This is a genomic window from Streptomyces sp. NPDC058796 (assembly GCF_042745235.1).
Taxonomy (GTDB): Bacteria; Actinomycetota; Actinomycetes; order Streptomycetales; family Streptomycetaceae; genus Streptomyces.
Genome location: NZ_JBHYOP010000015.1, coordinates 54,917 through 110,148, shown reverse-complemented (window position 1 = coordinate 110,148; position 55,232 = coordinate 54,917). Strand labels below are relative to the sequence as shown.

The following is a 55,232-nucleotide window of genomic DNA, read 5'->3' as shown; positions in this document are numbered from 1 at the left end:
TGCTCGGCGACGCCCGGCAGGAGGCCGACCAGGAGCGCGAGCGGGCCCGTGAGCAGAGCGAGGAGCTGCTGGCCTCGGCGCGCAAGCGCGTGGACGAGGCGCAGGCCGAGGCGACCCGGCTGGTCGAGGAGGCCGACCGGCGCGCCACCGAGATGGTGTCGGCCGCCGAGCAGCACGCGACGCAGGTACGGGAGTCGGTCGCCGGGCTGCACGAGCAGGCCCAGGAGGAGATCACCGGGCTGCGCAGCGCCGCCGAGCACGCGGCGGAGCGCACCCGGCGCGAGGCCGAGGAGGAGGCGGACCGGGTCCGCGCCGACGCCTACGCGGAGCGGGAGCGGGCGAGCGAGGACGCCGGACGCCTGAGGCACGAGGCCCAGGAGGAGACGGAGGCCGCCAAGGCGCTGGCCGAGCGGACGGTGTCCGAGGCCATCACGGAGGCCGAGCGCATCCGCGCGGACGTCGCCGAGCACGCCCAGCGGGTGCGCACCGAGGCCTCCGACGCCATCGCCGAGGCCGAGCAGTCCGCCTCCCGCACCCGGGCGGACGCCCGCGAGGACGCCAACCGCATCCGGTCCGACGCGGCGACGCAGGCGGACACCCTGATCACCGAGGCGCGCTCCGAGGCGGAGCGGCTGACCACGGAGACGCTGGCCGAGACCGACCGGCTCCGCACGGAGACGGTCACGGAGGCGGAACGCGTCCGCGCCGAGGCGGCGAACGAGGCCGAGCGGGTTCAGGCGGCGGCGGCCGAGGAGGCCGAGCGGCTGCGGACCGAGTCGGTCGCCGAGGCCGACCGGGTCCGGACCGAGGCGGGCGCCCGGGCCGAGCAGCTGCTCTCGGACGCCACCGGCGAGGCCGAGCGGCTGCGCGCCGAGGCCGCGGAGACGGTCGGCTCCGCGCGGCAGCACGCCGAGCGCGTCCGCACCGAGGCGGAACAGGTGCGGGCTCAGGCGGCGGAGGAGGCCGAGCGGGTGACCGCGGCCGCCCGCGAGGAGGCCGAGCGCACCCTCGACGAGGCCCGCAAGGACGCCAACAAGCGGCGTTCGGAGGCGGCCGAGCAGGTGGACACGCTCATCACCGAGACCACCGCCGAGGCCGACAAGCTGCTCGCCGAGGCCCAGCAGCAGGCCCAGAAGGCCACCGCGGATGCCGAGTCGCAGGCCGACACGATGGTCGGCGCGGCCCGCGCGGAGGCCGACCGGATCGTCCAGGAGGCGACGGTCGAGGGCAACACCCGGGTGGAGAAGGCCCGTACGGACGCGGACGAGCTGCTGGTCGGCGCCCGCCGGGACGCGACCGCCATAAGGGAGCGGGCGGAGGAGCTGCGCGAGCGCCTCACCTCCGAGATCGAGGAGCTGCACGAGCGCGCCCGCCGCGAGGCCGCCGAGACGATGAAGTCGGCCGGCGACCGCTGCGACGCGCTCATCAAGGCCGCCGAGGAACAGCTCGCCAAGGCGGAGGCGAAGGCCAAGGAGCTGGTGTCGGAGGCCAACTCGGAGGCCGGCAAGGTGCGCATCGCCGCCGTCAAGAAGGCCGAGGGGCTGCTCAAGGAGGCAGAGCAGAAGAAGGCGACGCTGGTCCGGGAGGCCGAGGAGCTGAAGGCCGAGGCGGTCCGCGAGGCACGGGAGACGGTCGAGGAGGGCAAGCGCGAGCTGGAGATCCTGGTGCGGCGCCGCGAGGACATCAACGCGGAGATCTCCCGGGTGCAGGACGTGCTGGAGGCGCTGGAGTCCTTCGAGGCGCCCGCGGGCGGCGGCAAGGACAACGGGGTCAAGGCCGGTGCCACGGTGGGTGCCCCACGTTCGGGTGGCAAGTCGTCAGACGGCTAGCGTCGGGAGCGTTTTCGGTGTCTGCTGGAGATCTTTGGCATACGACCGGACAAACCCTTGACCAAGACTTTGGCAAGCCGTCCGCGTGTCAGCCACCCGAAAGAGGTGTCATTCTCCGTATCAAACGTGCATCCGCTCGATGACACACCGCATCGGCACCTAGGATTCCCCCTATCACCTCACCCGGTCTCTTTCGACAGGAACCCCATGAGCGACACTTCCCCCTACGGCTTCGAGCTTGTGCGGCGTGGGTACGACCGCGCTCAGGTGGACGAACGGATCTCCAAGCTCGTCTCCGACCGTGACAGCGCTCTCGCCCGCATCACCGCTCTGGAAAAGCGCATCGAGGAGCTCCACCTCGAGACCCAGAACGCCCAGGCACAGGTGAACGACGCCGAGCCGTCGTACGCCGGTCTCGGTGCCCGGGTCGAGAAGATCCTGCGTCTCGCCGAGGAAGAGGCGAAGGACCTGCGCGAGGAGGCCCGGCGCGCGGCCGAGCAGCACCGCGAGCTCGCCGAGTCGGCGGCCCAGCAGGTGCGCAACGACGCGGAGTCGTACGCCGCGGAGCGCAAGGCCAAGGCCGAGGACGAAGGCGTCCGGATCGTCGAGCAGGCCAAGGGCGACGCCGCGCAGCTGCGTTCCGAGGCGCAGAAGGACGCGCAGTCCAAGCGCGAGGAGGCGGACGCGCTCTTCGAGGAGACCCGCGCCAAGGCCGCGCAGGCCGCCGCCGACTTCGAGACGAACCTCGCCAAGCGCCGGGAGCAGTCCGAGCGCGACCTGGCCTCCCGTCAGGCCAAGGCCGAGAAGCGGCTCGCGGAGATCGAGCACCGCGCGGAGCAACTGCGCCTGGAGGCGGAGAAGCTGCGCACGGACGCCGAGCGCCGCGCCCGCCAGACCGTCGAGACGGCGCAGCGCCAGGCCGAGGACATCGTGGCCGACGCCAACGCCAAGGCCGACCGGATCCGTTCGGAATCGGAGCGCGAGCTGGCCGCCCTCACCAACCGCCGCGACTCCATCAACGCGCAGCTGACCAACGTGCGCGAGATGCTGGCGACCCTCACGGGCGCCGCGGTGGCCGCCGCCGGCACGCCGGCCGACGAGGAGCCGGTCTCCCGCGGGGTGCCGGCCCAGCAGTCCCGCTGACGCGGGGCGTACACCGGCCGAACGAGCTCGGAACTCGGGCGAAGCCTTCTGTCACCGGGGTGGCAGAAGGCTTCGCCCCGTTCTAGCGTGGTCGCCATGATCGAGCTCGAGGGGCTGACCAAGCGGTACGGCGAGAAGGTGGCGGTCAACAATCTCTCCTTCACCGTCAGACCGGGCATCATCACGGGCTTCCTCGGCCCCAACGGTGCGGGCAAGTCGACCACCATGCGGATGGTGCTGGGCCTGGACCGGCCGACGGCCGGGGACGTCCGGATCGACGGCAAGCACTACGACCAGCTGAAGGACCCGCTGACGTACATCGGCGCGCTCCTGGAGGCCAAGGCCTGGCACGGCGGGCGCAGCGCCTACAACCACCTGCTGTGCCTCGCGCAGAGCAACGGCATTCCGGCCAGGCGGGTCCGCGAGGTCCTGGACACGGTCGGGCTCACGGCGGTCGCCAAGAAGAAGACCAAGGGGTTCTCCCTCGGCATGGGTCAGCGGCTGGGCATCGCCGCGGCACTGCTGGGCGACCCGCGGATCCTGATGTTCGACGAGCCGGTCAACGGGCTCGACCCCGAGGGCATCCACTGGATCCGCAATCTGATGAAGACGCTGGCCTCCCAGGGCCGTACGGTCTTCGTCTCCTCCCACCTGATGAGCGAGATGGCGCTGACGGCGGATCACCTGGTGGTCATCGGCCAGGGCAGGCTGCTGGCGGACACCTCGATGGCCGACTTCATCGCGGAGAACTCGCGCAGCTACGTCCGCATCCGCACTCCGCAGCGCGAGCGGCTGCTCGACGTGCTGCACGGCGAGGGCGTCACGGTCGTCGAGACCGGCGACGCGCTGGAGGTGGACGGCGACAAGGCGGAGACCGTCGGCGAGCTGACGGCACGGCACCAGATCGTGCTGCACGAGCTGAGCCCGCAGCGGGCCTCGCTGGAGGAGGCGTTCATGCAGCTGACGGCGGAGTCGGTGGAGTACCACGCACACGACGGGCAGCCGGCCGGTCCGGTGCCGCCGGACCAGCAGCCGCGACAGCAGCAGTGGGGCAGCGAGTGGAGGAAGGGATGAGCATGGCGGCGACACAGGTCGTCCGGTCCGAGTGGACCAAGATCCGGTCGGTCGCGTCCACGGTGTGGACGCTGGGCCTGGCCGTGGTCGTCACCATCGCCCTCGGCATGCTGATCTCGGCACTGTCGAAGAGCGAGTTCGACAGCATGGGCCGGGAGGACCAGCTCACCTTCGACCCGACCTTCATCAGCTTCGCCGGGACGAGCCTCGGCCAGCTGGCGATGATCGTGTTCGGCGTGCTGGTGGTGGCGAACGAGTACAGCACCGGCATGATCCGCACCTCGCTGGCCGCCGTGCCGAAGCGCGGCACCTTCCTGTTCAGCAAGATCGCGGTGGCCACCGCCCTCGCGCTGGTCGTCAGCATGATCACCAGCTTCGCCACCTTCTTCCTCGGGCAGGCGATGCTCGGCGACCTGAAGGCGTCGATCGGTGATCCCGGCGTACTGCGCGCGGTCATCGGCGGCGGGCTCTACATGACGCTGATCGCGATGTTCTCGATGGGCGTCGCCGCGATGCTGCGCTCGCCGATGCTGTCGCTGGGCATCCTGATGCCGTTCTTCTTCCTGATCTCCAACATCCTGGGCAACGTCCCCGCGACGGAGAAGGTCGGCCGGTTCCTGCCCGACCAGGCCGGCAGCAAGATCATGCAGGTGGTCGCGCCGCTCGACGACGACGTGCCCTACGGACCGTGGGGCGGCCTCGGCATCATGGCATTGTGGGTGATCGCGGCCCTCGTGGGCGGGTACGTGGTGCTGAAGAAGCGGGACGCCTAGTCGCTGTCCGGCCCGGTTTCGCGAAGGATCGGATTTTACCCGGGCTTGAACGGAACCGTCAGCGCCTCGATATCCTCCTAACCCTTACGGGGGCGTGCGCCCTGCTGTCCTGAACCTTCCGATGGGTGCGGAGCATGATCGAGGCTGTCGGCCTGACCAAGCGCTACGGCGACAAGACCGCAGTGCACAATCTGTCCTTCCAGGTGCGGCCAGGTGCCGTCACCGGCTTCCTCGGGCCGAACGGCTCGGGGAAGTCGACGACGATGCGCATGATCCTCGGCCTGGACAACCCCACCGCGGGACACGTCACCATCGGCGGTCACCCGTACCGCAGGCTGCCGAACGCCCCCCGCCAGGTGGGCGCGCTGCTCGACGCCAAGGCGGTGCACGGCGGCCGGTCCGCCCGCAACCACCTGCTGAGTCTCGCCCAGCTGTCGGGCATCCCGGCCCGGCGGGTGGACGAGGTGCTCGGCGTGGTGGGCCTCCAGGACGTGGCCAAGCGGCGCTCCAAGGGCTTCTCGCTCGGCATGGGCCAGCGGCTCGGCATCGCCGCGGCCCTGCTCGGCGACCCCCAGGTGCTGCTCTTCGACGAGCCGGTCAACGGTCTCGACCCCGAGGGCATCCACTGGGTGCGCAACCTGATGAAGGCGCTCGCGGCCGAGGGCCGTACGGTCTTCGTCTCCTCGCACCTGATGAGCGAGATGGCGCTGACCGCCGACCACCTGATCGTCATCGGGCGCGGCCAGCTGATGGCCGACATGAGCGTGAAGGACTTCATCTCGGCCAACTCCGCCGACTTCGCGCGCGTGCGTACACCGGACAGTGAGCCGCAGCTGCGCGAGAAGCTGACGTCGGCGCTGACCGAGGCGGGCGGGCACGTGCTGCCCGAGCAGGACGGGGCGCTGCGGGTGACCGGGCTGGCGCTCCCCAGGATCAGCGACATCGCGCACGACACCGACGTACGGCTGTGGGAGCTGTCTCCGCACCAGGCCTCGCTGGAGGAGGCGTACATGCGGATGACGCAGGGCGCCGTCGACTACCGGTCGACCGACGACCAGAAGGCGGGGCTCCAGCAGCCGCTGCCGCCCGGCGCGCAGCCGCCGATGCCGGTGCCCGGGCAGGGTCAGCCCGGCTGGTACGCCCCGCCGCCGCCCCAGCAGGGCGGTCAGCCCTTCGCGGCGCCGCAGGGCGCGCCGGGCCAGGCCCCGGCGGGACCGTACGGTGCCCCGGCCGCGCCCGGCGCGGTGCCGGGCGGCGGACAGCCCGCCAATCCGTACGCGCGGCAGGCCCCGCAGGCACAGCAGCCCGCCCCGGCCCCGCAGGCACCCGCTCCGGCCCCCGCGCCGCCGGCTGCCGCCCCCGCCCCCGCGCCCGTCACCGACCCGACCAAGCCCGAGGACGCCCGATGAGCACGCCCCAGCCCCCGATGCCGCAGGCCGCACCCGACTGGCAGGCGGCGCCCGGCACGCCCTACCCCACGTACACGTCACCGATCCCGGTGGTGCGCACGCACCTCGGGCACGCGGTCGCCTCCGAGTGGACGAAGATCAAGTCGGTGCGCTCGACGATGTGGACGCTGGGCGTCTTCGTCCTGCTGGTCGTCGGCCTGGGTCTGCTCACCGGCGCGGTGGTGGCCAGCTCGGACACCGACGTGGACGGCGAGAGCCCGCTCGCCCTCGGCTTCTTCGGCCTGCTGCTGGGCAGCATCTGCCTGATCACCCTCGGCGTGCTGACCACGGCCTCGGAGTACGGCACCGGCATGGTGCGCACCACGATGACGGCGTGCCCGAGCCGCGGCCGGGTCCTCGCGGCCAAGGCGATCGTCTTCTTCCTGGTGGCGTTCGTGGTGACCCTGGTGTCCGCCACGCTCGTCGGCCTGATGCACGTGACCATGCTGGAGGGCAACGGGGCCGGCGACCCCACGGGGAGCGAGTGGCTGAAAGGCACCGTCGGCGTCTCGCTCTACGTGGCGCTGCTCGGCATGCTGTCGCTGGCCATCGGCTCGATCATCCGCCACTCCGCGGGTGCCATCACCATCATGATCGGGGCCCTGCTCGCCCCGCTGGTGATCGCGTTGTTCATGTTCTCGGAATCGCTGAAGGACGTGCAGCAGGCGCTGTTCGAATACTCGATCCCGAACCAGATGAGCATCTTCTACGCCAACTCGCTCAGCGATTCCGGCCCGTCCGGCTGGGACCCGCTGTGGATCATGCTCGGCGTGACGGCTGTCGCGTTCGCCGGCGCCTTCGCCCTGCTGCAGAAGCGGGACGTGTAGTCGCCTTCAGAACCTCGGCGCGTTACGGGACCGCTGCACCCGCGTGGTGCGGCGGTCCTTCGCGTTCCAGCAGGACTTGTGCCAGTGCCGGCGCTCGTCCACGCCCGAGTGCGCCGGCCAGGCCACCACGTGCGGGACGCCGTCCGGGATCAGCTGGTCGCACCCCGGGCAGCGGTACGACTTCCCCTGCGCGCTCGCGCCCGCCACGTGCCGTACGCTCCAGTCCTCGCCCTGCCAGCTCTCCGACGACTGCCAGCCGCCGTAGCGGCCGGAGCCGTCGTCCTCGGCGCTGCGGCCGGGCGAACCGGCTCCCTTGGGTCGGTTGCGACGCGGGGACACAGGACACCTCACGGAGCTATACAGGGAGTACGGGCCGCATCCAGCCTACGCGGGACGGGCCGGGGTACTCGTCCGGCACCAATCCCCCACAACTCGGCCCGCACGGACCTCCACCAGGGTTTTCCGTCCCTCCGCGACGACCGATTCTGCAGACAATCCGCAAATCCCTCCGCCCGGCCGTGTCCTCGGCACGTGTCAGACGGTTATGCCCTGTGGGGGAGCTCCGTGTCGGAGCCGAGGAAGCAGGAAGAGCAATGCGCGTTGGAAGTTTCGTGTTGGGCGCCCAGTTCCCGGGCCAGGGTCACGGAGAGGCGCTGCACCGCGCGGTCCGCTCGGCCGAGGTCGCCGAGAAGGCGGGGCTCGACGCGGTCTGGCTGGCCGAACACCACTTCGTCCCGTACGGCACGTGTCCGTCGGCGGTGACCCTGGCCGCCCTGCTGCTGGGCCGCACCCGTCGCATCCGGGTCGGCACCGCGGTCAGCGTGCTGCCCACCGCCCACCCCGTGGCCCTCGGCGAGCAGGCCGCGCTGCTGCACATCACGAGCGGCGGCCGGTTCTCGCTGGGCGTGGGCCGCGGCGGCCCGTGGGTCGACCTGGAGGTGTTCGGCGCGGGTCTGGAGGCGTACGAGAAGCGGTTCCCGGAGTCACTCGATCTGCTGATGCGCTGGCTGCGCGAGCCGGCCGTCGGCGCCTCGGGCGACCGCTTCCGGTTCCGCGAGGTCCCCGTCGTCCCGCGCCCCTCGGAGTCCCTGTCGGAGGAGCCGGGCCCGGAGGTCGTCGTCGCCTGCACCTCCCCGGCGAGCGTGCGCACGGCGGCCGAGCGGGGGCTGCCGATGCTGCTCGGGATGCACGTCGGGGACGAGGAGAAGGCCGAGATGGTCGCCCTGTGGCGGCGGCACGCCCGTGCCGCCGGGCGGCCGTCGGCGGAGATCAGCGGCGCGGCCCACGTGTCGGCCGGCGTCTGCCAGATCGCCGACCGGCGCACGGACGCGGCCGAGACCCTGCTCAAGGCCATGCCGGGCTGGCTGCGCCAGGGACTGGGCGCCCACGTCACGGTCGACGGGCGCGCCCGGCGGATGCGCGATCCGTACGCCTACACCGAACTGCTCTGCGGGCTGCACCCGGTGGGCACGCCCCGCCTGTGCGCCGACCGGCTCGCGGCGACCGGCGAACGGACCGGGATCAACCGCTTCGCCCTGCTCGTCGAGGGGTCCGGAGACCTCGCGGCGACCGAGGAGAACGTACGGCGGCTCGGAGCCGAGGTGCTCCCCCAGCTCGGCTGAGGGAGCCGGCGGCGAGCCTGCCGCTCCGGTACGAACTGCACCTCCCGCGTACGGAGCGGCAAGCGGACGGTCGTCGTCAGCAGTCGCGGAATTCGGGCGACTGGTTCAGCACCTGGCTGCGTACCGAGGTGAAACGGGTCAGCGTCTCGTCGACGGAGGAGTCCAACGGGAACACCGCCACCCGGTGGCAGTTCTGGAAGGCCAGCCGCACACCGAAGTGCCGCTGCAGCGCACCGCGTATGGCGTCACTCGCCAGCGCACGCAGCAGCTGGCCGCGCGCCTGCTCGTCCGGCGGGGGCGTCTGGTTGTCGGCGAACGCACCGCCGTCGACCTTCAGCTGTGCCACCAGGGAGCTGACCATCTCCCATGCGTAAGGCAGGGAAGTCCGGACGCAGTCGACGAAGGCTGCTTCGTCGACCTCGCCTCGCTCGGCCTGTTCGAGTAGGGCCGGTGAGACGTCGAGCGACATGGGTTCTCCTCTCGCACCCCCGACTGGCAGGGGTTGCCGGACAGTTAGGGGAGTGCGCGATTCCGAACACGCTGCGTACACACATCGCGACCTCCCGTTCAATACCGTAAGCAACCGATCGTGACCGCACCAGGAGAATGCCCAGATGGGCACCAACCGGTAGGCGCACAATCGGCCAGTGCGCAAGACGGGGCCAATGGGATAAGTGGGACGGGCCGCGCGGGCTCCCCGGCACGGGCGAATCGCGTCGGACCGGGCGCGTCGAGTAGCGTTGCCGACCATGCGTCTCGTCATTGCCCGCTGCTCGGTCGACTACGCCGGGCGGCTCACCGCCCATCTCCCCTCGGCTCCCCGTCTGATCCTGGTCAAGGCGGACGGCAGCGTCTCGATCCACGCCGACGACCGGGCCTACAAGCCCCTCAACTGGATGTCGCCTCCGTGCACCCTCAAGGAGGGCACGGGCGAGGAAGAGGGCGTCTGGACCGTCGTCAACAAGGCGGGCGAGAAGCTCATCATCACGATGGAGGAGATCCTGCACGACTCCTCGCACGAGCTGGGCGTCGACCCGGGCCTGATCAAGGACGGCGTGGAAGCGCACCTCCAGGAGCTGCTCGCCGACCGCATCGAGACGCTGGGCGAGGGCTACACGCTCATCCGCCGCGAGTACATGACCGCCATCGGCCCCGTCGACATCCTGTGCAGGGACGCCGAGGGCCGGACCGTCGCGGTGGAGATCAAGCGGCGCGGTGAGATCGACGGCGTGGAGCAACTCACGCGCTATCTGGAGCTGTTGAACCGCGATCCGCACCTCGCCCCGGTGCGCGGCGTCTTCGCCGCCCAGGAGATCAAGCCCCAGGCACGCGTGCTCGCCACGGACCGCGGCATCGGCTGCCAGGTGCTGGACTACGACGCCATGCGGGGCATCGAGGACGACAAGCTCCGGCTGTTCTGAGGGAGCGCCGGGTACGACGTGCGAAGGGGCCGGGTCCGTGAAGCGGACCCGGCCCCTTCGCGTGACCTCAGATGATCAGGCCCTCCGCCGAGCCCGTGCCGCTCGGCGCCCCCGTGCCGGTGCTCGCGGTGCTGCTCTGCGTGGCGGTGGAGGGGGTGCCGGCGGGGGAACTGGCGGTGGTGGTCGTCTCGCTCGGGCCGCTGGCGCTGGTGGACGTCTCCGGAGGAGTCGTCTCGGGGTCCGAGGTCGACGGCGGGGGCGTGGTGGGCTCGCTGGGCTCGCCGGTCGGCGTGGTCGGGTCGGGGTCCGGCTCCGTGTCGGTGGGCTTCGGCGAGGTCGGGTCCGGGTCGTCGGACGTCGGCGGCTTGGACGACGAGGTCGGGCCGCCCGGCTCGTCCGAGTCGCCCGGGTCAGGGGAGTTCTGGCCGCCGGGCTCGCCGGAGGCGCTCGCGCCGTCCGACGGCCGCGCCGAATCGCTCGGCGTCGGGTCGTCCGACGTGCCGACGGTGCCGTCCGGGCCCGGGTCGGTGGGCCGGCCGCCGCCCCCCGGGCCGGCACCGTCGTCCGACGGCCGGTCCGCGCCCAGGCTGCCGTCGTCGACGCCCTGGCTGGCCGACGGGTTGACGCCGACCTCGTTGGAGGGAGTACCGGCGTCGTTCTCCGAGGTGGCACCGAGGGTCACCACGGTGCCGAGCACGGCGACCAGCAGCGCGCCGGCCCCGGCGGCCACGAGGTTGCGCCGTGCGAATCCCTTGATGCCCCCGCCGACCGTCCGCGACCGCTCCGTGTCGGGTTCCCGGCTGGTGACCAGGGTCGGGGACTGCGGGGACGGCTGGAGCGGCGGGAAGGGTGCGGAGACGCCCGCGGACGGCGACGCCGACTCCTCGTTGCGGGCGTCGGGCACCTCCTCCCCCGCAGTCGGGCCGAGGCCGAGGCCCACGCCGACGGCGCCGAGTCCGGCGGCGGCTTGGGAGCCGCCGAACGCGCCCGCGCCGACGCCCGGCCCGGGGGTGTCCCCGGAGCGGTCGGTGACCAGGGCCAGGGCACGGCGCCCGGCGACGGCGCCGCGCTTGTCGGACAGGGCGCCGCGCAGCCCGATGGAGGCCTCCAGCTCGGCGCGGGCCCGGTCGAGCTGCCCCTCGCACAGCGCCAGGACGCCGAGTTCGTGGTGGAAGTACGCCTGCTCGGCGACGTCACCGGCGAGCCGGGAGGCCTCGGTGCCGGAGCGCAGCGAACGCTCCCAGGCGCTCCAGTGCAGCCCGGCGGCGAACGCGGGCGCCGCGGTGCGGGCCAGCTGGACGGCGGGGCTCTCCTCGCCGTCCGCGGGGCGGGTCGTCGTCGGGACCAGCACGGCGAGGGCGGCCAGTACGGCGTCGGCCTCGGCGCAGACCCGCTCGGGGGTCACCGAGGGGTGCCCGGCCCACCAGGCGTAGTGCTGGGCGGCGGCCCGTGCGCGCTCCGGTGCGCCGTCGGCGTACCCGGCGCTCTCCAGCTGGGTGAGCACCCCGGCGGCGAGCCGGTAGCGGGAGCCGACCGGCGAGACCAGCCCGCAGTCGGCAAGCTCGCCGAGGGCGGCGTCCGCGTGGGTGTCGCCGACCAGTGCGGGCAGGTGCGCCTGGTGCGGCACCTCGCCGCCGAGGGCGACGGCGAACTCCAGGGTGGCGCGGGCCGAGGCGCTGAGCCGGGAGGCGAGCAGCGGCGCGGGCGCGGCGGCCTCGCCGAGGGACGGCAGGGGTGCGTCGTCGCTCCCGGCGGCGTCGCGGGGGGTGTCGTCGGCGGGGCCGGCGTCGGCGAAGACACCGAACTCGTCGACGGCGTCGGCACCGGCCCGCTGCCGGTCGCGCCGGCGCAGCAGGGCACCGGCCTGGACGAAGCGCAGCGGCAGGCCCTCGGACTCGAACCAGAGGTCGCCGGCCCAGTTGGCCTCCTCCTCGGTGAGGGCGCGGCCGGCGGCGCGCTCCAGCAGCTCCACGCCGTCCGAGCGGTCCAGGCCGGTGAGGAAGACCTCCTCGACGGCCGAGTCGGCGGAGGGGGCGGGCACGTCCGGGGTGGCCCCGATGAGCCAGGCGCACTCGGGGGTGGCGTCCAGCAGCTCGTCGAGGGCGGTGCCGCCGAACTCGACGTCGTCCAGGACGACGACCGCGCCGACCTCCCGGAGCCGGGCGAGCAGCTGCTCGCGGTCCGGCCGGTGCAGGGGTGCCCGGTGGACGGCGTAGAAGAGGTCGTGGAGGAGGTCGCCGGCGGTGCGGTGGAAGCCGCTCAGCCGGACGACCCCATCGGGTGCGAGCCCCGCGCAGTCCTCGGCGACGACGTCGAGGAGGCTGCTGCGGCCGGAGCCCGCCGGGCCGGTGAGGCGGACGGAGCGGCCGCGGGCGAGCAGCCGCACCAGGCGTTCGCGTTCGTCGTCGCGGGCCAGCAGTCCGAGCACGGTGCGGGTCGGGCCCGGCGGGACGGGCGGCCGGACGGCCCGTGCCACCTCGGCGCGTTCGGCCGCGGTGAGCTTCTCGGGCCGGGCGGGCCGCTCGGCCGGCGGGCAGACCTCGATCTCGCTGCCGTCGACGGGGTTGACGGTGAGCAGGAGGTCGCCGGAGACGAGCTGCACCGTGCGGGCGAGCGCCGGCGCGTGCTGTCCGAAGTCGGGCGTGAGAGGGTCCCTGGGCGGGCGCGGGCGCGGCGTGTCGCCGTCGTGGCCGTGCTCCTCGGGTCCCCGGTTGTTCGGGTCCATAGGTTCAAGCCCCCCAAAAGCGTCGTGTGCCGGTCCCCCGGTCGGGACCACCCTCCCGGCCTTGCCGCACACCGCGCTGTCGCTTCTGGTCCGGGCCCGCCGGTGGGTTGCGAAAGGGGCGGGCAGCCAGACCCTAAACCTTCGCTCAGTATCTACGACAGTCCGGGGTGCCGACCCGTCCGAGACGTCACGGTCTCGTGAGGATTGCGCGTGTCGGGCGGTTGCCGCTCGGTTCGACGGGCGGTGTCCGGGTCCCCCCGGTCCGCCGGGCCACACGGGTCCATGACGTCACACGGTCCGTCGCGGTCACACCCTGGGCAGGGTCTCCACGCCGATGCCGCCCTCGATGGCGAGGATCCGGTGCAGCCGGGTGGCCACCAGCAGGCGCTGCATCTGCGGCGGTACACCGCGCAGCACCAGTCGGCGGCCGCAGCGGCCGGCCCGCCGGTGGGCTCCCATGATCACGCCGAGCCCGGTGGCGTCCCAGGAGTCCAGTTCGGACAGGTCCAGTACCAGGTCGCCGACTCCGTCGTCGACGGCCGAGTGCAGGGCCGTACGGGCGTCCGCCGCGCTGCGGACGTCGAGGCGGCCCCCGACGACCAGCTCGACGTGGTCGCCCCTGATGTGCATATGCGCTCCCCGGCGTGGGTCTTCGTCTACGTCGTCTTCGTCGTTGTGCGGTGCGGTGGTGCGGCCCAGCGTTGTCGACCATCGGCGGTATCAGGTGTTGCTACCTCTGACTGGCCGAAACGATCGGAGGTTGCCGCCTGTAAGCGAACCGATACCGAATTCACCCCGCCGTGTGATGTTCGGCGGGGCTGATGCGGCCTCAGTGCTTGTAGAAGCCCTGCCCGCTCTTGCGGCCGATGTCACCGGCGTCCACCATCCGGCGCATCAGCTCCGGCGGGGCGAACTTCTCGTCCTGGGACTCGGTGTAGATGTTGCCGGTGGCGTGCAGCAGGATGTCGACGCCCGTGAGGTCGGCGGTGGCCAGCGGTCCCATGGCGTGTCCGAAGCCCAGCTTGCAGGCGAGGTCGATGTCCTCGGCGGTGGCGACGCCCGACTCGTACAGCTTCGCGGCCTCGACGACGAGGGCGGAGATGAGGCGGGTGGTGACGAAGCCGGCGACGTCGCGGTTGACGACGATGCAGGTCTTGCCGGTGGACTCGGCGAACTCCCGGGCGGCGGCGAGCGTTTCGTCGCTGGTCTTGTAGCCGCGCACCAGCTCGCACAGCTGCATCATCGGGACCGGCGAGAAGAAGTGGGTGCCGACGACCCGCTCGGGGCGCTCGGTCACGGCCGCGATCTTGGTGATCGGAATGGCGGAGGTGTTGGAGGCGAGGATCGCCTCGTCCTTCACCAGCTTGTCGAGTGCGCGGAAGATCTCATGCTTGACCTCCAGCTTCTCGAAGACGGCCTCGACGACGACGTCCGCGTCGGCGGCGGCGTCCAGGTCGGTGGTGGCGGTGATGCGCGCGAGGGCGGCCTCGGCGTCGTCGGCGGCCAGCTTGCCCTTGGCGACGAACTTGTCGTACGAGGCCTTGATGCCGTCGGTGCCGCGCCGCAGCGCCTCGTCGGTGACGTCGCGCAGGACGACGTCCCAGCCCGCCTGGGCGGAGACCTGGGCGATGCCCGATCCCATGAGACCGGCTCCGATGACGGCGAGCTTCCGTGCCACTGTGCGACTCCCCTGATACGCGCTGATTCTCGTCTCTCGGCCGGAGATTAGCGGGCGTGAGGCGCTGTGTGACCGGTTAGTAACGCGCGTCACGTCTCAGATGACGGACATCACACCAACGTGTGCCATTCGGGTGTCAGCGCGCGCCTCGTACGGCGTAGTTGAGCACCTTCTCGCTCAGCAGCTCCTCCATCTCGTCCAGCAGCAGGAGCACCTCGCGGGAGACCCCGGAGGGCTTTCCGCCGGCGATCATGCGCTGGCCGATGGCCGCCATGACCGTGCCGTGCAGCCAGTTGATCTGACCGGCCATCAGGGCGGGTGTCATGTCGTCGTCCGCGCTGCCGGTCTCCTCGCGCAGGGTGTGCTCCAGGTTCAGGAGCACTTCCTGGCCGATCGCCCACATCCGCGAACGGAGGGCGGGCGAGTCCTGGATGACCGTCATGAACTTCGCGTAACCGTCCATCAGGCCGATCCGGGGCGAGACCGTCTCGACCTCCTCGCGCAGCTCGCGCAGGACGGCACGGGCCGCCGACTCCCCGTCGCGCCGCCCGCGCACCCAGCGGGAGAGCCGGTCGATCACGCCCTTGGACCGGTCGAGGAACAGGTCCTCCTTGGCCGGGAAGTAGTTGTAGACGGTGTTGACGGAGACGTTCGCGGCGTCCGCGACCTCCGCCACCGTCACGGCCTCGAAGCCGCGCTCCAGGAACAGTCCCGTGGCGACATCCGAGATGTACTGCCGGGTCTGCCGCTTCTTCCGTTCCCTGAGTCCCTCGGCCATGCCACGCATCCTAGCTTCGCTGAGGCTGCTTAAAACTTGGGGTCGTTGCAAAATTTCAGCGGCTCTGTTTTTCTGGGGCGCATGGCAATCATCAGTACGGCCGGTCTGGCCCGTACCTTCTCGACGAAACACGGCCCGGTCGAGGCGGTGCGCGGCATCGACCTGACCGTCCACGAGGGCGAGATCCTGGGCTTCTTGGGCCCCAACGGCGCCGGCAAGACCACCACCCTCCGGATGCTCACGACCCTGCTCGCCCCCACCGGCGGCGCGGCCACCGTCGCCGGCCACGACCTGGCGACCGACCCGGGTGGAGTGCGCGCGGCGTGCGGGTACGTGGCGCAGTCCGGCGGCGTGGACACGCAGATCACCGTGCGGGAGGAGCTGGTCACCCAGGGCCGCCTGTACCGGCTGACCAGGGCGCGGGCCGCCGAGCGCGCCGACGAGCTCGCCCGCGACCTGGGCCTCACCGAGCTGCTGGACCGCAAGTGCGGCGCGCTCTCGGGCGGGCAGCGGCGCCGGCTGGACATCGCGATGGCGCTCACGCACCGCCCGAAGGTGCTGTTCCTGGACGAGCCGACGACCGGCCTGGACCCGGGCAGCCGCGCCGACCTGTGGGATCTGGTCCGCCGGCTGCGCGACGAGCACGGCACCACCGTCTTCCTGACCACCCACTACCTCGACGAGGCCGACGCCCTCGCCGACCGCCTGGTGGTCGTGGACCGGGGCGTGGTGGCGGCCGACGGCACGCCGAGCGCGCTGAAGCTCCGGTACGGCGGCTCGCTCGACGCCTCCCTCCAGGAGACCTTCCTGGCCGTCACCGGCCGCAGCGCCGCTCCGGCCGACTCCGCCCCCGTAGCCGTATAACCGCCCGAGGACCTCCGATGCTGCTCCACGACACCGGCCTCATCTACGGCCGCTACCTGCGCCAGTCACTGCGCTCCCGGTTCGCGCTGCTCTTCGGTGTGCTGATGCCGCTGCTGTACCTGCTCTTCTTCGGCCCGCTGCTGACCGACCTGCCGCTCGGCGGGCGGGGCAGCTCCTGGCAGGTGCTGGTCCCCGGCCTGCTGCTCCAGCTGGGTCTGTTCGGCGCCTCCTTCGCGGGCTTCTCGATCATCATCGAGAACGGTCAGGGGGTGGTCGAGCGCATGCGGGTAACGCCCGTCAGCCGCCTGGCGCTGCTGCTCGGCCGGGTGCTGCGGGACGCCACCGTCTTCGCCTTCCAGGCGGTGCTGCTGGTCCTGGCCGCGCTCGTGATGGGCCTGCGCGCACCCCTGCCCGGCGTGCTGATCGGCTTCGCGTTCGTCGCTCTGCTCACCGTCTCGCTGGCGTCGCTGTCGTACGCGCTGGCGATGAAGGTCCGCACCCCGCAGGAGTTCGGCCCGACGATCAACGCGCTCACCATGCCGTCGATGCTGCTGTCCGGCCTGATGCTGCCGATGACGCTGGGCCCTGCCTGGCTGGACGTGCTCTCGCACCTGATGCCGTTCCGCTATCTGGTCGACGCGGTACGGGACGCGTACGTCGGCTCCTACGCGAGCGCCCACATGTTGTACGGGGCTCTGGTCGCCGTCGCCTTCACCGCGCTGGCCGTGACGGTGGGCACACGCGTGTTCCGTACCGCCGGGGCGTAACTACGCTGACCCCATGGTCAACCTGACGCGCATCTACACCCGGACCGGCGACCAGGGCACCACCGCCCTCGGTGACATGAGCCGGGTCCCCAAGACCGACCTGCGTATCTCCGCGTACGCCGACGCCAACGAGGCGAACGCGGTGATCGGCACGGCGATCGCCCTCGGCGCCCTGCACGAGGAGGTCGTCAAGGTCCTCGTCCGCGTCCAGAACGACCTCTTCGACGTGGGCGCGGACCTGTCGACGCCGGTGGTGGAGAACCCGGAGTTCCCGCCACTGCGGGTCGAGCAGTTCTACGTCGACAAGCTGGAGGCGGACTGCGACCGCTTCCTCGCCGAGGTGGAGAAGCTCCGCTCCTTCATCCTGCCCGGCGGCACGCCCGGCGCGGCCCTGCTGCACCAGGCGTGCACGGTGGTCCGCCGGGCCGAGCGCTCGACGTGGGCGGCCCTGGAGGCCCACGGCGAGACGATGAACCCCCTCACCGCGACCTACCTGAACCGCCTCTCCGACCTGCTCTTCATCCTGGCCCGGGTGGCCAACAAGGAGGTCGGGGACGTGCTGTGGGTGCCGGGCGGGGAGCGCTAGCCTGCCGTGTGCCGGCGCGCCGACCGGAATAGGCCCCACAAGGTCTGCGCGCCGCCGACGCACATCATCACGACGCCGGCCTTCGTCAGTTCGACGACGGGGACGTCCACGTCCCCCGCGAACATCCAGAGGACGAGGCCGGCCACGAAGATGCCGCCGCCCTCCCACAGCGAACGTTCCGCCAGGCCCTTCATCGGCGCGCGCCCTCCCTCTCCTTCACCGTCTCCGACTCGGCCGGCGCCGTGCCCCCCGGGTCCTTCTTCGGCCAGATCAGGTACCCGAGGGCCACCAGGCCGTGGATGGCGAGGACCCGGACCGCCGCCCACTGGAAGGCGCGCAGGGACGAGACGTCGCCCTGGTCGCCGACGTACCAGACCGCGCCCTGGAGCAGCGCGCAGGCCACGGCCGCGCCCAGCAGGGTGCGCAGCCACAGCCGGCCCTCGTGGGCCGCCCTCGCCCTGCCGTAGCGCGGGGGCTTGGCCGGCGGCGGGCCGCCGGCCAGGCGGTGGGCGGCGTGGCCGTCGAGCCAGCGGATCGTGTAGTGGCCGTACGCGACCGTGTAGCCGATGTACAGCGCCGCCAGGCCGTGCTCCCAACCCGGCTCGGCGCCGTTCTTCAGGTCCCATGCCGTCGCGGCGAACAGCACCAGTTCCAGCACCGGCTCGCACAGCAGCAGGAACACGCTGGTGCGACGCCACTTCAGCAGGTAGCGGGCGGCCAGCCCGAGGGCCAGCAGGACCCAGAAGCCGACCTCGCAGGCGATGATCAACGCGACGACCACGACGCACTCCCTTCCTTCACCCTTCCAGGCTGCCGTCGCGAGCCGCCGCGTTCGTCGTCGCCGGGGGCGAACCTGCGGTACATCGAAAGATGCAGTGCGGGACCGTTCCGCGGGACCAGGCGAGCGGCGCGCGGGCCGTGTTGGATGGTGGCATGGCCGTACGACTCCCCCGCCCGCGCCGCTTCGACGTGTACGCCGCGTCGGCCGGTCTGCTCGGCGGCCTGCTGCTGTGGGGCATCGGCCTGGGCGTGCGGCCCGCCGACGACCCGATCGTGCTGTTCGACGGCCGCTGGCCGCTGCTGGTCCCGCTCGCCGTCATGGCGGGCTGCGAGGTGCTGCGCCGGGCCGCACCGCGCACCGGCCTGCTGATCGGCACGGCCGCCCTGGTCACGGACACCGTCACGCAGGGCAGTCTGGTCACGCTGATCATGTACACCGACCTGATGTACGCCGCCGTGCTGTACGGCCCGCCCGCCTCGGCCCGCCGCATCCCGTGGATCACCGGGCTGCTCACGGTGGCCGCGACCCTGGTGCCGTTCGCGGTGTGGCGGGTGCCCGAGGCACTGCTCATCGGTGTCGCCGTCGGCGTGGTGTCGTTCGCGCCCGCCTCCACCGGGCTGATCGTGCGCAACCACCGCGAGGCCGCCGACGCCGCCCTGCTGCGCGCCGAGCAGACCGCGTTGCTGGCGGAGACGGACCGCGTCCAGGCGGTGACCGCCGAGCGCGCCCGGATGGCCCGCGAGCTGCACGACATGGTCGCCAACCACCTCTCCGCGATCGCCATCCACTCCACGGCCGCGCTCTCCCTCGACGACCCGGCGACCACCCGGCAGGCCCTTGGCGTCATCCGCGAGAACAGCGTCGAGGGGCTGGCCGAGATGCGGCGGCTGATCGGCATCCTGCGGGACGACGGTGGGGACACCGAGCCGGCCGCCGCCCCCACCCTCGACGGCCTCGACGCGCTGGTCGACGGCGCCCGCGCCAACGGTCTCGACGTCACCCTGGAGACGGCACCCGGCGAGGGGCTGCCGGCGCCGGTCGAGCTGGCCGCGTACCGGATCGTGCAGGAGTCCCTCACCAACGCCCTCAAGCATGCGGCGCCGGGGACGGTGCGCGTCGAGCTCGCCCGGCGCGACGAGGCGCTGCACATCCGGGTGAGCAGCCCTTACGGCGACCGGGACACCCCGAGCGCCCCCGGCTCGGGCGCCGGTCTGGTCGGCATGCGGGAGCGGGCCGCGCTGCTGCACGGCACCTTCGAGGCCGGGCCGGTCGCGGACCCCGAGCCGACGGGCGGCAAGATCTGGGCCGTACGCGCCGCCCTGCCCCTGAACGAAGGAGATCACGCATGATCCGCGTCCTCGTCGCCGAGGACCAGTCCGCCGTACGCGCCGGACTGGTGCTGATCCTCGGCAGCGCGCCGGACATCGAGGTGGTCGGGGAGGCCGCCGACGGGGAGCAGGCGGTGGAGCTGGCCCGGGAGCTGCGTCCGGACCTGGTGCTGATGGACGTTCAGATGCCGCGGCTGGACGGGGTGTCGGCTACGCGGCGGGTGGTCGGCGAGCAGCTCGCCGACGTGCTGGTGCTGACCACCTTCGACCTGGACGAGTACGTCTTCGGGGCGCTGCGGGCGGGGGCGGCCGGGTTCCTGCTGAAGAACACCGAGGCCAAGGACCTCCTCGCGGCCGTGCGCACGGTGGCGGGCGGCGAGGGGATCGTCGCCCCGGCCGTCACCCGACGGCTGATCGCCGAGTTCGCCGCGAAGCCGGTGCGGGAGCCGGCCGCGGAACCGGCGGCGCTGGCGGAGCTGACGCGGCGCGAGCGCGAGGTGCTGTCCTGCCTCGGTGAGGGGCTGTCCAACGCCGCGATCGCCGAGCGGCTGGAGATGGCCGAGGCGACGGTGAAGACGCACGTCAGCCGTCTGCTGGGGAAACTGGGGCTGCGCAGCCGGGTGCAAGCGGCGGTGCTGGCGCAGGAGTTGGGGATCTAGTTTCCCCTCTCAACCACGGTCTCAACCACAGCGCGCCACATTGGTCCAGACCTATTGACCTATGGTCCAGACCTTTCTATTCTCGCGGCACTGCGGGCATGAGGCTCAGTCATGCCCACAACAACATCCCCACATAAGGAGGCGCACATGCGCTTCAGACACAAAGCCGCGGCACTCGCAGCGACCCTGGCGCTTCCCCTCGCCGGGCTGGTCGGGCTCGCGAGTCCGGCGCAGGCGGCCACGAGCGCGACGGCCACCTTCGCCAAGACCTCGGACTGGGGCACCGGCTTCGGCGGCAAGTGGACGGTGAAGAACACCGGTACCACCACCATCAACTCCTGGACCGTCGAGTGGGACTTCCCCTCCGGCACCAAGGTCACCTCCGCCTGGGACGCCACCGTCACCAACGCCGGTGACCACTGGACCGCCAAGAACGTCGGCTGGAACGGCACCCTCGCCCCCGGGGCGACCGTCTCCTTCGGCTTCAACGGCACCGGCCCCGGCTCCCCCGCCAACTGCAAGCTCAACGGCGGCAGCTGCGACGGAACCTCCGTACCCGGCGACGAGGCCCCCTCCGCGCCCGGCACACCCACCGCCTCGGACATCACCGACACCTCGGTGAAGCTGTCCTGGTCGGCGGCGACCGACGACAAGGGCGTCAAGAACTACGACGTCCTGCGCGACGGCGCCAAGGTGGCCACCGTGACGGGCACCTCCTACACGGACACCGGCCTCACCAAGGGCACCGACTACTCCTACAGCGTGCAGGCCCGCGACACCGCCGACCAGACCGGTCCGGTGAGCGGCGCGGTGAAGGTCACCACCACCGGCGACGGCGGCGGCCCCCAGCCGCAGCCGGGCGAAGAGGTCAAGCTCGGCTACTTCACCAACTGGGGCGTCTACGGGCGCAACTACCACATCAAGAACCTGGTCACCTCCGGCTCGGCCGAGAAGATCACGCACATCAACTACGCCTTCGGCAACGTCCAGGGCGGCAAGTGCACCATCGGTGACGCCTACGCCGACTACGACAAGGCCTACACGGCCGAGCAGTCCGTGGACGGCGTCGCCGACACCTGGGACCAGCCGCTGCGCGGCAACTTCAACCAGCTGCGCAAGCTGAAGGAGCAGTACCCGCACATCAAGGTGCTGTGGTCCTTCGGCGGCTGGACCTGGTCCGGCGGCTTCCCCGACGCGGTGAAGAACCCGGCCGCCTTCGCGAAGTCCTGCCACGACCTGGTCGAGGACCCGCGCTGGGCCGACGTCTTCGACGGCATCGACCTGGACTGGGAGTACCCGAACGCCTGCGGTCTCAGCTGTGACACGACCAGCGCCCCGAACGCCTTCAGCACCATGATGAAGGCCATGCGGGCCGAGTTCGGCGACGACCTGGTCACCGCGGCCACCACCGCCGACGCCTCCGACGGCGGCAAGATCGAGGCCGCCGACTACGGCGCCGCCGCGCAGTACATCGACTGGTACAACGTGATGACGTACGACTTCTTCGGCGCCTGGGCGAAGAACGGCCCGACCGCTCCGCACTCGCCGCTGACCTCGTACGCCGGCATCCCGCAGCAGGGCTTCAACTCCGCCGAGGCGATCGCGAAGTTCAAGGCGGTCGGCGTGCCGGCCGACAAGCTGCTCCTCGGCATCGGCTTCTACGGCCGCGGCTGGACCGGCGTCACCCAGTCCGCGCCCGGCGGCACGGCGACCGGCCCGGCCGCCGGCACCTACGAGGCGGGCATCGAGGACTACAAGGTCCTCAAGAACAGCTGCCCGGCCACCGGCACCGTCGCCGGTACCGCTTACGCGCACTGCGGCAGCAACTGGTGGTCCTACGACACCCCGGCCACCGTCAAGTCCAAAATGGACTGGGCCGAGCAGCAGGGCCTGGGCGGTGCCTTCTTCTGGGAGTTCAGCGGTGACACCGCGAACGGCGAGCTGGTGAGCGCCATCGACAGCGGTCTGAAGTAGTACCTGAAAGAGTCACCTAAGCGACATTGACGCTCCCCCAGACTTCGTCCGGGGGGACCGCCACCCAGCGAGTGAACGTGGCTACGCCACGTTCACTCGCTGTCCGGGCGGGGCTGCCTCCAGCCACGCGAGGAATCCGGTCAGCGCGTCTTCGCTCATCGCCAGTTCGAGCCGGGTGCCGCGATGGAGACAGGCGAGCACCACGGCGTCCGAGAGCAACGCCAGCTCCTCCTCCCCCTCGGGCAGCCGGCGGCCGGCCACCTCGATGGCCGAGCGCTCCAGTACGCGGCGCGGGCGGGGAGAGTACGAGAAGACGCGGTACCACTCGACCCGGTCGCCGTTGTAGCGCGCCACTCCGTAGGCCCAGCCCTTGCCGCCGGCGTCGCCCTCCTTGGGGGCGTCCCAGCGCAGGGAGCAGTCGAAGGTGCCGCCCGAGCGCTGGATCAGCCGACGGCGCAGCCCGAAGACGAAGAGCCCGATCACCACCAGGGCCACAACGATTCCGCACACAGTCAGAGCGAGGGCCATCGACACCGACCTCCTCGTCTCCTAGGTAACGGAACGGAAAAAACACCCGGATCTGCCTCAGCCGCGGCCGGGTCCGGATCGCTCCGGTCCCAGCCGCGGCTGAGTGACGTCATGGCACGACGTTATCGCACAGTGCTGTGGATCAGCGTCCCGCCGCCGCGCGCAGACGGACGTCCGCGCGACGCTCGGCGTGGGCGTCGCCCTCCGCCTTCGCGCGCTCGAGCTCCCGCTCCGCGCGCTGGACGTCGATCTCGTCCGACAGCTCGGCGATCTCGGCCAGCAGGGAGAGCTTGTTGTCGGCGAACGAGATGAAACCGCCGTGCACCGCGGCGACGACCGTCCCACCGTCACTCGTACGGATGGTCACCGGGCCCGACTCCAGCACACCGAGCAGCGGCTGGTGACCGGGCATGACGCCGATGTCGCCGGACGTGGTGCGCGCGACGACCAGGGAGGCCTCGCCGGACCAGACCTCTCGGTCGGCCGCGACCAGCGCGACGTGCAGCTCAGCAGCCAAGGTGGCTCCTCGGGTCACCACCCGGCCGGTCAGCCGGGTGTTGGTTACAAGTCTAAGGGGCGTGACGGAGGGGACGGGACGTGCCCGCCCCCTCCGGTGTGAGCTCTGGGGCTCACGATGAGCACGGGGCTCAGGAGACGCCGAGCTCCTTCGCGTTCTTCTTCAGGTCCTCGATGCCACCGCACATGAAGAACGCCTGCTCCGGGAAGTGGTCGTACTCGCCGTCGCAGATCGCGTTGAAGGCCGCGATCGACTCGTCCAGCGGGACGTCCGACCCGTCGACGCCGGTGAACTGCTTGGCGACGTGGGTGTTCTGGGACAGGAAGCGCTCCACGCGACGGGCACGGTGGACGACGAGCTTGTCCTCCTCACCGAGCTCGTCGATACCGAGGATCGCGATGATGTCCTGCAGGTCCTTGTACTTCTGCAGGATGTTCTTCACGCGCATCGCGGCCTGGTAGTGGTCCGCCGCGATGTACCGCGGGTCGAGGATGCGGGACGTCGAGTCCAGCGGGTCCACGGCCGGGTAGATGCCCTTCTCGGAGATCGGACGGGAGAGCACCGTCGTCGCGTCGAGGTGGGCGAAGGTGGTGGCCGGGGCCGGGTCGGTCAGGTCGTCCGCGGGGACGTAGATCGCCTGCATCGAGGTGATCGAGTGACCACGGGTCGAGGTGATGCGCTCCTGGAGGAGACCCATCTCGTCGGCCAGGTTCGGCTGGTAGCCCACCGCGGAGGGCATGCGGCCGAGCAGGGTCGACACCTCGGAGCCCGCCTGGGTGAAGCGGAAGATGTTGTCGATGAAGAACAGCACGTCCTGCTTCTGGACGTCGCGGAAGTACTCGGCCATGGTCAGGCCGGCCAGCGCGACGCGCAGACGGGTGCCCGGCGGCTCGTCCATCTGACCGAAGACCAGCGCGGTCTTGTCGATGACGCCGGACTCGCTCATCTCGTCGATGAGGTCGTTGCCCTCACGGGTGCGCTCACCGACACCGGCGAACACGGAGACACCGTCGTGGTTGTTGGCGACGCGGTAGATCATCTCCTGGATGAGCACCGTCTTGCCGACGCCGGCGCCGCCGAACAGACCGATCTTGCCGCCCTTGACGTACGGGGTCAGCAGGTCGATGACCTTGACGCCGGTCTCGAACATCTCGGTCTTCGACTCGAGCTCGTCGAAGTTGGGCGCCTTGCGGTGGATCGGCCAGCGCTCGCCGGTGTACTCCTCGTCGACGTTCAGCACCTCACCGAGGGTGTTGAACACCTTGCCGGTGGTGAAGTCGCCGACCGGGACGGAGATCGACGTGCCGGTGTCGGTCACCGGGGCCTGGCGGACCAGGCCGTCGGTGGGCTGCATGGAGATGGTGCGGACCAGGCCGTCACCGAGGTGCTGCGCGACCTCGAGGGTCAGCGTCTTGAGCTCGCCCTCCTTGGCCGGGTCGGCGACCTCGACGTGCAGGGCGTTGTAGATCTCCGGCATGGCGTCGACGGGGAACTCCACGTCGACGACCGGGCCGATGACCCGGGCGACGCGGCCCGTGGCCGTCGCGGTCTCAACAGTGGTGGTCATTAGTTGTCACTCCCCGCGTTCGCGTCGGCCAGGGCACTGGCGCCACCGACGATCTCGCTGATTTCCTGGGTGATTTCGGCCTGGCGGGCCGCGTTGGCAAGACGGGAGAGCGTGTTGATCAGCTCGCCCGCGTTGTCGGTGGCCGACTTCATCGCGCGTCGGGTGGCGGCGTGCTTGGAGGCGGCCGACTGAAGCAGCGCGTTGTAGATGCGGCTCTCGACGTAGCGCGGCAGCAGGGCGTCGAGGACGTCCTCCGCCGACGGCTCGAAGTCGTACAGCGGGAGGATCTCGTCCTTCGCCGTGGACTCCTGCGCGACCTCTTCGAGGCGCAGGGGCAGCAGCCGGGAGTCGACCGCCGTCTGCGTCATCATCGAGACGAACTCGGTGTAGACGATGTGGAGCTCGTCCACGCCGCCCTCGGCCGTGTCCTTCTCGATCGCCTCGATCAGCGGCGCCGCGACCTTCTTGGCGTCCGCGTACGAGGGCTCGTCGGTGAAGCCCGCGAACGACTCCGCGACCTTGCGCTCACGGAAGTTGTAGTGGGCGAGACCGCGCCGGCCGACGATGTACGTGTCGACCTGCCTGCCCTCGCGCTCGAGACGCTCGGTCAGCTGCTCCGCCGCCTTGATGGCGTTGGAGTTGAAGGCGCCGGCCAGACCGCGGTCGCTCGTGAGGAGCAGGACCGCGGCACGGGTCGGGTTCTCCGCCTCCGTGGTGAGCGGGTGCTTCGTGTTCGACCCGGTACCGACCGCCGTGACCGCGCGGGTGAGCTCCTGCGCGTACGGCGTGGAGGCCGCCACCTTGCGCTGCGCCTTGACGACGCGCGAGGCGGCGATCATCTCCATCGCCTTGGTGATCTTCTTGGTCGCGGTGACGGATCGGATGCGACGCTTGTAGACCCGGAGCTGGGCTCCCATGAGTCAGGTCCCTTCCTTACGTCACTTGGCGGCGGACGGGGCGTCCTCGCCGAGCAGCTTGCCGTCCGAGGTCTCGAACTGCTTCTTGAACGACGCGATCGCCTCGGCGACGGCCTGCAGGGTGTCGTCCGACATCTTGCCGCCCTCGCGGATGGAGGTCATGAGGCCCTGCTCCTGACGGTGCAGGTACTCGAGCAGCTCCTTCTCGAAGCGGCGGATGTCGGCGACCGGCACCTCGTCCATCTTGCCGGTGGTGCCGGCCCAGACGGAGACGACCTGGTCCTCGGTGGCCATCGGCTGGTACTGGTCCTGCTTCAGCAGCTCGACCATGCGCTGACCGCGCTCCAGCTGCGACTTCGACGCGGCGTCCAGGTCGGAACCGAAGGCGGCGAACGCCTCAAGCTCACGGAACTGGGCGAGGTCCACGCGGAGGCGGCCGGAGACCTGCTTCATGGCCTTGTGCTGGGCGGAGCCACCGACTCGGGAGACCGAGATACCGACGTTCAGGGCCGGACGCTGACCGGCGTTGAACAGGTCGGACTCCAGGAAGCACTGGCCGTCGGTGATGGAGATGACGTTGGTCGGGATGAACGCCGAGACGTCGTTGGCCTTGGTCTCGACGATCGGCAGACCCGTCATCGAACCGGCGCCCATCTCGTCGGAGAGCTTCGCGCAGCGCTCCAGCAGACGGGAGTGCAGGTAGAAGACGTCACCCGGGTAGGCCTCGCGGCCCGGCGGGCGGCGCAGCAGCAGCGACACGGCGCGGTAGGCGTCGGCCTGCTTCGACAGGTCGTCGAAGATGATCAGGACGTGCTTGCCCTCGTACATCCACTGCTGGCCGATGGCCGAGCCGGTGTACGGCGCCAGGTACTTGAAGCCGGCCGGGTCGGAAGCCGGGGCGGCCACGATGGTCGTGTACTCCAGCGCGCCGTTCTCCTCCAGCGCGCGGCGGACCGACGCGATGGTGGAGCCCTTCTGGCCGATGGCGACGTAGATGCAGCGGACCTGCTTCTTCGGGTCGCCGGTGCGCCAGTTGTCACGCTGGTTGATGATCGTGTCGACGGCCAGGGCGGTCTTGCCGGTCTGGCGGTCGCCGATGATCAGCTGACGCTGACCGCGGCCGATCGGGGTCATGGCGTCGACGGCCTTGTAGCCCGTCTCCATCGGCTCGTGCACCGACTTGCGCTGCATGACCGTGGGGGCCTGCAGTTCGAGGGCGCGGCGGCCCTCGGTCTCGATTTCGCCGAGGCCGTCGATCGGGTTGCCGAGGGGGTCGACCACGCGGCCGAGGTAGCCCTCGCCCACGGCGACCGACAGGACCTCGCCGGTGCGGGTGACCGGCTGGCCCTCCTCGATGCCGCTGAACTCACCGAGGACGACGCAACCGATCTCGCGCTCCTCGAGGTTGAGGGCGAGGCCGAGGGTGCCGTCCTCGAACTTCAGCAGTTCGTTGGCCATGGCCGAGGGCAGGCCCTCGACCTTCGCGATGCCGTCGCCGGCAAGGGTGACCGTACCGACCTCCTCGCGCGAGGCCGCGTCCGGCTTGTACGACTGGACGAAGTTCTCCAGTGCGTCCCGGATCTCCTCCGGCCGGATCGTGAGCTCCGCCATCTGAGTTCCCTGCTCTCCTTGTTGGGCCCGAAGTTTCACTTGGGGGGTATTCCACGAGTCGGGACTCCCCCCAATGAGAGGTGAATCCTCTGCACGGCCCAACCAGGGCCGTCGTAAGTACGTACTGCTACTGCTCTACTGCTTGTTGTGCTGTTGTGGCGCGGGAGCGTCAGCTCGCCATCCGGCGGCCGGCGTCTTCCAGGCGGTCCGCGATGGAGCCGTTGATGACCTCGTCACCGACCTGCACCCGGATCCCGCCGAGGACCTCGGGGTCCACGTCGAGGTTGAGGTGCATCGGACGGCCGTAGACCTTCGCGAGGGCCGCGCCGAGGCGCTGCTTCTGCGTGTCGCTCAGCGGTACCGCCGAGGTGACGACGGCGACCATCCGGTCCCGCCGGTCGGCGGCGAGCTTGGACAGGGACTCGAGTCCCGACTCCAGGCTACGTCCCCGCGGCGCGGTGACAAGGCGCGTCACCAGTCGCTCGGTGGTCCGCTCCGCCCGGCCGCCGAGCAGGCCGCGCAGCAGCTCGCCCTTGGCCGCCGTGGTGGCCGAGCGGTTGGTCAGCGCGGCGCGCAGCTCGGTGTTCGAGGCGACGATCCGGCCGAACCGGAACAGCTCGTCCTCGACGTTGTCGAGCCGGCCCCGCTTCTGGGCGGCGGTGAGGTCGGCGGTGTTCGCCAGCTCCTCCAGGGCGTCCACCAGGTCGCGCGACTGCGACCAGCGGGAGCGCACCATGCCGGCCACCACGTCGGCGGCGGGGCCGCTGACCTGGGTGCCGAGGAGGCGCTGGGCGAGTTCGGCCTTGGCCTCGCCGGCCTGCGCCGGGTCGGTCAGGACCCGACGCAGCGACACCTCGCGGTGGAGCAGCGCGGTGACGGCGGCCAGCTCGTCGGCGAGCGAGCCGGCGTCCACGGACGTCGAGTCCGTCAGCGCGTCGAGACGCTCGCGTGCGGCAGCCAGGGCCTCGCGGCTCGCTCCGTTCATCGGGTCGCCTCTGCCTTCGTCGCCTTGTCGTCCAGCTCGTCCAGGAAGCGGTCGATCACGCGGCTCTGGCGGGCGTGGTCCTCGAGGGACTCGCCGACGAGCTTGCCGGCCAGCTCGGTGGCCAGCTTGCCGACGTCCTGGCGCAGCGCGGACGCGGCGGCCTTGCGGTCGGCCTGGATCTGGGCGTGACCGGCGGCGATGATCTCCTCACGCTGCCGCTGGCCTTCCGCGCGCATCTCGGCGATGAGCGTGGCGCCCTGCTCCTGCGCCTCCTGACGCAGGCGCGCGGCCTCGTGCCGGGCCTCGGCGAGCTGTGCCTTGTACTGCTCAAGGACGCTCTGGGCCTCGGTCTGCGCGGCCTCGGCCTTCTCGATACCGCCCTCGATGGCCTCGCGACGCTCTTCCAGAACCTTGTTGATGTTCGGGAGCAGCTTCTTGGCGAGGAAGCCGAAGACGATGACGAAAGCGATGAGGCCGATGACAACTTCCGGCCACGGCGGAATGAGGGGATTCTCCTTCTCACCCTCAGCCGCCAGGAAAACCAGGGCGGAGTTCACATCAGTGCCTTTCGTCGAAAGGGTCGGTCGTCAGTGCTCGTCTTAGTAGACGAACGGCATGACGAGACCGATGAGGGCGAGCGCCTCACAGAACGCGAAGCCCAGGATCTGGTTGGCGCGGATCAGACCGGCCGCCTCGGGCTGGCGGGCGAGGGCCTGGGTGCCGTTACCGAAGATGATGCCGACGCCGACGCCGGGGCCAATGGCGGCCAGGCCGTAACCGACGGAGCTGAGCGAACCTTCGACGGCAGCAAGGGTCTGGGACATGCCAGTTCTTCCTTCTCTTTACGGACCGGTGGGGGTTGGCCACCGGACGGCTGGGGGTGTGATGCGGGACGGCTCAGTGGTGCTCGGCGAGCGCGCCCTGGATGTAGGTGCAGGTCAGCAGCACGAACACGTACGCCTGCACGGCCTGGATGAAGAGCTCGAAGGCCGTCATGATGATCGTCATCACGAACGAGACGCCCGCGTAGGCGATGCCGATGCCGTTCAGCATGTACCAGCTGGCGATCGTGAAGAGGAGCAGCAGCGTGTGGCCCGCGAACATGTTCGCGAAGAGCCGGACGGCGTGGGTGAAGGGGCGGACCAGCAGGTTCGAGAAGAACTCGATGGTCATCGACAGCGGCAGCACGGCGCCGAGGGACTTGTCGTACCCCGTGACGTTCTTGAAGAAGCCGACGAAGCCGTGGCGCTTGAAGGTCAGCGAGACCCACAGGACGTAGACGATCAGGGCCAGGACCATCGGGTAGGCGATGATCGAGGTGACCGGGAACTGGGCGACCGGGATGATCGACCAGAGGTTCATCATCCAGACGAAGAAGAAGAGCGTCACGACGAGCGGGACGTACTTCTCGCCTTCCTTCTTGCCGATGGTCTCGTAGACGACACCGCGGCGGATGAAGTCGTAGCCGGCCTCGGCGACCATCTGGAGCTTGCCGGGGACGACCTTCGGCTTGTTGAAGGCGGCCCAGAAGAAGCCCACGATGATGACCGAGCCGAGCAGCGCGAGCAGCATCGGCTTGTTGAAGTACATGCCGTTGCCGTCTGCGTTGCCCCAGAGCGGCTCGAAGAGGAACGAGTGCAGGCCGGGAGCCGGGAAGCCACACCCGTCGAACAGGTGGCAGTCGGTCTCGAAGGCGAGCACCTGCGTCGGGTCAGCACTCACCGCGGGCTCCTTCATCGTGGCGCATGGGTACGGCAACCTCGTTGTGTCGGCGCGGCGCGGAGCCGCTGTACGGCACGGGACTGGTGTTACGGATGTGGGGGCGGCTGTGGGGCATCTCGCCTCGCGAATGAGCAGGCGTCAGCTGGGATGCCCGCGCCCGCGATGCCGCAGTTGGCACCGGACGATAGCAGGACTTCACATGCCTCTTTATCCCGGCCCTACCCGTCACGACGAGCGGCCCGTCTTTTCGGACTTTTCGCTCGACGACTCGGGCTCGACGTAGAGAATCTTGGCCTTCATGTGCGCCCGCGTCTGCGCGGCGATCCACGTGAGCGTGACGACGACCAAAGTGATCGCGAAGGACCGGGGGTTGAACAGCGTCGTGTTCTTGAACGCGGCCAGGAAGACGAACAGCAGCAGGATCTGTGCCGCGTAGAGCATCAGGCCCATCGCCTGGAAAAGGTGCGGAAGCGATTTGGCGGTGCGCTGCAGGACGTAGAGCCCGATCCCCATGAAGAGCATCGCCACCACGGTCGCGACGACGGCGCCGACCGCTCCCTTGCCGCCGGCGACCACGGCGCTGACGACGGCGGCTACTGCGCCGACGGCAGCCGTGGGCACGGCAGCCTGAAGCAAGGTCCGGACGTCATTGGACGGCATGGCGGCAACTCCGCTTTTTCACAGGGGGCAGGGTGTCGTCATGGACGAGCGTAGTCCCGGGCCGAACGGTGTCCTGACGCTCAAGAGACCGTCGCACTACGGTCCTTAAGCCTTACCCGGGGGTTCTCGTGAACCGTATCACAAACTATTTGATGAGGTCTTTACCTGAGGGTGTGCTTGCTGTCACACATGAGAGTGACGGTGCGCGTGTGTGCAATTACTGCGCCCACTTGTCTGGTAATGGGGCAGTTCGTTCCCCCACCAGTTGGCAATGCTCTAGTCAGATTCTTACCTTGCGCCTCTTACCTCGCGCGCGAACGGTGGCCCACGGCAGTGGCCCCGTTGGCGCCCGAGACGCCCACGGCCACGGGCACGCGCTCGTCTTCCTCGTCCGCCGTGGGCTCCGTCCCGGCCCCGGCCCCGGCCTCGACGGAGACGGCCCTGCGGCGGCGGTAGCGGGGCGGCACGAAGCGCTCGGCCCAGCGCGGGGCGCGCGGCGTGAAGCGGGGCAGCAGGAGCAGCACCAGCCCGACCGCGCTCAGCGCGACCACGCCCAGCACGATCCACATCGACGCCGAGTTGACCGAGTAGGCGAGCGCGCCGAAGGCGATCAGCGCCGACCAGAAGTACATGATCAGCACCGCGCGGCTGTGCGAGTGCCCCACCTCGAGCAGCCGGTGGTGCAGGTGCCCCCGGTCGGCGGCGAACGGCGACTGACCGCGCCAGGTGCGGCGCACGATCGCGAGGATCAGGTCGGCGGCCGGGATGGCGATGATGGTCAGCGGCATCAGCAGCGGGATGTAGACGGGCACCATCTGGTGCACGGTGTTGCGCTCGGAACCGGAGAACAGCTTCATCACGTCCGGGTCGACCTGCCCGGTCACCGAGATCGCGCCGGCCGCGAGGACGAGCCCGATCAGCATCGAGCCGGAGTCGCCCATGAAGATCCGGGCGGGGTGCATGTTGTGCGGCAGGAAACCGAGGCACATGCCCATGAGGATCACCGCGAACAGCGTGGCCGGTGCCGCGGCCTCGATGCCGTACGAGTACCAGATGCGGTAGGCGTACATGAAGAAGGCCGCCGCCGCGATGCAGACCATGCCCGCCGCGAGCCCGTCCAGGCCGTCCACGAAGTTGACCGCGTTGATGGTGATGACGACCAGCGCCACCGTCAGCAGCGTGCCCTGCCACTGGGTGAGCGCCACCGTGCCGACGCCCGGCAGCGGGATCCACAGGATGGTCAGTCCCTGGACCACCATCACACCGGCGGCGATCATCTGTCCGCCCAGCTTGATCAGGGCGTCGATCTCGAACTTGTCGTCCAGGACGCCGATCAGCCAGATCAGGGCGGCGCCGGAGAGCAGGGCGCGCGGCTCGTTGGACTTCTCGAAGACCTCACTGAGGTTGGTGAGGTGGTCGGCGACCAGCAGACCGGCGCACAGCCCGAAGAACATGGCGATACCGCCGAGGCGCGGAGTGGGCTCCCGGTGCACGTCACGTGCCCGGATCTCCGGCATCGCCCCCGCCACGATCGCGAACTTCCGTACCGGCCCGGTCAGCAGGTACGTCACCGCGGCCGTGATGCAGAGCGTCAGCAGGTATTCACGCACGGGCTTCCCCACAGGTCTCGCTGGCCATTCCCAGCCTCACACCCTAGCGATGCGCGCATATGGTTGAGGACTTCCGGGTAGCGACGATGGTTGCACGCGTGGCTGTGCACGTGCGTTCGCCTACCCCGCCTCAGTCCGGATACGGCGGGAACTGCGCGGCCAGATCCCGCACGTCGTCCCGCGCCTTCGCCGGGTCCGTGCCGCCCCTGAGCACCTCGGCGAGCAGGGTGGCCACCGCCCGCATCTCCCGCTCCCCCATGCCCTGTGTGGTGACGGCCGCGGTCCCCAGGCGCAGCCCGCGGGCGTCCGCGTGCGGCAGGGCGCAGCAGTCCAGGACGATCCCGGCCGCCGCGAGCCGGCCGCGCGCGGTCCTGCCGTCGACGCCGAGCGGGGCCGGGTCGGCGGTGAGCAGGTGGGTGTCGGTGCCCCCGGTGGTGACGGTCAGGCCCTCGGCTGCCAGGTGGGCGGCGAGGGTGCGGGCGTTGGCGATCACCTGACGGGTGTACGCGGCGAAGGCCGGGGTCGCCGCCTCGCCGAAGGCGACCGCCTTGGCGGCGATGGTGTGCATCTGCGCGCCGCCCTGCGTGAACGGGAACACGGCCCGGTCCACCCGCTCCGCCAGTTCGCCGCCGCACAGGACCATGCCGCCGCGCGGCCCCCGCAGCACCTTGTGCGTGGTGGCGCACACCACGTCGGCGTACGGCACCGGACTGGGCGCCGCTCCCCCCGCGACCAGCCCGATCGGGTGCGCGGCGTCCGCGATGAGGTAGGCGCCCACCTCGTCGGCGATGTCGCGGAAGGCCGCGTAGTCGGGGTTGCGGGGGTAGGCGATGGAACCGCACACGATCGCCTTGGGCCGGTGCGCACGGGCCAGGGTGCGCACCTGGTCGTAGTCGATCAGCCCGGTCTCGGCGTCCACGCCGTAGCCGACGAAGTCGAACCAGCGGCCGGAGAAGTTCGCCGGGGAGCCGTGGGTGAGGTGGCCGCCGTAGGGCAGGCCGAGGGCGAGGACGGTGTCCCCGGGGCGCAGCAGGGCGGCGTAGGCGGCCAGCACGGCGGAGGAGCCCGAGTGTGACTGCACGTTGGCGTGCTCGGCGCCGAAGAGGGTCCGGGCGCGCTCCACGGCGAGCCGCTCGGCGACGTCGACGATCTCGCAGCCGCCGTGGTGCCGGGCGCCCGGGTAGCCCTCGGCGTACTTGTTGGCCAGCGGGGAGCCGAGGGCGGCCAGCACCGCGGGGGACGTGAAGTTCTCGGCGGCGATCAGCTGGAGGGTCGTCGACTGGCGGCGGCCCTCGGCGAGCAGGATCTCGGCCAGCTCGGGGTCCTGGCGCAGCAGGACGCCGAGCGTGCTGTCATCGGCCTCGAGGATGTCGTGGGTGACCGACATGGTGCGCTCCGGGCGTGCGTCGACGGTGACGTAGGACCAATGTAGGCCCGGCACGCGAAAGCCGCCCGGCATCACCGCACGACGGTTCCGCCTACGCCCGCGCGCGGACCCCCGTCAACGCCGTCACCACCGGATCCAGCGCCTGGTGTATCTCGTCCCCGACCGACCGGAAGAAGGGCAGCGGCGCTCCGTAGGGGTCGTACACCTCGTCCGCCTCCGCCGTGGGGGCCAGCAGCCACCCGCGTAGAGCCGCCGCCGCGCGCACCAGGGCACGTGCGCGGACGACCACGCCGTCGTCCAGGGACGGCAGCGTCGCGGGGTCGATGGCGTTCACCAGGCGGGTGAACTCCTTGAGGGTGAAGGTGCGCAGTCCGGCCGAGTGGCCCATGGAGATGACCTGCGCGCGGTGGTCACGGGTCGCGGTGAGGACCAGGTCGGCGCGGATCACGTGCTCGTCGAGCAGTTCGCGCCCGGTGAAGCCGGCCGCGTCCGCGCCGAAGTCGGCGAGGACCGTCTCCGCGTTCGCCTCCATGGGCGCGCCCTCGTGGCCCCAGGTGCCCGCGCTCTCCACGATGAGGCCGCCGCCCAGCACACCGAGCCGCTCCGTCAGGAAATGCCGGGTCAGCCGCTCGGTGATGGGCGAGCGGCACACGTTTCCGGTGCTGACGTGGAGGATGCGGAAGCTGTCTCGCGGGAGACCGACGAACGTGGTCGTGATCTCCGCGGCGCGTTCCCCGTTGCCTATGCCACGCCCCGTCCCAGGGGCCGTCAATTCGCCACCTCGAGGTCGGGTACTACCTTCCGCAGCTCCTCGGCCGACAGCGCGCCCGCGCGCAGCAGCACGGGCACCTCGCGGGTGACGTCGACGATGGACGACGGGACGATGCCGGGGGTGGGGCCGCCGTCGAGGTAGACGGAGACGGAGTCGCCGAGCATCTGCTGGGCGGCGTCGCAGTCCTCGGGTGCCGGGTGGCCGGTGAGGTTGGCGGAGGAGACGGCCATGGGGCCGACCTCGGTGAGCAGCTCGATGGCGACCGGGTGCAGCGGCATGCGGACGGCGACCGTGCCACGGGTCTCGCCGAGGTCCCACTGGAGGGACGGCTGGTGCTTGGCGACCAGGGTCAGGGCGCCCGGCCAGAAGGCGTCGACCAGCTCCCAGGCCATCTCGGAGAAGTCGGTCACCAGGCCGTGCAGGGTGTTCGGCGAGCCGATGAGGACGGGCGAGGGCATGTTGCGGCCCCGGCCCTTGGCCTCCAGCAGGTCGCCGACGGCCTCCGGGGTGAAGGCGTCGGCGCCGATGCCGTACACGGTGTCCGTCGGCAGCACCACGAGCTCGCCACGGCGGACGGCGGACGCGGCCTCGCGCAGACCGGTCACACGGTCGGTCGCGTCGTTGGTGTCGTATCGCCGTGCCATCTAGCGGGCCTCCTCGTACACGTACTGCGGGGTTGAAGTCGGTTCGGTGCTCACGGCAGCGCCTTGCGGGCCGTCGCGAAGCGGGGGCGGTTGTTGAGGTCGGGATGGTCGGCCGCGTCGGCCCAGCCCCGCTCCTCGGTGAAGATCCACGGCACCTGGCCGCCCTGGGTGTCGGCGTGCTCGACGACGACGACCCCGCCGGGGCGCAGCAGCCGGTGCGCGGTGCGTTCCAGGCCCCGGATCAGGTCGAGGCCGTCCTCGCCGGAGAACAGAGCCAGCTCGGGATCGTGGTCGCGGGCCTCGGGGGCGACGTACTCCCATTCGGTGAGCGGGATGTACGGCGGGTTGGAGACGACCAGGTCGACCTGGCCGTCGAGGTCAGGGAAGGCCGTCAGGGCGTCGCCCTGGCGCAGTTCCACCCTGGACCCCTCCATGTTCTTCCGGGTCCACTTGAGGGCGTCCTCGGACAGCTCCACGGCGTACACGCGTGAGCGCGGCACCTCCTGCGCGAGGGCGAGCGCGATGGCGCCCGAGCCGGTGCACAGGTCGACGATGCAGGGCTCGACGACGTCCATGGCGCGTACGGCGTCTATGGCCCAGCCGACGACGGATTCCGTCTCGGGGCGGGGCACGAAGACGCCGGGGCCGACCTGGAGCTCCAGGTAGCGGAAGTAGGCGCGTCCGGTGATGTGCTGGAGCGGCTCGCGCGCCTCGCGGCGGGCGACGACCTCCCAGTACCGGGCGTCGAAGTCCGCGTCCGGCACGGTGTGCAGCTCGCCCCGCTTGACGCCGTGCAGGTACGCGGCGAGCTCCTCCGCGTCGGTGCGCGGCGAGGGCACGCCGGCGTCGGCCAGCCGCTGGGTGGCCTGGGCCACCTCCATGAGCAGCAGGTTCACGCTGGTCCTCCGGGGCTGAGCTGTTGTCCGGTGCGGGTGGTGCGGCGGTGCCTACGCGGCGGCGAGCTTGGCCGCCGAGTCCGCGTCGACGCAGGCCTGGATGACCGAGTCGAGGTCGCCGTCCAGGACCTGGTCCAGGTTGTACGCCTTGAAGCCGACGCGGTGGTCCGAGATGCGGTTCTCCGGGAAGTTGTACGTACGGATCTTCTCGGAGCGGTCGACGGTGCGGACCTGGCTGCGCCGGGCGTCCGCGGCCTCCTTCTCCGCCTCTTCCTGCGCCGCCGCGAGCAGCCTGGAGCGCAGGATACGCATCGCCTGCTCCTTGTTCTGCAGCTGGCTCTTCTCGTTCTGACAGGAGGCGACGACTCCGGTCGGGATGTGCGTGATGCGCACCGCGGAGTCGGTGGTGTTGACGGACTGGCCGCCGGGGCCGGAGGACCGGTACACGTCGATGCGCAGGTCGTTCGGGTTGATCTCGACGTCGATCTCCTCGGCCTCGGGGGTCACGAGGACACCCGCCGCGGAGGTGTGGATGCGGCCCTGCGACTCGGTGGCCGGCACGCGCTGCACGCGGTGCACTCCGCCCTCGTACTTCAGCCGCGCCCAGACGCCCTGCCCTGGCTCGGTGGCGCCCTGGCCGCCCTTGGTCTTCACGGCGACCTGGACGTCCTTGTAGCCGCCCAGCTCGGACTCGGTGGAGTCGATGATCTCGGTCTTCCAGCCGACGCGCTCGGCGTAGCGCAGGTACATGCGCAGCAGGTCGCCGGCGAACAGGGCGGACTCGTCGCCGCCCGCGCCTGCCTTGATCTCGAGGATGACGTCCTTGTCGTCGCTGGGGTCGCGCGGGACGAGGAGCAGGCGGAGCTTCTCGGTGAGCTCGTCGCGCTGCTTGTCCAGCTCCTTGACCTCGGCGGCGAAGTCGGGGTCGTCGGCGGCCAGCTCGCGCGCGGTCTCGATGTCGTCGCCCGTCTGCTTCCAGGAGCGGAACGTGGCGACGATCGGGGTCAGCTCGGCGTAGCGCTTGTTCAGCTTGCGCGCGTTGGCCTGGTCGGAGTGGACCGACGGGTCGGCGAGCTTCTTCTCCAGGTCGGCGTGCTCGGCGACGAGTTCCTCGACGGCCTCGAACATCTTGGGCTCCTGCTTACTGCTTGGAAGGGGAAGACGGGCGACCAAAAACGCCGGTCCCGGCGCTCCCCCGGCTGGGGGCGCGGCCGTGGACCGGCGATCGGTGGCTCGCTACTTCTTGGAGCCGGCGGCAGCCTTGCCGAAGCGGGCCTCGAAGCGGGCCACGCGGCCACCGGTGTCGAGGATCTTCTGCTTGCCCGTGTAGAACGGGTGGCACTCGGAGCAGACCTCGGCGCGGATGGTGCCGCTGTCGATGGTGCTGCGGGTGGTGAACGACGCGCCACAGGTGCAGCTGACCTGCGTCTCGACGTACTCGGGGTGGATGTCGCGCTTCAAGGTGTCTCCTAGGTTCGGGAGGGCACCGGGTCGCCGCCGCGGGATGCGGGAGCGTGAACCGGGGCCGACGTACCAGTCTGCCAGGACTGGTGTCTTCTCCCAAAACCGGGGGCCGCCGTCATCTATTCCGCCGCGTTCACGACACCCTTGGCCTCACCGGTGGCCGTGCCCTCCGTGGCCGACTTCGGGATCGGCTTGTCGTTCTTGAGGGCCGTCCACACCTGATCGGCCTTGGCCTTCTCCAGCAGGACCCGGTTCGGGTCCGCGGGGTCGTAGACGACCGGCATGGTGACCATGTGCATGCTGTCGGGGGTGATGCCCTTCAGACCGGTCGCGAAGGACATCAGGGAGTTCACCGAGCCGAGGTCGGAGTCGGTGGTCACGGTCTTGGTGGCGGTGTCGGCGATGTCGTACAGCTTCTTGGGGTTGCCGAGCAGGCCGATGTCCTTGACCTGGTCGACCAGTGCCTTGACGAAGGCCTGCTGGAGCTGGATGCGGCCGAGGTCGGAGCCGTCACCGACGCCGTGCCGGGTGCGGACCAGGCCGAGGGCCTGTTCGCCGTCGAGCGTGTGGGTGCCGGCGGGCAGGTCGAGGTGGCTGTCGGGGTCCTTGATGGCCTCGGTGGTGGTGACGTCGACGCCGCCCAGGTCGTCGATGAGCTGCTGGAAGCCCTTGAAGTCGACCTCAAGGTAGTGGTCCATGCGCAGCCCGCTGACCGACTCGACGGTCTTCACGGCGCAGGCGGCGCCGCCCGTGGAGTAGGCGGAGTTGAACATCACGGCGTTCGCCGCGGGGTGCTCGTCGCCGTCGGTGTCGGTGCACTCGGGGCGGTCGATGAGGGTGTCGCGCGGGATGGAGACCACGCTGGCCTTCTCGTGGCCCTTGTGGACGTGCACGATCATCGCGGTGTCGGAGCGGGCGGTGCCGTCGTCGGCGCCGCCGCCGAGCTTCTCGTTCCCGCCGGCGCGGGTGTCCGAGCCGAGCACGAGGATGTTCTGCGATCCGTCGTCGGCCTTCTGCGGCCGGTCGGTGCCGAGCACCTGGTCGATGTCGACGCTCTGGAGGTTGCCGTTGAGCTTGAAGAGCACGACTCCGGCGCCGGTGCCGCCCAGGACCACGATGCCCGCCGCGCTCCAGGCGGCGATGAGCAGGGCCTTGCGCCGCCTGCCCGGGGGCTTGCGGCGGCGGCCCTTGCCCCGGCGGCCGGGTCGGGTGGTGCGGGACTGCCCGGGGCCGGGTATCGCGGGATCCGGCGTGCTCTCGGCTGACATGGGCTCCTCGGTGGTCGTGCGGTCGGTTACCCCCTGCGCTCAGGGTCGGTCGGTCGGCTCCGGCGGGTTTGTACCGGTACCTCACCATCGTCCCCCCGTGTCTGAGACGGCGGAACTCGGGACAGGGTTGCACAACGGTCTGTGGCGACCGGGTGGGCACTCGGTCACGGAACGTACTCACCGCCCTCCCGGCCCCGGCGCTGACCTGCGTGTCCGTGGCCACCCGGGAGAGGGTTCACGGACCGCCGTGCGACGGCGGCCTGTGGCGAAGGTCGCAACACGGAAGGGCCGCCCCCCGCGAGGGAGGCGGCCCTTCCGATGGCCTTCGACGGAGTGCCCGGCGGCGACTCAGTCGCCGTTGCCCGGGGTCGGCGTCGTCTTCTGGATCTGCATCAGGAACTCGACGTTCGACTTGGTCTGCTTCATCTTGTCGAGGAGCAGCTCGATCGCCTGCTGCTGGTCGAGGGCGTGCAGCACCCGGCGCAGCTTCCAGGTGACGGCCAGCTCCTCGCTGCCGAGCAGGATCTCCTCCTTGCGGGTGCCGGACGCGTCGACGTCCACCGCCGGGAAGATGCGCTTGTCGGCGAGCTTCCGGTCGAGCTTGAGCTCGGCGTTGCCGGTGCCCTTGAACTCCTCGAAGATGACCTCGTCCATGCGGGACCCGGTGTCCACCAGGGCGGTGGCGAGGATGGTCAGCGAGCCGCCGTCCTCGATGTTGCGGGCCGCACCGAAGAAGCGCTTCGGCGGGTACAGGGCGGTCGAGTCGACACCACCGGACAGGATGCGGCCGGAGGCCGGGGCGGCGAGGTTGTACGCGCGGCCCAGACGGGTGATCGAGTCGAGCAGGACGACCACGTCGTGTCCCAGCTCCACCAGGCGCTTGGCGCGCTCGATGGCGAGCTCGGCGACCGTGGTGTGGTCCTCGGCCGGACGGTCGAAGGTCGAGGAGATGACCTCGCCCTTCACCGACCGCTGCATGTCGGTGACCTCTTCCGGACGCTCGTCGACGAGGACGACCATCAGGTGGCACTCGGGGTTGTTGTGCGTGATCGCGTTGGCGATCGCCTGCATGATCATGGTCTTGCCGGTCTTCGGCGGGGCCACGATCAGGCCGCGCTGGCCCTTACCGATCGGTGCGACGAGGTCGATGATGCGGGTGGTGAGGACGCCCGGGTCCGTCTCCAGGCGGAGGCGGTCCTGCGGGTACAGCGGCGTCAGCTTGTTGAACTCCGGGCGGCCGCGGCCGTGTTCGGGGGCCATGCCGTTGACGGAGTCGAGGCGGACGAGGGCGTTGAACTTCTCGCGGCGCTCGCCTTCCTTGGGCTGGCGCACGGCACCGGTGATGTGGTCGCCCTTGCGCAGGCCGTTCTTGCGGACCTGGGCGAGGGAGACGTACACGTCGTTCGGGCCCGGCAGGTAGCCGGAGGTGCGGATGAACGCGTAGTTGTCGAGGATGTCCAGGATGCCCGCGACGGGGATCAGGACGTCGTCCTCGTTGATCTGCGGCTCCTGCACCTCGTCGCGCCCACGACGGCCCCGGCGGTCGCGGTAGCGGCCGCGGCGGCCGCGGCGGCCGCCGCCGTCGTCGTCGTAGCCGTCGTCCTGCTGGCGGTCCTGGCGGCCGCCGCCCTGCTGGCGGTCCTGGCGGCCGCCGCCCTGGTTCTGGTCGTCGCCCTTGCCCCGGCGGTCGCGGCCGCCGTCGCGGTCACGGTCCCGGCCGCGCTCCCGGCGGTCGCGACGGCGGCCCTCGCCGCCCTCGCCGTCGGAGCGGGAGTCGCCCTGTCCCTGCTGGTGGCCCTGACCCTGCTGCTGGGCCGACGACTCGGCCTTCGGCTCGCTGCGGGTCTCCACGGCCACGGTCTCGGCGGCCGCGGACGGGCTGCCCGCGTCGGCGGTGGCCCGGCGGCGCCGGCGCTCGGCGGGGGCCTCGTCACCGGCGGCACCGGCCTGGTCGCCCGAGGGCGAGACCTTGGGGGACGGCTGACCGGGGATCTCGATCTGCTGCTGGGCGGCGGCCTTGTCGGCGGCCGTCTTGTCCGCCTTCTTCCCGGCCTTCTCCGCCTTGCCGGACTTCTCGGCCTTCTCCGCCTTCTCGGCGGGGGCCTCGTCATTCGTACGGGTGCGGGAGGTGGTGCGGCGCTTGGGCTTGGTCTCGCCGGCGGTGTCCGCGGCGGCGGGCGCGGCCTTGGCGGGGGCTCCCCCGGCGGCCTGCGCCTCCTTGATGACCTCGATCAGCTGGCTCTTGCGCATCCGCGCGGTGCCCCTGATGCCGAGGCCGGATGCGACCTGCTGCAGCTCGGCCAGCACCATGCCCTCGAGGCCGGTACCGCGGCGCCGCCGGGAGCCGGCACCGGTGGCAGGCGCGGAGGCGTCCGTGGCGGGCGCGGCAGCGGTCTCCTCGACACGTGCGCCCATCAGATCGGTGGTGTCGCTCACGAAGGGTCCTTCCCTGGAGCGGACGTCGGCCTGTCTGGCTCGGCGACCGGTTGTGCTGTCCGGCTTCGGTCCTTGCTGTGCGAACCGTGCCGGGGCGGTGGTCCGCCTGAACGGCGGAAGAGATATCTGGTGATGGCGCGCCCCCTGGCCGTGGCACCCGGTGTCTGTGTCACGCGGCGTGGTCGCACCTGTTCCGAAACGTGCCCGGCGGGCCGCTCAGTGTCCGCGTCGGCCGTACTGACCACGTACGACGTCCACTGCACAATGCGGCTTGGGGGGCTCTCGGAAGAATGTCTGTCCCGGACGGGGACACGAGGCACCTCGCCATGGTGGGGTCGGGTGCAGACTTGAGGTTAACACTACCGGATCCAACAAACATTCCCCCTCTCGAAATCCGGCAACCCACGCGTCTAGATGTCGCTGGAGGTCGCCAGGGGCAGGACGCTCGCGCCCTGCTGGTCCAGGCCGAGCCGGTTGGCCGCCCAGTCCGTGCCGGCCAGCGCCTCGACCTTGTCGGCCGTGTCTGCGTCGGCCAGTGCCATCACCGTGGGCCCCGCGCCGGAGATCACCGCGGGGACGCCGTCGGCGCGCAGCCGCTCCACCAGCGCCGCGCTCTCCGGCATGGCCGGCGCGCGGTACTCCTGGTGCAGACGGTCCTCGGTGGCCGGCAGCAGCAGCTCGGGGCGCCTGGTGAGGGCCTCGACGAGCAGCGCGGCGCGGCCGGCGTTGGCGGCGGCGTCGACGTGCGGGACGGTGCGCGGGAGGAGACCGCGGGCGGTCTCCGTCAGTACCGGCTTTCCGGGCACGAAAACCACCGGAACGATGGAATCGGCGGGCTGCATCCTGATCGCCCTGGCGGCGCCGGACTCCATCCAGGACAGGGTGAAACCGCCCAGCAGGCAGGCCGCGACGTTGTCGGGGTGGCCCTCGATCTCGGTGGCGAGGTCGAGCAGCGCGGCGTCGTCGAGGCGGGCCTCGCCGCCTATGGTCACCGCGCGCGCGGCGACGATGCCCGCGCAGATGGCGGCGGAGGAGGAGCCGAGGCCGCGGCCGTGCGGGATGCGGTTGGCGCAGACGATCTCCAGGCCGCGCGGCTGTCCGCCCAGCAGGTCGAAGGCGGTGCGCAGGGAGCGGACGAGGAGGTGCTTCTCGTCGCGCGGCAGGGTCTCGCTGCCCTCACCGGCGATGTCGATGTGCAGCCCGGAGTCGGCCACCCGGACGACCACGTCGTCGTACAAGCCCAGCGCGAGGCCGAGGGCGTCGAAGCCCGGGCCGAGGTTGGCGCTGGTGGCGGGGACGCGCACCCTGACGGCGGCGGCGCGGAACGCTGGACCGGCCATCTCTCGATGACTCTCCTTGAGCTGCGTGACTGTCGAATGACATTCGATGACGTACGGGACGCTGGGGCTCGCCGCTTCCTGCCGAACGACCGGCCCGTGCCGACCGCGGTCGGTCCCGGTCGGTCGCGACCGGCCACGACCAGCCGCTTCCCGACCGCTTCCCGACCGCGGAGACAGCGCGGCGCCGCGGCATATGCGGCAGGCGGGTTCGGTACAGCCTATCGAAGGAAGGTTCTGTGGCGACATAGGGCGCACAGGAGGCGCACGATGCGTGTCGTAAGCCCCCTGTGCACCCCCCGTAAAGGACTTTCCCGGCCGAGCGTCGCTTACGCCCTCTTACGCCGGTGAGATGGGCGCGACCTCGGGCCCGGCGGTCGTGCCGGGCCCGGGGAGGGCGCTCAGATCAGGCCGAGCCGCTCGGCGGCCGTCGCCGCGTCGACCGGGACGGTGACGGGCTGCGGGGCGCCGGCGACGGCCCAGTCGGGGTCCTTGAGCCCGTTGCCGGTGACGGTGCACACGATGCGCTGCCCCGGGTCGACCTTGCCGAGCTCGGCGGCCTTCAGCAGGCCGGCGACCGACGCGGCGGAGGCGGGCTCGACGAAGACGCCCTCCTGGGAGGCCAACAGCCGGTAGGCGCGCAGGATCTCACGGTCCGTCACCTCGTCGATGGCGCCGCCCGACTCGTCCCGCGCGGCGAGCGCGAGGTCCCAGGACGCGGGGTTGCCGATGCGGATGGCGGTGGCGATGGTCGACGGGTCCTTGACGACCTCGCCGCGCACGATCGGGGCGCTGCCGGAGGCCTGGAACCCCCACATGCGCGGCGTCTTCGTGCTGACCCCGTCCGCGGCGTACTCCCTGTACCCCTTCCAGTACGCGGTGATGTTGCCCGCGTTGCCGACCGGCAGGACGTGGATGTCGGGGGCGTCGCCGAGCATGTCCACGATCTCGAAGGCGGCCGTCTTCTGCCCCTCGATGCGCACCGGATTGACCGAATTGACCAGCGCCACCGGGTAGTTGTCGCTGAGCGCGCGGGCAAGGGTGAGGCAGTCGTCGAAGTTGCCGTCAACCTGGAGGATCTTCGCGCCGTGCACGAGGGCCTGGCCCATCTTGCCGAGCGCGATCTTGCCCTGCGGCACGAGCACCGCGGACACCATGCCCGCGCGCACGCCGTACGCGGCGGCGGAGGCGGAGGTGTTCCCGGTGGACGCGCAGATGACGGCCTGCGCGCCCTCCTCCTTGGCCTTGCTGATGGCCATGGTCATGCCGCGGTCCTTGAAGGACCCGGTCGGGTTCGCCCCCTCGACCTTGAGGTGGACCTCGCAGCCCGTGCGCTCGGAGAGCACCTGCGCGGGCACGAGCGGCGTGCCGCCCTCGCGGAGCGTCACGACGGGCGTGCTGTCGGAGACGGGCAGCCGGTCCCGGTACTCCTCGATGATTCCGCGCCACTGGTGGGTCATTGCTGGTTACTCTCCTTCAACCCGCATGATGCTGGCGACACCCCGCACGGTGTCGAGCTTGCGCAGCGCCTCGACCGTACCGCCGAGGGCGGCGTCGGACGCACGGTGGGTGACGACGACGAGGGAGGCCTCGCCGTCCTTGCCGGACTGCCGCACGGTGTCGATGGAGACACCGTGCTCCGCGAACACGGTCGCGACCTGGGCGAGCACGCCCGGTTTGTCGGCGACGTCGAGGCTGATGTGGTAGCGCGTGACGACGTCGCCCATCGGCGAGACGGGCAGTGCGGCATAGGCGGACTCGCCGGGTCCGGTTGCGCCGCCGATCCGGTTGCGGCAGACCGCCACCAGGTCGCCGAGGACTGCGGACGCGGTCGGCGAACCGCCGGCGCCGGGCCCGTAGAACATGAGCTGACCGGCGGCCTCGGACTCGACGAAGACGGCGTTGTAGGCCTCGCGCACGTTCGCCAGCGGGTGGCTGAGCGGGATCATCGCGGGATGCACACGCGCGGTGACCGATCCTCCGTCCGCCGCCCGCTCGCAGATGGCCAGCAGCTTGATGGTGCAGCCCATCTCCTTGGCGGAGGCGAAGTCGGCGGCGGTGACCTCGGTCATGCCCTCGCGGTAGACGTCGTCGAGACGCACGCGCGTGTGGAAGGCGATCCCGGCGAGGATGGCGGCCTTGGCGGCGGCGTCGAAGCCCTCGACGTCGGCGGTCGGGTCGGCCTCGGCGTACCCGAGGGCGGTGGCCTCGTCGAGCGCCTCCTGGTACCCGGCGCCGGTGGTGTCCATGGCGTCGAGGATGAAGTTGGTCGTCCCGTTGACGATGCCGAGCACCCGGTTGACCTTGTCCCCGGCCAGCGACTCGCGCAGCGGGCGGATCAGCGGGATGGCACCGGCGACGGCGGCCTCGTAGTAGAGGTCCTTGCCGTGCTCGTCGGCCGCGGCGTGCAGCGAGGCGCCGTCCTGGGCGATGAGCGCCTTGTTGGCGGACACCACGGACGCGCCGTGCTCGATGGCGGTGGTGATGAGCGTCCGGGCGGGCTCGATGCCGCCGATGACCTCGACGACGACGTCGATGTCCCCGCGTTTGACCAGGGCGGTGGCGTCGGTGGTGACGAGGGCCGGGTCGATCCCCTCGCGCACCTTGTCGGGCCGCCGTACGGCCACGCCCGCCAGCTCCACCGGGGCCCCGATCCGGGCGGCGAGGTCGTCGGCGTGCGTCGTCATGATGCGCGCCACCTCTGAGCCGACCACTCCACAGCCCAGCAGCGCCACCTTCAGCGGACGCGTACGCATCATCCGACCTCGTTTCCTCTTACCGTCTACGGTTCGACCAGTCTCACGCACCGGACGGGATTTCCTGCCATTCGTCCGCATCATGAGACGTTTATTTCATTTTTCGCAGGGCCGGCGGCGAAAGATCTTGCGTCGCCCGCCCCGCTCCATCGTCCATGGTGCGGCGCCGCCGCGGCGCCGTGTCCGGCGCCGGGGCGCGGACCCTCACCCGACGTCGAGGCGCAGCAGATCCTCCTCGGTCTCCCGCCGCACGATGACCCGGGCCTCGCCCTCCCGCACGGCTACGACGGGCGGACGCAGCACGTGGTTGTAGTTGCTGGCCATGGAACGGCAGTACGCCCCGGTCGCGGGTACGGCGATGAGGTCCCCGGGCGCCAGGTCCCCCGGCAGGAAGGCGTCCTTGACCACGATGTCCCCGCTCTCGCAGTGCTTGCCCACCACCCGCGTGAGCATCGGCTCGGCGTCGGAGGTGCGGGAGACGAGGGCGACGGTGTACTCGGCGTCATACAGCGCGGTGCGGATGTTGTCCGACATGCCGCCGTCGACGGAGACGTAGGTGCGCAGCCCTTCGAGCGGCTTGACGGTGCCGACCTCGTAGAGCGTGAAGGCGGTCGGCCCGACGATGGCCCGCCCGGGCTCGACGGAGATGCGAGGCGTACGCAGCTTCGCGCCCTCGCACTCCCGGGTCACGATCTCGGTGAGCGCCTTGGCGATCTCGTGCGGCTCGCGGGGGTCGTCGTCACTGGTGTACGCGATGCCGAGCCCGCCACCGAGGTCGATCTCGGGCAGCTCGATCCCGTGCTCGTCGCGGATGTCCTTGAGCAGCCCGACGACCCGGTGCGCGGCGACCTCGAACCCGGACATGTCGAAGATCTGCGACCCGATGTGCGAGTGAATCCCGATGACCTCGAGCCCGTCCAGCTGAAGCGCCCGCCGCACGGCTTCGGCGGCTTGCCCGCCCGCCAGCGGAATCCCGAACTTCTGATCCTCGTGGGCCGTGGCGATGAACTCGTGCGTGTGCGCTTCGACCCCGACGGTGATCCGGATCTGCACCCGCTGCCGCTTCCCGAGGGACTGGGCGATGTGGGCGACCCGCACGATCTCCTGGAACGAGTCGAGCACGATCCGCCCGACCCCGGCGCGCACGGCCCGCTCGATCTCCTCCGGCGACTTGTTGTTGCCGTGGAAGGCGATGCGGTCGGCGGGCATCCCGGCGGACAGCGCGGTGGCGAGCTCGCCACCCGAGCACACGTCGAGGTTGAGCCCCTCCTCGTGCAGCCACCGCACGACGGCGCGGGAGAGGAACGCCTTGCCGGCGTAGAAGACGTCGGCGTCCGTGCCGAAGGCGGTGCGCCAGGCCCGCGCCCGGGCCCGGAAGTCGGCCTCGTCGAGGACGTAGGCGGGGGTGCCGTACTCCTCGGCGAGCCGGGTGACGCTGATCCCGCCGACGGTGACGGCACCGTCCTGGTCCCGGTCCACGGTCTGCGCCCACACCTTGGGGTCGAGGGCGTTGAGGTCGGCGGGCGGGGCGGAGTAGTGGCCCTCGGGCAGGACATCGGCGTGGCGGGGCCCGGCGGGGTGTGCGGAACGGCTCATGACGTCTTCTGTGCTCTCTTCAGAGGTGGTCGGGTGCGTCGATACCGAGCAGGGTCAGGCCGCCGGCCAGCACCGTCCCGGCGGCTTCGGCGAGGGCGAGCCGGGCACGGTGGGCGGCCGAGGGTTTCTCCCCGCCACGCGGCAGCACGGTGGTCAGGAAGGGAAGCGCGGCGTCGGCGACGGCGACGAGGTGCCGGGCGAGCCGGTCGGGCGCGCGGTGGTCCGCCGCGGCGGCGAGCACGCGGGGGTGGTCACCGAGGGCGGCGAGGAGATCCTGGCCCGGTACGGGACCGGGCCGGCCCTCGAAACCGAGATCGGCGGCGTTGCGGGTGAGGGCGCGAGTCCGGGCGTGGGCGTACCGCACCCGGAAGAGGGGGTTGCTCTCCCGCTGGGCGAGGTGTTCGTCACCGATCCGGGGCCGGTCGTGGGCGGCGGGGTGGAGCAGGGCCCAGCGGGCGGCGTCGCGGCCGAGGGGCAGCGGATCGGCGGGGGCGGGCACGGGGCGCACGTTGACGGGCAGGCTCGCGGGCGCCGGTCCGACACCGTCGGTGCGCACCCCGAGGACGGCCGTCCACTCGGGGTCGAAGCCCTCCGCCGTGGCGCGCACCAGGGCGCCCTGGGAGCGCAGGATGCGGGCGACGGCTTCGGCGACGACGACGGCACGGAGGTCGTACGGGCAGTGCAGCTGCACGATCCGCCCGTCGGGCCCGTCGACGTACCCGTACCGTGCCCCGGCCCTGCGAATCTCCTCGACGAGCGCGGCCGGGGCGCCACCACCGAGGCTGATGTTGAGGAACCCGGGCCCGGTGAGGACGACATCGGCGACGCCGTCGACTCCCACGAGGTACGGCCGCAGCACCTCGGCGACCCGGTACGGCGGCTGCCCGGCCGGCCGGGCGAGCTGGAGGGCGATGTTGGTGGCGTAGTCCCCGCACCCCCCGGGCCCCGGCGGGGCGACCACGGCCCGCTCCGGGACGGTCACGTCCAGCTCCCCCGCGTCGACAGCGCGACGCACCGCGTGCAGCACGGTGCGGGAGAGCTCTGCGGGGGTCACGGGTCAAGCGTATGGGAGGAGGGGGGTGGGTAGGCGAACAGGTTTGGCGCCGGTCCCGACATATGGACGACTCCGACTCTGATCGTGGAGCTCGGAACTCACCCGGCCGGCTCGGCCTGCGCCGACGACTCACTCTCCCCCGCCGCACCCAGCACGGCCCGCAACGCCGCCGCACCGCCCCCGCTGACCTTGCGCTCGACCAACTGCCGCACGAGCGCGACGAGCTCGGCCGGCTCGAACGGCTTGGACAGAAAGGCGTCGGCCCCCGCATCGAACCCGGCGTCGATCTCGTACTGCGTACAGGCACTGACGATGGCGATCGGAAGGTCCCGCGTACGCGGATCGGCACGCAGCCGGGCGGCGGTCCGCACCCCGTCCATCCGAGGCATGACGACGTCCAGCGTGACGGCGTCGGGCCGCACCTGATGGACGACATCAAGACACTCGACACCATCAGCCGCGGTCACGACCTCGAAGCCCTCCAGCTCGAGATTGACCCTGATCAGCTGCCGGATGACCTTGTTGTCGTCCACAACAAGAACCCGGCCAGACGCCCTAGGCACAACTCGAGAGTAGGTCCGGACCGGCCACCGCGTCCGGGTTTTCCCCACTTCCACCCCGTGCGGGGGACAACCCCGCCGGGGCTGACGCCGGTACCGCGGGTCGCGGCCCTTCGGGCAGGGCGGGCGACTGGGGCGGGCAAGGGGGCGGCACGACCCGCGAAAACCCGTTCATGACCACCCCGGGGGAGCTGGTAGTGTTCTACCCGTCGCCGCGAGCAACACCGAACGCGACCGACACGCCCCCGTAGCTCAGGGGATAGAGCAACGGCCTCCGGAGCCGTGTGCGCAGGTTCGAATCCTGCCGGGGGCACTCGCCGGTCAGAAACTTGAAACTGTCGTCTGGCCAGGGCGAATGCCGACACGAGAGAGCGGGAGTCAGTCTCACTGACTCCCGCTCTCTCTCGTTGTCTCTCACTGTTCACGCACCATCTGCGATACACCCCGGTACGTCGTCCAGTCAGCGCAGGAGGTTGACGGGTGGAGATCACGGCCAAGGAGTTTCGTGCGACGGCCCTGCCGCAGCCACTCCGTTTCCCACCGCCCTACGCCGACAGGACGGCGAACCCAAACGGCTACTCATACTGGTGGCAGCTTCTTAGGCTCGTCTTTGACCTTCCTGATCCTCGTAAGTTCCCAGCACTAAATAGCTTCTCCGTGGAAGAACTTACGGTTATTAAGCGGTTCATCAGGTGCTGCGAGGAGTTGGCAGAATCAACGGTCCTCAGCAGCGATTCCAGCATCAGGTTGCACGTTACGCAGGCGGACGACGGAACTCAGACAGAGAAACTCACGGCCAATTTCCCGCCTCGGGAAGCAATCAGGGGCACGACCGTACTCTTTCGACAGCTCTACAGCAATGCGGAGCGGGCAAGTTACACGAAGGTGCGCCAAATAATTGGACGCCATCTTCACAGCACGCAGGATGCAGACCGTGAGCGCCGAGACGAGATGCAGCGACGATGGAACCGCGCTCATGGGCAGTTGCGCGCGTACCTGCTCACCTACATGGCGGACCGCGCCGTGTGCGAGGCGCGAGGCTGGCACACGGCTGGCATCCCGAACGCCGATGTCAAACCAGAAGAGCTGACGAAGCTCTTCCTATACGGCGACCTAATTCATTGGGGAGACGGCGCGGAAGAGCTGGACCAGCTCTCCAGTGACGAAGTTAAGCACGCATGGAACACGTTGCGATACATGCAAGTGGTTGCGCAATTGAGTCACTTTTACCTGGGGTACTCACTGCTCGCCAAAGCGGCGATCAGGCGGTCCATATAGCCTGATGGGGCAGCGCGGCGCTGCCCCATCAGCCGTGAACTAGGCGTTATCCCCTTCATCTTCAAGCGCTTTTTCAATCTTCCTATTGGCAGCCTCTTCGTGACCGTCGACGCAACCGAGATATCGACGATGAATAACCTCGGGCGAGTTGCCGACCCGCCGGGCCACCTCAGCAATCGGGACCCCGGCATTCAGCCACCGCGTGATACACGCATGCCGCAGGTCGTACGGGCGGCCGGCCAACGGGGAGCCAACCCGGTCGGGCGGTAGCGCATAGAGTCGCGCCTCCTCCCACACCCGCCAATAGGTGGACGAGCCGACCACTCCCCCGCGCTCGTTGCCGAACACGCGTCCCTCCTTGGCGGAGCCGAAGGCTTCCAGGTGGGCCCGGAGGATGGCGACCAGGACGGGCGGGATGGGTACCGGGCGGTCGCTGGTCGCTTCCCGTGCCTTCAGCCCCCGGCGGTCGTGCCGCTCTCCGGAGTCGGTCCACTGCTTCCCAGAGACGGGGCGCGTCTCCCGGAGCGTCAGCGTGCCCCACCCCGTCTCTGGCAGATGGCAGTCCGACAGCCTCAGCCCGACCGCCTCAGCCGGACGCAGCCCCGCGTAGTAAAGGACCGCGTAGAAGGCCACCAGGCGCCGCCCTCGGCAACGATCCCAGGACCCGACGTAGGAAACCGCCGCGAGCAACTGGCGGGCCTGTACAGCGTTCACGAGGACGCGTCGGTCAACCACGCCGTTGGAGCCGACATGCTTCCCACGGGCGCGCTGAAGCGGATTGTCGTCGAGTTCTCCCACGGCCACCGCGTGTTCAAGCGCGGTGTTCAGGGCACGGCGGCGGCGCCGGTACGTGTCGCCTGCAGCCGGGGTGCCGTCGAGCTTGTAGCTCAGGCGGTACAGCACGTCTTCGAATACCTCGGGGTCGGCCAGGTCGCCGATCGGGCGGTCCGCCGTCGTGAGCCAGCCGTATGCGATTTTGAGGTCTGCCGGCACATCCCCACCTGCGTTCGCGGGCACGATCCCCCACCGGAAGGCCAACCGCAGTTGTTCATCCGTGGGAGCGCCGTCGCCGCGCTTGACCATCGCGAGGCTCACAGCCGCAAGGCCGTCCGCCATGCCCTCACGCGTCTTGGCTGCGCTCGTACGCCACCGCCCGGCGAAGTACTTCCGGCAGAACTCGAACCACCGGCGCGGGGCCCTCATCTCAGCCGCGGCGGCTGCTTCCGCCGCCGCGCGGACTTCGGACTCGGGTTGACCGCTCTCGATCTCGAAAGCCTCACCCCGCCGCATGGCCTGTCGCAGTTCTGAGCGTCGGCTCTCGGCAAGCGCGGACGTGGCGAACGTCGCGCTGCTCACCCTTCCGCCTACGACCCACCGGAGCTGATAGGGGCGGGCTTTCCGGTTGACCTTTGTGACCTTCCACAGTCGGATGTCAAGGGAGTACCCCGGCCGCGCCTCCCCGTGTGGGCGGCGGGCCGACGCGTCGTCATTCCTGCTCACGCAGCGTCCTCCCGCTCCGTCAGCCAACGCTCGTACTCCGACCGTCGGATACGAACGTCGCCGTTCGGGAGCTTGATCGAGCGGGGCCCCTTCCCGAGCTGGCGCCACCGGTAGAAGGTCGACGGAGCAACCTTCAGATCGGCAAGAACTTCCTGAACGGTCATCTTGTCGTCCACCGTGCGGGCCTTCATGCGGCTGTCCTTTCCGGGGCCGGGTGGCGCGGGGTCGATTCGGGCAGGTGAGGGGTGGACCGTTGCGCGGCGGTCGCGCTCGACTGGTTGGCGTGGGCGAGCCGGGCCAGCAGTCGCCAGAGGGCGAGCGTGAACAGGGGCGTGAACACCGGTGCTCGATCGGTGAACGCCCCCGGTCCTCCGTGAACAGTCGGCCCGGTCGCTGTGAACGTGATCGGCTCGCCGTGAACGCTCGAACGGTCGGGCGTGAACACGGTGGCGGAGGCGTGAACGGGGTACCGGGCGGCCAGCAGGAGTGCGATCGACAGGGGGAACCGATCGGCCTTGCGGTGGTTGCAGTCGAGGCAGGCGAGCGCGAGCGCGGTCGCCGACCATGTGTGCCACAGGGACCGGGGCACGATGTGGTCGAGCGTCGCGGTATCGAGCGAGGCGAAGGGGTGGCGGCAGTACGCGCACCGGTACCGGAAGACGTGCGCCGCGTACCTCTTGCGGGCCCGCCGTACGGGTCCCTTGGGCTTGTTCGGCATGCTCACCACTGCTCCCGCAGCGCGCGGCGCCATGTGCCGTCCGGCCCTGCCGGCGGGGTGGCCCCGACCGCGTAGGTGCCGCCGTCGGTGCGGACGATGAGCGGGGAGGGCTGGCGGGTGTCGGCGCGCATCAGGTCGAAGCAGAACCGGCGGCGGTGCCAGTCGGGCAGGGCCTGCCGGTAGAGCCAGTCACGGCCGGGCGTCACGGCCGTCACGCCGTCACGCTCCCCGGCCGTGGCGGCGGGGCTGACCTGCGTGACGACCGGCGTCACGGGAGCCGCGAACTCCCGGACCATCGCGGCTCCGAGACGGATCAGCGTCTCAACCGGCACGAGAGCGGCGCCCTGCCGGACCGCGCGGGAGACCAGCAGGGGCGCGCGGCGCAGCGTGTAGGCGTCGACCTGGTGGTGTCGGTAGGCGTCGGACAGGTACAGGGCAACGGCTGCTTCCCCGACCGTCATGGGGCGAGAGCGGGCGCCCTCGTACCAGAACGACAGGGCGAGCCGATACGCGAACGTCCGGCAGACGCCGACCTCGGAGAACTCGGCCTGGTCCAGGCTGTTGAAGGTGTCGGCCACCTCGGCCACCCCGGCCGGGCCCAACTCCCCGACGGATTCCCGGAACACGGCGTACAGGGCATCCGTGGTGGGCACGGGCACGGCCGTCTCGTCGGCGCCTGCCTCGAACAGGGCGGCGGCCACCTCGTCCGGCGACCACTCCAGACCGGCCGCCGGGAGGGTCGGGAAGGCGTCCGAGGGGCGGCGGCGCTCCCGCCGTGCCAGAGGCACGGCGGGAGCGGCCGGGACCGTCACACGGGCGTACAGCGCGTTGAGGGGGCCCAGGGCGGTCATCAGGCACCCGCCCGACGGGCTCGGTGGAAGGCGTCGATCTGCGCACGGCGGTGGACCGGGCACAGGATCTCGCACGACGCGTCCGGGTCGGCGCCCCACACGGCGATCCCGCCCGTGCCGTGGCAGGGGCAGTCGCCGTCGACGGTGGCGGCGCCGTTGCGGGCTCGCGCCTCATCGCTCATCCCGTCGAAGCAGCAGACGCTCCCGGATCCCGCCTGATCGGCCACCAGGAGGCGGCGGGCCTTCGGGAAACGCTGTTCGTGGCGCTCCTGGATCTGCGCCGTGACCAGCCCGTTGACGTTCAGCAGGCGCCACCCGTGGTAGCGCTCCGCACGGGTGCGCAGCTCCGTCATCCCGAGCCGCTCGACGCCTTGCACGATCCAGTTGTGGACCTGCTCACCGGTGTGGTGGCGCCGCGTGTTCGGCATGTCCGACGCGTACAGCGCCACGGCTCGCTCAGCGCCCGTCAGGCTGGTCACGTCGATCACGGTTTCCTGGCTGTGAGTGAGTGCGGTCGCCATCACGCCTGCACCCCCTGCGCGACCAGCGTCGCCGTCAGGCTCTCGACCAGGGATTCGAGCGTGCTGATCCGGTCCCGCATGCCCTTCGCGGTCTGCGGGGCCCGGTCGAAACCGAGTTCCTTCGGGGTGGACCGGTACAGCGAGCACAGCAGCACGCGGTAGGTCTCGTTCGGGCGGCTCCCGCCGTGCTCCCAGCGGGAGAGCTGCACCTTCAGCGACGGCTCGGAGGCCACCTGCCAACCCCAGTTGTCGGCCAGCAGGACCAGGGCACGCACGGCCTTGTCCTGCGACCAGCCCCGGGCCACCCGCGCTCGCCCTAACGGCGTGTCCGCCGACCGCAGCTCCTGCGGCTGCTTGGGGGCCGCTCCTGCGACCGTCACGGTCATCTCAGGCATCATGGAAGTACCCCTTCGAGGGTCGGGGGACGGCTGCTTGCTTGGCGGTAGGGAGCCGTCCCCTGCTTCGGGCCCTGGATTTGACCAGGGCCTTTTTGCACAGTTGGCCCCCTCGCGGAGGGGGTTAACTGCCATGAACTAGCGTGCACTAGTCTGCTGTAGTCCGCAACCCTTGTGCTGTGACGCGCTCTAGTTCGCTGTGGTGGGTACTCTCAGAGCATGACTGCCACAGGGGTGCCCAAGTCGAAAGCGACGCAGGTCGCAGATGCGCTGCGGGAAGAGCTGAAGCGAATGAAGCCCGGCGACAAGCTCCCGTCCCAACGGGAGCTTGTGGAACGCTTCGGGTTCGCGAGCCAAACGGTCCAGAACGGGCTGGCCGCACTCAGGGCTGAAGGACTCATTGTCTCGGCCGGCAACCTCGGCAACTTTGTCGGCGACGGGACCACGCCGACCGGCGACGTTCGCGACGAACTCAAGGAAATCCGCTCCCAACTCCAGGCGCTGACTGAACGGCTCGAAGCGCTCGAAGCGCGTTCGATGCCGGGCGGTGCGTGATCTGGAACCAGCATGCTGCGAACGCAGCGTGTGCAGTAGGTGACAGATTGGGGGCAGGAGGCGAGCCAGGGGGACACGGCAGGTGTCACCTGGCTGTCCCCTTCCCTGTCCCCCCTCGTCACGCGCGAGACTCGGATCAGGTACTCGGAGGAGGGCGCATGACCGACGACAGGCCCGCATGGGCACGGCGCATCGCTGCTGAACGCTTGGCCCGCGACTGGTCGCAGCGCGATGCCGTAAGGGCGCTGCGGGCCCACGCTCCGACGGAGCTACCCGCCGAAGAGAGCATGGTCCGACAGTGGAAACGCTGGGAGTCCGGCCAGGCGCCGAACGACTTCTATCAGCCGCTCATCGCCGCCGTGTTCGGCACGGTCACGCGCGCCTTGTTCCCCGCGCCGGCACGCCGTGATGGCGACAAGGAGATCCTCGCGGCGAGCGGCATGGAGACGCTCGAAATCGTGAGCCGACTCAACCGCTCCGACGTAGACGCGGCCACTCTGGACGCCCTACGGATCACCACGGACCGGTTGTGCTCGGAGTACCCGTTTATGGCCAGCGAGCAACTGCTGATCGAGGGGCGTCAGTGGCTGCGCCGCGTGGTCGAGCTGCACTCGAAGAGCCTCACCTTGGCGCAGCATCGTGAGGTACTGGCTCTGTCCGGCTGGCTCGCGCTCCTCGTCGGCTGCGTCGAATACGACACGGGCAACCGTCACGCTGCTGAGTCCACTCGCCGGGCCGCTCTGTCCCTGGCCACAGAAGCAGAGCATGGGGAAATCGCCGGGTGGGCGCACGAGATGCGCGCCTGGTTCGCCCTCACGACCGGCGACTATCGCGGCGTAATCGCTGCGGC

General features: G+C 70.7%; 56 protein-coding genes and 1 tRNA gene (2 of these 57 running past the window's edge). 18 read left to right on the top strand and 39 right to left on the bottom strand.

Annotated features, from left to right (window positions below):
• The 6 genes from scy to ACFW47_RS31430 form a co-directional block, all read left to right on the top strand.
• Positions 1 to 1,829: the end of a polarized growth protein Scy gene (scy, locus tag ACFW47_RS31455; RefSeq protein WP_386307813.1), read on the top strand. 2,155 nt of this gene lie to the left of the window's left edge; the window shows 1,829 of its 3,984 coding nt (coding positions 2,156-3,984); its start codon lies beyond the left edge, outside the window; it ends in the stop codon at positions 1,827 to 1,829.
• 207 nt (positions 1,830 to 2,036) lie between these two features.
• The gene (locus ACFW47_RS31450) at positions 2,037 to 2,972 is read left to right on the top strand and encodes a cellulose-binding protein (protein WP_100048262.1); all 936 of its coding nucleotides are present in this window, start codon (positions 2,037 to 2,039) and stop codon (positions 2,970 to 2,972) included.
• A gap of 96 nt (positions 2,973 to 3,068) precedes the next feature.
• Positions 3,069 to 4,046 (top strand): ABC transporter ATP-binding protein, encoded by a 978-nt coding sequence (locus ACFW47_RS31445; RefSeq protein WP_386288681.1) that lies wholly within the window; start codon positions 3,069 to 3,071, stop codon positions 4,044 to 4,046.
• Entirely contained in the window at positions 4,043 to 4,819 is a 777-nt protein-coding gene (locus ACFW47_RS31440) for an ABC transporter permease (protein ID WP_386288679.1), read from the top strand. Before ACFW47_RS31445 ends, ACFW47_RS31440 begins: the two co-directional genes overlap by 4 nt.
• Before the next feature lie 134 nt (positions 4,820 to 4,953).
• On the top strand, positions 4,954 to 6,228 hold the full coding sequence (locus ACFW47_RS31435; RefSeq protein ID WP_386286947.1) for an ABC transporter ATP-binding protein: 1,275 nt from the start codon (positions 4,954 to 4,956) through the stop codon (positions 6,226 to 6,228).
• Positions 6,225 to 7,094, top strand: a complete 870-nt coding sequence (locus ACFW47_RS31430; RefSeq protein ID WP_386286945.1) for an ABC transporter permease subunit — start codon at positions 6,225 to 6,227, stop codon at positions 7,092 to 7,094. The genes ACFW47_RS31435 and ACFW47_RS31430 overlap by 4 nt, the downstream gene beginning before the upstream one ends.
• 6 nt (positions 7,095 to 7,100) lie before the next feature.
• Here the strand turns inward: ACFW47_RS31430 and ACFW47_RS31425 are convergent, their stop codons facing one another.
• A complete protein-coding gene (locus ACFW47_RS31425) occupies positions 7,101 to 7,433 on the bottom strand; it encodes a hypothetical protein (protein WP_019326837.1) in 333 nt (110 codons plus the stop codon).
• Between the two features lie 254 nt (positions 7,434 to 7,687).
• Between ACFW47_RS31425 and ACFW47_RS31420 the strand changes: the two genes are divergently transcribed.
• A complete protein-coding gene (locus ACFW47_RS31420; protein WP_386307812.1) occupies positions 7,688 to 8,716 on the top strand; it encodes an LLM class flavin-dependent oxidoreductase in 1,029 nt (342 codons plus the stop codon).
• A 76-nt stretch (positions 8,717 to 8,792) separates the two neighbouring features.
• Here ACFW47_RS31420 and ACFW47_RS31415 read toward each other — a convergent pair whose 3' ends face one another.
• Positions 8,793 to 9,185 (bottom strand): SCO5389 family protein, encoded by a 393-nt coding sequence (locus ACFW47_RS31415; RefSeq protein WP_019326839.1) that lies wholly within the window; start codon positions 9,183 to 9,185, stop codon positions 8,793 to 8,795.
• A gap of 280 nt (positions 9,186 to 9,465) precedes the next feature.
• On the opposite strand from ACFW47_RS31415, the gene nucS reads away from it, so the two are divergent.
• Positions 9,466 to 10,137 carry an endonuclease NucS gene (gene nucS / locus ACFW47_RS31410; protein ID WP_386286941.1) on the top strand — a complete coding sequence of 224 codons (672 nt, stop codon included), beginning with the start codon at positions 9,466 to 9,468 and terminating at the stop codon, positions 10,135 to 10,137.
• Positions 10,138 to 10,204: 67 nt separating this feature from the next.
• Here nucS and ACFW47_RS31405 read toward each other — a convergent pair whose 3' ends face one another.
• The 4 genes from ACFW47_RS31405 to ACFW47_RS31390 all read right to left on the bottom strand — a co-directional run bounded on the left by ACFW47_RS31405 (position 10,205) and on the right by ACFW47_RS31390 (position 15,318).
• Entirely contained in the window at positions 10,205 to 12,862 is a 2,658-nt protein-coding gene (locus ACFW47_RS31405) for an ATP-binding protein (RefSeq protein WP_386307810.1), read from the bottom strand.
• Between the two features lie 306 nt (positions 12,863 to 13,168).
• Positions 13,169 to 13,492, bottom strand: a complete 324-nt coding sequence (locus tag ACFW47_RS31400; protein ID WP_386286937.1) for an STAS domain-containing protein — start codon at positions 13,490 to 13,492, stop codon at positions 13,169 to 13,171.
• 199 nt (positions 13,493 to 13,691) lie between these two features.
• Positions 13,692 to 14,540 carry a 3-hydroxyacyl-CoA dehydrogenase family protein gene (locus ACFW47_RS31395; RefSeq protein ID WP_386286935.1) on the bottom strand — a complete coding sequence of 283 codons (849 nt, stop codon included), beginning with the start codon at positions 14,538 to 14,540 and terminating at the stop codon, positions 13,692 to 13,694.
• A gap of 136 nt (positions 14,541 to 14,676) precedes the next feature.
• Positions 14,677 to 15,318: a TetR/AcrR family transcriptional regulator gene (locus ACFW47_RS31390; RefSeq protein WP_386286933.1), complete on the bottom strand. Its 642-nt coding sequence runs from the start codon at positions 15,316 to 15,318 to the stop codon at positions 14,677 to 14,679.
• 81 nt (positions 15,319 to 15,399) lie between these two features.
• On the opposite strand from ACFW47_RS31390, the gene ACFW47_RS31385 reads away from it, so the two are divergent.
• Genes ACFW47_RS31385 through ACFW47_RS31375 form a run of 3 tightly spaced genes read left to right on the top strand, consistent with a single transcriptional unit; the run spans position 15,400 to position 17,535 of the window.
• A complete protein-coding gene (locus ACFW47_RS31385) occupies positions 15,400 to 16,182 on the top strand; it encodes an ABC transporter ATP-binding protein (protein ID WP_386286931.1) in 783 nt (260 codons plus the stop codon).
• 17 nt (positions 16,183 to 16,199) lie between these two features.
• On the top strand, positions 16,200 to 16,949 hold the full coding sequence (locus ACFW47_RS31380) for an ABC transporter permease (RefSeq protein ID WP_386307808.1): 750 nt from the start codon (positions 16,200 to 16,202) through the stop codon (positions 16,947 to 16,949).
• A 13-nt stretch (positions 16,950 to 16,962) separates the two neighbouring features.
• Positions 16,963 to 17,535 (top strand): cob(I)yrinic acid a,c-diamide adenosyltransferase, encoded by a 573-nt coding sequence (locus ACFW47_RS31375; RefSeq protein WP_272587645.1) that lies wholly within the window; start codon positions 16,963 to 16,965, stop codon positions 17,533 to 17,535.
• Here ACFW47_RS31375 and ACFW47_RS31370 read toward each other — a convergent pair.
• Positions 17,532 to 17,729, bottom strand: a complete 198-nt coding sequence (locus ACFW47_RS31370; protein ID WP_386286927.1) for a DUF5708 family protein — start codon at positions 17,727 to 17,729, stop codon at positions 17,532 to 17,534. The two genes, ACFW47_RS31375 and ACFW47_RS31370, sit on opposite strands and share 4 nt — an antisense overlap.
• Entirely contained in the window at positions 17,726 to 18,316 is a 591-nt protein-coding gene (locus ACFW47_RS31365) for a hypothetical protein (RefSeq protein ID WP_386286925.1), read from the bottom strand. Before ACFW47_RS31365 ends, ACFW47_RS31370 begins: the two co-directional genes overlap by 4 nt.
• A 152-nt stretch (positions 18,317 to 18,468) precedes the next feature.
• Between ACFW47_RS31365 and ACFW47_RS31360 the strand changes: the two genes are divergently transcribed.
• The 3 genes from ACFW47_RS31360 to ACFW47_RS31350 all read left to right on the top strand — a co-directional run bounded on the left by ACFW47_RS31360 (position 18,469) and on the right by ACFW47_RS31350 (position 22,277).
• Positions 18,469 to 19,665: a sensor histidine kinase gene (locus ACFW47_RS31360; protein ID WP_386286923.1), complete on the top strand. Its 1,197-nt coding sequence runs from the start codon at positions 18,469 to 18,471 to the stop codon at positions 19,663 to 19,665.
• On the top strand, positions 19,662 to 20,303 hold the full coding sequence (locus ACFW47_RS31355; RefSeq protein ID WP_386286922.1) for a response regulator: 642 nt from the start codon (positions 19,662 to 19,664) through the stop codon (positions 20,301 to 20,303). The genes ACFW47_RS31360 and ACFW47_RS31355 overlap by 4 nt, the downstream gene beginning before the upstream one ends.
• 147 nt (positions 20,304 to 20,450) lie before the next feature.
• A complete protein-coding gene (locus ACFW47_RS31350) occupies positions 20,451 to 22,277 on the top strand; it encodes a glycosyl hydrolase family 18 protein (protein ID WP_386286920.1) in 1,827 nt (608 codons plus the stop codon).
• Positions 22,278 to 22,358: 81 nt separating this feature from the next.
• Here the strand turns inward: ACFW47_RS31350 and ACFW47_RS31345 are convergent, their stop codons facing one another.
• From ACFW47_RS31345 to ACFW47_RS31225, 25 genes are all read right to left on the bottom strand, one after another.
• Positions 22,359 to 22,805, bottom strand: coding sequence for a DUF2550 domain-containing protein (locus ACFW47_RS31345; RefSeq protein ID WP_386286918.1), 447 nt, complete (start codon positions 22,803 to 22,805; stop codon positions 22,359 to 22,361).
• A 142-nt stretch (positions 22,806 to 22,947) separates the two neighbouring features.
• Positions 22,948 to 23,322 carry a F0F1 ATP synthase subunit epsilon gene (locus ACFW47_RS31340; RefSeq protein WP_386286916.1) on the bottom strand — a complete coding sequence of 125 codons (375 nt, stop codon included), beginning with the start codon at positions 23,320 to 23,322 and terminating at the stop codon, positions 22,948 to 22,950.
• A gap of 130 nt (positions 23,323 to 23,452) precedes the next feature.
• Entirely contained in the window at positions 23,453 to 24,889 is a 1,437-nt protein-coding gene (gene atpD, locus ACFW47_RS31335) for a F0F1 ATP synthase subunit beta (protein ID WP_272587637.1), read from the bottom strand.
• Positions 24,889 to 25,806 carry a F0F1 ATP synthase subunit gamma gene (locus ACFW47_RS31330; RefSeq protein WP_100048724.1) on the bottom strand — a complete coding sequence of 306 codons (918 nt, stop codon included), beginning with the start codon at positions 25,804 to 25,806 and terminating at the stop codon, positions 24,889 to 24,891. Before ACFW47_RS31330 ends, atpD begins: the two co-directional genes overlap by 1 nt.
• 21 nt (positions 25,807 to 25,827) lie before the next feature.
• Complete coding sequence (gene atpA / locus ACFW47_RS31325) at positions 25,828 to 27,417, bottom strand: F0F1 ATP synthase subunit alpha (protein WP_386286914.1); 1,590 nt, start codon at positions 27,415 to 27,417, stop codon at positions 25,828 to 25,830.
• 169 nt (positions 27,418 to 27,586) lie between these two features.
• Complete coding sequence (locus ACFW47_RS31320; protein WP_386286912.1) at positions 27,587 to 28,402, bottom strand: F0F1 ATP synthase subunit delta; 816 nt, start codon at positions 28,400 to 28,402, stop codon at positions 27,587 to 27,589.
• On the bottom strand, positions 28,399 to 28,959 hold the full coding sequence (locus ACFW47_RS31315) for a F0F1 ATP synthase subunit B (protein WP_175461221.1): 561 nt from the start codon (positions 28,957 to 28,959) through the stop codon (positions 28,399 to 28,401). Before ACFW47_RS31315 ends, ACFW47_RS31320 begins: the two co-directional genes overlap by 4 nt.
• Before the next feature lie 42 nt (positions 28,960 to 29,001).
• Positions 29,002 to 29,226, bottom strand: coding sequence for an ATP synthase F0 subunit C (atpE, locus tag ACFW47_RS31310; protein ID WP_030545783.1), 225 nt, complete (start codon positions 29,224 to 29,226; stop codon positions 29,002 to 29,004).
• Positions 29,227 to 29,299: 73 nt separating this feature from the next.
• A complete protein-coding gene (atpB, locus tag ACFW47_RS31305) occupies positions 29,300 to 30,139 on the bottom strand; it encodes a F0F1 ATP synthase subunit A (RefSeq protein ID WP_179342282.1) in 840 nt (279 codons plus the stop codon).
• A gap of 210 nt (positions 30,140 to 30,349) precedes the next feature.
• Entirely contained in the window at positions 30,350 to 30,784 is a 435-nt protein-coding gene (locus ACFW47_RS31300; RefSeq protein WP_100048721.1) for a hypothetical protein, read from the bottom strand.
• A 302-nt stretch (positions 30,785 to 31,086) separates the two neighbouring features.
• Complete coding sequence (locus ACFW47_RS31295) at positions 31,087 to 32,394, bottom strand: MraY family glycosyltransferase (RefSeq protein ID WP_386307807.1); 1,308 nt, start codon at positions 32,392 to 32,394, stop codon at positions 31,087 to 31,089.
• Between the two features lie 130 nt (positions 32,395 to 32,524).
• Positions 32,525 to 33,781, bottom strand: a complete 1,257-nt coding sequence (glyA, locus tag ACFW47_RS31290) for a serine hydroxymethyltransferase (RefSeq protein WP_386286909.1) — start codon at positions 33,779 to 33,781, stop codon at positions 32,525 to 32,527.
• A 91-nt stretch (positions 33,782 to 33,872) separates the two neighbouring features.
• Entirely contained in the window at positions 33,873 to 34,553 is a 681-nt protein-coding gene (locus ACFW47_RS31285) for a protein-tyrosine-phosphatase (protein ID WP_386286907.1), read from the bottom strand.
• The gene (locus ACFW47_RS31280; protein ID WP_219182478.1) at positions 34,550 to 35,197 is read right to left on the bottom strand and encodes an L-threonylcarbamoyladenylate synthase; all 648 of its coding nucleotides are present in this window, start codon (positions 35,195 to 35,197) and stop codon (positions 34,550 to 34,552) included. The genes ACFW47_RS31285 and ACFW47_RS31280 overlap by 4 nt, the downstream gene beginning before the upstream one ends.
• A gap of 50 nt (positions 35,198 to 35,247) precedes the next feature.
• Complete coding sequence (gene prmC, locus ACFW47_RS31275) at positions 35,248 to 36,093, bottom strand: peptide chain release factor N(5)-glutamine methyltransferase (RefSeq protein WP_073724179.1); 846 nt, start codon at positions 36,091 to 36,093, stop codon at positions 35,248 to 35,250.
• Between the two features lie 51 nt (positions 36,094 to 36,144).
• Entirely contained in the window at positions 36,145 to 37,221 is a 1,077-nt protein-coding gene (prfA, locus tag ACFW47_RS31270; protein ID WP_272587629.1) for a peptide chain release factor 1, read from the bottom strand.
• Positions 37,222 to 37,329: 108 nt separating this feature from the next.
• Positions 37,330 to 37,554, bottom strand: coding sequence for a 50S ribosomal protein L31 (gene rpmE, locus ACFW47_RS31265; protein ID WP_018571447.1), 225 nt, complete (start codon positions 37,552 to 37,554; stop codon positions 37,330 to 37,332).
• Between the two features lie 122 nt (positions 37,555 to 37,676).
• A complete protein-coding gene (locus tag ACFW47_RS31260) occupies positions 37,677 to 38,825 on the bottom strand; it encodes an LCP family protein (protein ID WP_386307806.1) in 1,149 nt (382 codons plus the stop codon).
• A 348-nt stretch (positions 38,826 to 39,173) separates the two neighbouring features.
• Positions 39,174 to 41,261: a transcription termination factor Rho gene (gene rho / locus ACFW47_RS31255; protein ID WP_386307804.1), complete on the bottom strand. Its 2,088-nt coding sequence runs from the start codon at positions 41,259 to 41,261 to the stop codon at positions 39,174 to 39,176.
• 410 nt (positions 41,262 to 41,671) lie between these two features.
• Entirely contained in the window at positions 41,672 to 42,601 is a 930-nt protein-coding gene (thrB, locus tag ACFW47_RS31250) for a homoserine kinase (RefSeq protein WP_386286900.1), read from the bottom strand.
• A 398-nt stretch (positions 42,602 to 42,999) separates the two neighbouring features.
• A complete protein-coding gene (thrC, locus tag ACFW47_RS31245; RefSeq protein ID WP_073724183.1) occupies positions 43,000 to 44,058 on the bottom strand; it encodes a threonine synthase in 1,059 nt (352 codons plus the stop codon).
• Positions 44,059 to 44,064: 6 nt separating this feature from the next.
• Entirely contained in the window at positions 44,065 to 45,357 is a 1,293-nt protein-coding gene (locus tag ACFW47_RS31240; RefSeq protein WP_382716442.1) for a homoserine dehydrogenase, read from the bottom strand.
• 201 nt (positions 45,358 to 45,558) lie between these two features.
• Positions 45,559 to 46,950, bottom strand: coding sequence for a diaminopimelate decarboxylase (gene lysA / locus ACFW47_RS31235; protein ID WP_386286897.1), 1,392 nt, complete (start codon positions 46,948 to 46,950; stop codon positions 45,559 to 45,561).
• A gap of 19 nt (positions 46,951 to 46,969) precedes the next feature.
• A complete protein-coding gene (nrtL, locus tag ACFW47_RS31230) occupies positions 46,970 to 48,004 on the bottom strand; it encodes an ArgS-related anticodon-binding protein NrtL (protein WP_386307803.1) in 1,035 nt (344 codons plus the stop codon).
• Between the two features lie 98 nt (positions 48,005 to 48,102).
• A complete protein-coding gene (locus ACFW47_RS31225; RefSeq protein ID WP_386286893.1) occupies positions 48,103 to 48,615 on the bottom strand; it encodes a response regulator in 513 nt (170 codons plus the stop codon).
• A gap of 190 nt (positions 48,616 to 48,805) precedes the next feature.
• Here ACFW47_RS31225 and ACFW47_RS31220 point away from each other — a divergent pair.
• Together ACFW47_RS31220 and ACFW47_RS31215 are read left to right on the top strand one after the other, a co-directional pair.
• Positions 48,806 to 48,877 (top strand) — tRNA-Arg (locus ACFW47_RS31220).
• Positions 48,878 to 49,044: 167 nt separating this feature from the next.
• Positions 49,045 to 49,842 carry a hypothetical protein gene (locus tag ACFW47_RS31215; protein WP_386307802.1) on the top strand — a complete coding sequence of 266 codons (798 nt, stop codon included), beginning with the start codon at positions 49,045 to 49,047 and terminating at the stop codon, positions 49,840 to 49,842.
• Positions 49,843 to 49,881: 39 nt separating this feature from the next.
• Here the strand turns inward: ACFW47_RS31215 and ACFW47_RS31210 are convergent, their stop codons facing one another.
• The 6 genes from ACFW47_RS31210 to ACFW47_RS31185 are packed head-to-tail and all read right to left on the bottom strand — an operon-like array spanning position 49,882 to position 53,818.
• Complete coding sequence (locus ACFW47_RS31210; protein ID WP_386307801.1) at positions 49,882 to 51,342, bottom strand: tyrosine-type recombinase/integrase; 1,461 nt, start codon at positions 51,340 to 51,342, stop codon at positions 49,882 to 49,884.
• Positions 51,339 to 51,533: a helix-turn-helix transcriptional regulator gene (locus ACFW47_RS31205; protein ID WP_386307800.1), complete on the bottom strand. Its 195-nt coding sequence runs from the start codon at positions 51,531 to 51,533 to the stop codon at positions 51,339 to 51,341. Before ACFW47_RS31205 ends, ACFW47_RS31210 begins: the two co-directional genes overlap by 4 nt.
• Positions 51,530 to 52,060 carry an HNH endonuclease gene (locus ACFW47_RS31200; protein WP_386307799.1) on the bottom strand — a complete coding sequence of 177 codons (531 nt, stop codon included), beginning with the start codon at positions 52,058 to 52,060 and terminating at the stop codon, positions 51,530 to 51,532. Before ACFW47_RS31200 ends, ACFW47_RS31205 begins: the two co-directional genes overlap by 4 nt.
• A 2-nt stretch (positions 52,061 to 52,062) precedes the next feature.
• On the bottom strand, positions 52,063 to 52,911 hold the full coding sequence (locus tag ACFW47_RS31195; protein WP_386307798.1) for a hypothetical protein: 849 nt from the start codon (positions 52,909 to 52,911) through the stop codon (positions 52,063 to 52,065).
• Positions 52,911 to 53,390 carry a hypothetical protein gene (locus ACFW47_RS31190; protein ID WP_386307797.1) on the bottom strand — a complete coding sequence of 160 codons (480 nt, stop codon included), beginning with the start codon at positions 53,388 to 53,390 and terminating at the stop codon, positions 52,911 to 52,913. The genes ACFW47_RS31195 and ACFW47_RS31190 overlap by 1 nt, the downstream gene beginning before the upstream one ends.
• A gap of 41 nt (positions 53,391 to 53,431) precedes the next feature.
• Complete coding sequence (locus ACFW47_RS31185; protein ID WP_386307796.1) at positions 53,432 to 53,818, bottom strand: XRE family transcriptional regulator; 387 nt, start codon at positions 53,816 to 53,818, stop codon at positions 53,432 to 53,434.
• A gap of 228 nt (positions 53,819 to 54,046) precedes the next feature.
• Between ACFW47_RS31185 and ACFW47_RS31180 the strand changes: the two genes are divergently transcribed.
• Together ACFW47_RS31180 and ACFW47_RS31175 are read left to right on the top strand one after the other, a co-directional pair.
• On the top strand, positions 54,047 to 54,382 hold the full coding sequence (locus ACFW47_RS31180; protein WP_386307795.1) for a winged helix-turn-helix domain-containing protein: 336 nt from the start codon (positions 54,047 to 54,049) through the stop codon (positions 54,380 to 54,382).
• Positions 54,383 to 54,540: 158 nt separating this feature from the next.
• On the top strand, positions 54,541 to 55,232 hold the 5' portion of the coding sequence (locus ACFW47_RS31175) for an XRE family transcriptional regulator (RefSeq protein WP_386307793.1). Its footprint extends 556 nt past the window's final position; only the first 692 of its 1,248 coding nucleotides appear in the window; its start codon is at positions 54,541 to 54,543; its stop codon lies off the right edge, out of view.

Excerpts from the sequence above, each read along its gene's own strand:
- ACFW47_RS31450 (WP_100048262.1), top strand. The coding sequence starts at position 2,037 with ATGAGCGACACTTCCCCCTACGGCTTCGAGCTTGTGCGGCGTGGGTAC.
- ACFW47_RS31445 (WP_386288681.1), top strand. The coding sequence starts at position 3,069 with ATGATCGAGCTCGAGGGGCTGACCAAGCGGTACGGCGAGAAGGTGGCG.
- ACFW47_RS31440 (WP_386288679.1), top strand. The coding sequence starts at position 4,043 with ATGAGCATGGCGGCGACACAGGTCGTCCGGTCCGAGTGGACCAAGATC.
- ACFW47_RS31435 (WP_386286947.1), top strand. The coding sequence starts at position 4,954 with ATGATCGAGGCTGTCGGCCTGACCAAGCGCTACGGCGACAAGACCGCA.
- ACFW47_RS31430 (WP_386286945.1), top strand. The coding sequence starts at position 6,225 with ATGAGCACGCCCCAGCCCCCGATGCCGCAGGCCGCACCCGACTGGCAG.
- ACFW47_RS31420 (WP_386307812.1), top strand. The coding sequence starts at position 7,688 with ATGCGCGTTGGAAGTTTCGTGTTGGGCGCCCAGTTCCCGGGCCAGGGT.
- ACFW47_RS31415 (WP_019326839.1), bottom strand. The coding sequence starts at position 9,185 with ATGTCGCTCGACGTCTCACCGGCCCTACTCGAACAGGCCGAGCGAGGC.
- nucS (WP_386286941.1), top strand. The coding sequence starts at position 9,466 with ATGCGTCTCGTCATTGCCCGCTGCTCGGTCGACTACGCCGGGCGGCTC.
- ACFW47_RS31405 (WP_386307810.1), bottom strand. The coding sequence starts at position 12,862 with ATGGACCCGAACAACCGGGGACCCGAGGAGCACGGCCACGACGGCGAC.
- ACFW47_RS31400 (WP_386286937.1), bottom strand. The coding sequence starts at position 13,492 with ATGCACATCAGGGGCGACCACGTCGAGCTGGTCGTCGGGGGCCGCCTC.
- ACFW47_RS31390 (WP_386286933.1), bottom strand. The coding sequence starts at position 15,318 with ATGGCCGAGGGACTCAGGGAACGGAAGAAGCGGCAGACCCGGCAGTAC.
- ACFW47_RS31385 (WP_386286931.1), top strand. The coding sequence starts at position 15,400 with ATGGCAATCATCAGTACGGCCGGTCTGGCCCGTACCTTCTCGACGAAA.
- ACFW47_RS31380 (WP_386307808.1), top strand. The coding sequence starts at position 16,200 with ATGCTGCTCCACGACACCGGCCTCATCTACGGCCGCTACCTGCGCCAG.
- ACFW47_RS31375 (WP_272587645.1), top strand. The coding sequence starts at position 16,963 with ATGGTCAACCTGACGCGCATCTACACCCGGACCGGCGACCAGGGCACC.
- ACFW47_RS31370 (WP_386286927.1), bottom strand. The coding sequence starts at position 17,729 with ATGAAGGGCCTGGCGGAACGTTCGCTGTGGGAGGGCGGCGGCATCTTC.
- ACFW47_RS31360 (WP_386286923.1), top strand. The coding sequence starts at position 18,469 with ATGGCCGTACGACTCCCCCGCCCGCGCCGCTTCGACGTGTACGCCGCG.
- ACFW47_RS31355 (WP_386286922.1), top strand. The coding sequence starts at position 19,662 with ATGATCCGCGTCCTCGTCGCCGAGGACCAGTCCGCCGTACGCGCCGGA.
- ACFW47_RS31350 (WP_386286920.1), top strand. The coding sequence starts at position 20,451 with ATGCGCTTCAGACACAAAGCCGCGGCACTCGCAGCGACCCTGGCGCTT.
- ACFW47_RS31345 (WP_386286918.1), bottom strand. The coding sequence starts at position 22,805 with ATGGCCCTCGCTCTGACTGTGTGCGGAATCGTTGTGGCCCTGGTGGTG.
- atpD (WP_272587637.1), bottom strand. The coding sequence starts at position 24,889 with ATGACCACCACTGTTGAGACCGCGACGGCCACGGGCCGCGTCGCCCGG.
- ACFW47_RS31330 (WP_100048724.1), bottom strand. The coding sequence starts at position 25,806 with ATGGGAGCCCAGCTCCGGGTCTACAAGCGTCGCATCCGATCCGTCACC.
- atpA (WP_386286914.1), bottom strand. The coding sequence starts at position 27,417 with ATGGCGGAGCTCACGATCCGGCCGGAGGAGATCCGGGACGCACTGGAG.
- ACFW47_RS31320 (WP_386286912.1), bottom strand. The coding sequence starts at position 28,402 with ATGAACGGAGCGAGCCGCGAGGCCCTGGCTGCCGCACGCGAGCGTCTC.
- atpE (WP_030545783.1), bottom strand. The coding sequence starts at position 29,226 with ATGTCCCAGACCCTTGCTGCCGTCGAAGGTTCGCTCAGCTCCGTCGGT.
- atpB (WP_179342282.1), bottom strand. The coding sequence starts at position 30,139 with ATGAAGGAGCCCGCGGTGAGTGCTGACCCGACGCAGGTGCTCGCCTTC.
- ACFW47_RS31300 (WP_100048721.1), bottom strand. The coding sequence starts at position 30,784 with ATGCCGTCCAATGACGTCCGGACCTTGCTTCAGGCTGCCGTGCCCACG.
- glyA (WP_386286909.1), bottom strand. The coding sequence starts at position 33,781 with ATGTCGGTCACCCACGACATCCTCGAGGCCGATGACAGCACGCTCGGC.
- ACFW47_RS31280 (WP_219182478.1), bottom strand. The coding sequence starts at position 35,197 with ATGGCACGGCGATACGACACCAACGACGCGACCGACCGTGTGACCGGT.
- prfA (WP_272587629.1), bottom strand. The coding sequence starts at position 37,221 with ATGTTCGAGGCCGTCGAGGAACTCGTCGCCGAGCACGCCGACCTGGAG.
- ACFW47_RS31260 (WP_386307806.1), bottom strand. The coding sequence starts at position 38,825 with ATGTCAGCCGAGAGCACGCCGGATCCCGCGATACCCGGCCCCGGGCAG.
- thrB (WP_386286900.1), bottom strand. The coding sequence starts at position 42,601 with ATGGCCGGTCCAGCGTTCCGCGCCGCCGCCGTCAGGGTGCGCGTCCCC.
- thrC (WP_073724183.1), bottom strand. The coding sequence starts at position 44,058 with ATGACCCACCAGTGGCGCGGAATCATCGAGGAGTACCGGGACCGGCTG.
- ACFW47_RS31240 (WP_382716442.1), bottom strand. The coding sequence starts at position 45,357 with ATGATGCGTACGCGTCCGCTGAAGGTGGCGCTGCTGGGCTGTGGAGTG.
- lysA (WP_386286897.1), bottom strand. The coding sequence starts at position 46,950 with ATGAGCCGTTCCGCACACCCCGCCGGGCCCCGCCACGCCGATGTCCTG.
- ACFW47_RS31205 (WP_386307800.1), bottom strand. The coding sequence starts at position 51,533 with ATGAAGGCCCGCACGGTGGACGACAAGATGACCGTTCAGGAAGTTCTT.
- ACFW47_RS31200 (WP_386307799.1), bottom strand. The coding sequence starts at position 52,060 with ATGCCGAACAAGCCCAAGGGACCCGTACGGCGGGCCCGCAAGAGGTAC.
- ACFW47_RS31195 (WP_386307798.1), bottom strand. The coding sequence starts at position 52,911 with ATGACCGCCCTGGGCCCCCTCAACGCGCTGTACGCCCGTGTGACGGTC.
- ACFW47_RS31185 (WP_386307796.1), bottom strand. The coding sequence starts at position 53,818 with ATGACCGTGACGGTCGCAGGAGCGGCCCCCAAGCAGCCGCAGGAGCTG.
- ACFW47_RS31180 (WP_386307795.1), top strand. The coding sequence starts at position 54,047 with ATGACTGCCACAGGGGTGCCCAAGTCGAAAGCGACGCAGGTCGCAGAT.